At 69.1% G+C, this 55,419-nt stretch carries 60 protein-coding genes and 1 pseudogene (1 of these 61 only partly in view); 39 read left to right on the top strand and 22 right to left on the bottom strand.

Going from position 1 to position 55,419, the window contains the following annotated elements; all coding sequences use genetic code 11:
- The 4 genes from ACIBHY_RS52630 to ACIBHY_RS52615 form a co-directional block, all read right to left on the bottom strand.
- Positions 1-104 carry the beginning of a DUF6192 family protein gene (locus ACIBHY_RS52630; protein WP_397310813.1) on the bottom strand. The gene continues 391 nt to the left of window position 1, outside the view, so the window shows 104 of its 495 coding nt (coding positions 1-104); its start codon is at positions 102-104; its stop codon lies off the left edge, out of view.
- A 176-nt stretch (positions 105-280) separates the two neighbouring features.
- Entirely contained in the window at positions 281-721 is a 441-nt protein-coding gene (locus ACIBHY_RS52625) for a hypothetical protein (RefSeq protein ID WP_397243869.1), read from the bottom strand.
- Between the two features lie 72 nt (positions 722-793).
- Complete coding sequence (locus tag ACIBHY_RS52620) at positions 794-1,399, bottom strand: hypothetical protein (protein WP_397310797.1); 606 nt, start codon at positions 1,397-1,399, stop codon at positions 794-796.
- Positions 1,400-1,454: 55 nt separating this feature from the next.
- Positions 1,455-3,008, bottom strand: a complete 1,554-nt coding sequence (locus ACIBHY_RS52615) for a hypothetical protein (RefSeq protein WP_397310796.1) — start codon at positions 3,006-3,008, stop codon at positions 1,455-1,457.
- A gap of 227 nt (positions 3,009-3,235) precedes the next feature.
- On the opposite strand from ACIBHY_RS52615, the gene ACIBHY_RS52610 reads away from it, so the two are divergent.
- Positions 3,236-3,427: a peptidoglycan-binding protein gene (locus tag ACIBHY_RS52610; protein WP_397310795.1), complete on the top strand. Its 192-nt coding sequence runs from the start codon at positions 3,236-3,238 to the stop codon at positions 3,425-3,427.
- Here the strand turns inward: ACIBHY_RS52610 and ACIBHY_RS52605 are convergent.
- Positions 3,361-3,687, bottom strand: coding sequence for a DUF4190 domain-containing protein (locus ACIBHY_RS52605; protein ID WP_397243875.1), 327 nt, complete (start codon positions 3,685-3,687; stop codon positions 3,361-3,363). The genes ACIBHY_RS52610 and ACIBHY_RS52605 overlap by 67 nt on opposite strands.
- Before the next feature lie 287 nt (positions 3,688-3,974).
- Between ACIBHY_RS52605 and ACIBHY_RS52600 the strand changes: the two genes are divergently transcribed.
- The 3 genes from ACIBHY_RS52600 to ACIBHY_RS52590 are packed head-to-tail and all read left to right on the top strand — an operon-like array spanning position 3,975 to position 5,248.
- Positions 3,975-4,283, top strand: a complete 309-nt coding sequence (locus ACIBHY_RS52600) for a transposase (protein ID WP_397310794.1) — start codon at positions 3,975-3,977, stop codon at positions 4,281-4,283.
- A gap of 12 nt (positions 4,284-4,295) precedes the next feature.
- Positions 4,296-4,823, top strand: a complete 528-nt coding sequence (locus ACIBHY_RS52595) for a transposase (RefSeq protein ID WP_397310812.1) — start codon at positions 4,296-4,298, stop codon at positions 4,821-4,823.
- Positions 4,820-5,248 (top strand): hypothetical protein, encoded by a 429-nt coding sequence (locus ACIBHY_RS52590; protein ID WP_397310793.1) that lies wholly within the window; start codon positions 4,820-4,822, stop codon positions 5,246-5,248. Before ACIBHY_RS52595 ends, ACIBHY_RS52590 begins: the two co-directional genes overlap by 4 nt.
- Positions 5,249-5,784: 536 nt before the next feature.
- On the opposite strand, the gene ACIBHY_RS52585 is transcribed toward ACIBHY_RS52590, so the two are convergent.
- A complete protein-coding gene (locus ACIBHY_RS52585; protein ID WP_397310792.1) occupies positions 5,785-6,216 on the bottom strand; it encodes an MmcQ/YjbR family DNA-binding protein in 432 nt (143 codons plus the stop codon).
- 270 nt (positions 6,217-6,486) lie between these two features.
- Here ACIBHY_RS52585 and ACIBHY_RS52580 point away from each other — a divergent pair, with 270 nt between their 5' ends.
- Entirely contained in the window at positions 6,487-7,206 is a 720-nt protein-coding gene (locus tag ACIBHY_RS52580) for a DinB family protein (protein ID WP_397310791.1), read from the top strand.
- A gap of 386 nt (positions 7,207-7,592) precedes the next feature.
- Here the strand turns inward: ACIBHY_RS52580 and ACIBHY_RS52575 are convergent, their stop codons facing one another.
- Entirely contained in the window at positions 7,593-7,784 is a 192-nt protein-coding gene (locus ACIBHY_RS52575) for a hypothetical protein (RefSeq protein WP_397310790.1), read from the bottom strand.
- A 511-nt stretch (positions 7,785-8,295) separates the two neighbouring features.
- Between ACIBHY_RS52575 and ACIBHY_RS52570 the strand changes: the two are divergent.
- Positions 8,296-8,583 (top strand): annotated as a pseudogene (locus ACIBHY_RS52570) (integrase core domain-containing protein); the annotation flags it as partial.
- Here the strand turns inward: ACIBHY_RS52570 and ACIBHY_RS52565 are convergent.
- Positions 8,580-9,236, bottom strand: a complete 657-nt coding sequence (locus ACIBHY_RS52565; RefSeq protein ID WP_397310789.1) for a TetR/AcrR family transcriptional regulator — start codon at positions 9,234-9,236, stop codon at positions 8,580-8,582. The pseudogene ACIBHY_RS52570 and the gene ACIBHY_RS52565 overlap by 4 nt on opposite strands.
- Positions 9,237-9,341: 105 nt before the next feature.
- On the opposite strand from ACIBHY_RS52565, the gene ACIBHY_RS52560 reads away from it, so the two are divergent.
- A complete protein-coding gene (locus ACIBHY_RS52560; RefSeq protein WP_397310788.1) occupies positions 9,342-10,082 on the top strand; it encodes a lysostaphin resistance A-like protein in 741 nt (246 codons plus the stop codon).
- 198 nt (positions 10,083-10,280) lie between these two features.
- On the opposite strand, the gene ACIBHY_RS52555 is transcribed toward ACIBHY_RS52560, so the two are convergent.
- On the bottom strand, positions 10,281-10,469 hold the full coding sequence (locus ACIBHY_RS52555; RefSeq protein ID WP_397243891.1) for a hypothetical protein: 189 nt from the start codon (positions 10,467-10,469) through the stop codon (positions 10,281-10,283).
- A 450-nt stretch (positions 10,470-10,919) separates the two neighbouring features.
- Between ACIBHY_RS52555 and ACIBHY_RS52550 the strand changes: the two genes are divergently transcribed.
- The gene (locus tag ACIBHY_RS52550) at positions 10,920-11,105 is read left to right on the top strand and encodes a DUF4236 domain-containing protein (RefSeq protein WP_397102745.1); all 186 of its coding nucleotides are present in this window, start codon (positions 10,920-10,922) and stop codon (positions 11,103-11,105) included.
- 116 nt (positions 11,106-11,221) lie between these two features.
- On the opposite strand, the gene ACIBHY_RS52545 is transcribed toward ACIBHY_RS52550, so the two are convergent.
- The gene (locus tag ACIBHY_RS52545; protein WP_397310787.1) at positions 11,222-11,650 is read right to left on the bottom strand and encodes a MarR family winged helix-turn-helix transcriptional regulator; all 429 of its coding nucleotides are present in this window, start codon (positions 11,648-11,650) and stop codon (positions 11,222-11,224) included.
- 83 nt (positions 11,651-11,733) lie between these two features.
- Between ACIBHY_RS52545 and ACIBHY_RS52540 the strand changes: the two genes are divergently transcribed.
- Complete coding sequence (locus tag ACIBHY_RS52540; protein WP_397310786.1) at positions 11,734-12,471, top strand: SDR family oxidoreductase; 738 nt, start codon at positions 11,734-11,736, stop codon at positions 12,469-12,471.
- Between the two features lie 324 nt (positions 12,472-12,795).
- Here ACIBHY_RS52540 and ACIBHY_RS52535 read toward each other — a convergent pair.
- Positions 12,796-13,966, bottom strand: a protein-coding gene (locus ACIBHY_RS52535; protein WP_397310785.1) for an IS3 family transposase whose coding sequence is annotated in 2 segments (ribosomal slippage) — positions 12,796-13,708 and positions 13,707-13,966 — 1,173 coding nt in all. Because the reading frame shifts where the segments join, the coding sequence is not laid out codon by codon here.
- Positions 13,967-14,302: 336 nt separating this feature from the next.
- On the opposite strand from ACIBHY_RS52535, the gene ACIBHY_RS52530 reads away from it, so the two are divergent.
- On the top strand, positions 14,303-14,770 hold the full coding sequence (locus ACIBHY_RS52530) for an RICIN domain-containing protein (RefSeq protein WP_397310784.1): 468 nt from the start codon (positions 14,303-14,305) through the stop codon (positions 14,768-14,770).
- Between the two features lie 398 nt (positions 14,771-15,168).
- Here ACIBHY_RS52530 and ACIBHY_RS52525 read toward each other — a convergent pair whose 3' ends face one another.
- Complete coding sequence (locus tag ACIBHY_RS52525) at positions 15,169-15,660, bottom strand: hypothetical protein (RefSeq protein ID WP_397243899.1); 492 nt, start codon at positions 15,658-15,660, stop codon at positions 15,169-15,171.
- Positions 15,661-15,721: 61 nt separating this feature from the next.
- Here ACIBHY_RS52525 and ACIBHY_RS52520 point away from each other — a divergent pair, with 61 nt between their 5' ends.
- Positions 15,722-16,375: a hypothetical protein gene (locus ACIBHY_RS52520; protein ID WP_397310783.1), complete on the top strand. Its 654-nt coding sequence runs from the start codon at positions 15,722-15,724 to the stop codon at positions 16,373-16,375.
- Positions 16,376-16,441: 66 nt separating this feature from the next.
- Positions 16,442-16,714, top strand: a complete 273-nt coding sequence (locus tag ACIBHY_RS52515) for a hypothetical protein (RefSeq protein ID WP_397310782.1) — start codon at positions 16,442-16,444, stop codon at positions 16,712-16,714.
- A gap of 141 nt (positions 16,715-16,855) precedes the next feature.
- Here ACIBHY_RS52515 and ACIBHY_RS52510 read toward each other — a convergent pair whose 3' ends face one another.
- Complete coding sequence (locus ACIBHY_RS52510; RefSeq protein ID WP_397243905.1) at positions 16,856-17,941, bottom strand: SIS domain-containing protein; 1,086 nt, start codon at positions 17,939-17,941, stop codon at positions 16,856-16,858.
- Positions 17,942-18,005: 64 nt separating this feature from the next.
- Positions 18,006-18,830 carry a BtpA/SgcQ family protein gene (locus tag ACIBHY_RS52505; protein ID WP_397310781.1) on the bottom strand — a complete coding sequence of 275 codons (825 nt, stop codon included), beginning with the start codon at positions 18,828-18,830 and terminating at the stop codon, positions 18,006-18,008.
- A 611-nt stretch (positions 18,831-19,441) separates the two neighbouring features.
- Here ACIBHY_RS52505 and ACIBHY_RS52500 point away from each other — a divergent pair.
- The 3 genes from ACIBHY_RS52500 (at position 19,442) to ACIBHY_RS52490 (ending at position 21,354) form a co-directional block, all read left to right on the top strand.
- Complete coding sequence (locus ACIBHY_RS52500; protein WP_397310780.1) at positions 19,442-19,885, top strand: hypothetical protein; 444 nt, start codon at positions 19,442-19,444, stop codon at positions 19,883-19,885.
- 116 nt (positions 19,886-20,001) lie between these two features.
- Positions 20,002-20,940, top strand: coding sequence for an esterase/lipase family protein (locus ACIBHY_RS52495; RefSeq protein ID WP_397310779.1), 939 nt, complete (start codon positions 20,002-20,004; stop codon positions 20,938-20,940).
- Between the two features lie 27 nt (positions 20,941-20,967).
- The gene (locus ACIBHY_RS52490; protein WP_397243915.1) at positions 20,968-21,354 is read left to right on the top strand and encodes a hypothetical protein; all 387 of its coding nucleotides are present in this window, start codon (positions 20,968-20,970) and stop codon (positions 21,352-21,354) included.
- 89 nt (positions 21,355-21,443) lie between these two features.
- Here ACIBHY_RS52490 and ACIBHY_RS52485 read toward each other — a convergent pair whose 3' ends face one another.
- The gene (locus ACIBHY_RS52485; protein WP_397310811.1) at positions 21,444-21,590 is read right to left on the bottom strand and encodes a DUF4158 domain-containing protein; all 147 of its coding nucleotides are present in this window, start codon (positions 21,588-21,590) and stop codon (positions 21,444-21,446) included.
- Positions 21,591-22,180: 590 nt separating this feature from the next.
- Here ACIBHY_RS52485 and ACIBHY_RS52480 point away from each other — a divergent pair.
- Complete coding sequence (locus tag ACIBHY_RS52480; RefSeq protein WP_397243917.1) at positions 22,181-22,528, top strand: hypothetical protein; 348 nt, start codon at positions 22,181-22,183, stop codon at positions 22,526-22,528.
- Positions 22,529-22,663: 135 nt separating this feature from the next.
- On the opposite strand, the gene ACIBHY_RS52475 is transcribed toward ACIBHY_RS52480, so the two are convergent.
- On the bottom strand, positions 22,664-22,942 hold the full coding sequence (locus tag ACIBHY_RS52475) for a hypothetical protein (RefSeq protein ID WP_397310778.1): 279 nt from the start codon (positions 22,940-22,942) through the stop codon (positions 22,664-22,666).
- A gap of 21 nt (positions 22,943-22,963) precedes the next feature.
- On the opposite strand from ACIBHY_RS52475, the gene ACIBHY_RS52470 reads away from it, so the two are divergent.
- Positions 22,964-23,104, top strand: coding sequence for a hypothetical protein (locus ACIBHY_RS52470; RefSeq protein ID WP_397310777.1), 141 nt, complete (start codon positions 22,964-22,966; stop codon positions 23,102-23,104).
- Positions 23,105-23,286: 182 nt separating this feature from the next.
- A complete protein-coding gene (locus tag ACIBHY_RS52465; protein WP_397310776.1) occupies positions 23,287-26,322 on the top strand; it encodes a BTAD domain-containing putative transcriptional regulator in 3,036 nt (1,011 codons plus the stop codon).
- Positions 26,323-26,442: 120 nt separating this feature from the next.
- Here ACIBHY_RS52465 and ACIBHY_RS52460 read toward each other — a convergent pair whose 3' ends face one another.
- The 3 genes from ACIBHY_RS52460 to ACIBHY_RS52450 all read right to left on the bottom strand — a co-directional run bounded on the left by ACIBHY_RS52460 (position 26,443) and on the right by ACIBHY_RS52450 (position 29,604).
- On the bottom strand, positions 26,443-26,901 hold the full coding sequence (locus ACIBHY_RS52460; protein WP_397310775.1) for a transposase: 459 nt from the start codon (positions 26,899-26,901) through the stop codon (positions 26,443-26,445).
- A gap of 1,475 nt (positions 26,902-28,376) precedes the next feature.
- Positions 28,377-28,757, bottom strand: a complete 381-nt coding sequence (locus tag ACIBHY_RS52455; RefSeq protein WP_397310774.1) for a hypothetical protein — start codon at positions 28,755-28,757, stop codon at positions 28,377-28,379.
- Positions 28,758-29,145: 388 nt separating this feature from the next.
- On the bottom strand, positions 29,146-29,604 hold the full coding sequence (locus tag ACIBHY_RS52450) for a GbsR/MarR family transcriptional regulator (protein WP_397310773.1): 459 nt from the start codon (positions 29,602-29,604) through the stop codon (positions 29,146-29,148).
- A gap of 170 nt (positions 29,605-29,774) precedes the next feature.
- Here ACIBHY_RS52450 and ACIBHY_RS52445 point away from each other — a divergent pair, with 170 nt between their 5' ends.
- From ACIBHY_RS52445 to ACIBHY_RS52400, 10 genes are all read left to right on the top strand, one after another.
- Positions 29,775-31,385 carry a CocE/NonD family hydrolase gene (locus tag ACIBHY_RS52445; protein ID WP_397310772.1) on the top strand — a complete coding sequence of 537 codons (1,611 nt, stop codon included), beginning with the start codon at positions 29,775-29,777 and terminating at the stop codon, positions 31,383-31,385.
- Positions 31,382-32,389 carry an NAD-dependent epimerase/dehydratase family protein gene (locus tag ACIBHY_RS52440; RefSeq protein ID WP_397310771.1) on the top strand — a complete coding sequence of 336 codons (1,008 nt, stop codon included), beginning with the start codon at positions 31,382-31,384 and terminating at the stop codon, positions 32,387-32,389. The genes ACIBHY_RS52445 and ACIBHY_RS52440 overlap by 4 nt, the downstream gene beginning before the upstream one ends.
- Before the next feature lie 18 nt (positions 32,390-32,407).
- A complete protein-coding gene (locus ACIBHY_RS52435; RefSeq protein WP_397243933.1) occupies positions 32,408-33,553 on the top strand; it encodes an FAD-dependent monooxygenase in 1,146 nt (381 codons plus the stop codon).
- A 154-nt stretch (positions 33,554-33,707) separates the two neighbouring features.
- Positions 33,708-34,361 carry a DUF998 domain-containing protein gene (locus tag ACIBHY_RS52430; protein ID WP_397243935.1) on the top strand — a complete coding sequence of 218 codons (654 nt, stop codon included), beginning with the start codon at positions 33,708-33,710 and terminating at the stop codon, positions 34,359-34,361.
- A 3-nt stretch (positions 34,362-34,364) separates the two neighbouring features.
- The gene (locus tag ACIBHY_RS52425; protein ID WP_397310770.1) at positions 34,365-34,634 is read left to right on the top strand and encodes a hypothetical protein; all 270 of its coding nucleotides are present in this window, start codon (positions 34,365-34,367) and stop codon (positions 34,632-34,634) included.
- The gene (locus tag ACIBHY_RS52420) at positions 34,631-35,566 is read left to right on the top strand and encodes an ABC transporter ATP-binding protein (protein WP_397310769.1); all 936 of its coding nucleotides are present in this window, start codon (positions 34,631-34,633) and stop codon (positions 35,564-35,566) included. Before ACIBHY_RS52425 ends, ACIBHY_RS52420 begins: the two co-directional genes overlap by 4 nt.
- Entirely contained in the window at positions 35,559-36,338 is a 780-nt protein-coding gene (locus ACIBHY_RS52415; RefSeq protein WP_397310768.1) for an ABC transporter permease, read from the top strand. Before ACIBHY_RS52420 ends, ACIBHY_RS52415 begins: the two co-directional genes overlap by 8 nt.
- A 183-nt stretch (positions 36,339-36,521) precedes the next feature.
- Positions 36,522-36,776, top strand: coding sequence for a hypothetical protein (locus ACIBHY_RS52410; RefSeq protein WP_397243943.1), 255 nt, complete (start codon positions 36,522-36,524; stop codon positions 36,774-36,776).
- 580 nt (positions 36,777-37,356) lie between these two features.
- Positions 37,357-37,941, top strand: coding sequence for an RNA polymerase sigma factor (locus tag ACIBHY_RS52405; RefSeq protein WP_397310767.1), 585 nt, complete (start codon positions 37,357-37,359; stop codon positions 37,939-37,941).
- Complete coding sequence (locus ACIBHY_RS52400; RefSeq protein WP_397310766.1) at positions 37,934-38,857, top strand: CU044_5270 family protein; 924 nt, start codon at positions 37,934-37,936, stop codon at positions 38,855-38,857. The genes ACIBHY_RS52405 and ACIBHY_RS52400 overlap by 8 nt, the downstream gene beginning before the upstream one ends.
- Before the next feature lie 788 nt (positions 38,858-39,645).
- Here the strand turns inward: ACIBHY_RS52400 and ACIBHY_RS52395 are convergent.
- Positions 39,646-40,935: an erythromycin esterase family protein gene (locus ACIBHY_RS52395; protein WP_397310765.1), complete on the bottom strand. Its 1,290-nt coding sequence runs from the start codon at positions 40,933-40,935 to the stop codon at positions 39,646-39,648.
- Between the two features lie 481 nt (positions 40,936-41,416).
- Positions 41,417-42,037, bottom strand: a complete 621-nt coding sequence (locus tag ACIBHY_RS52390; RefSeq protein ID WP_397310764.1) for a class I SAM-dependent methyltransferase — start codon at positions 42,035-42,037, stop codon at positions 41,417-41,419.
- A 71-nt stretch (positions 42,038-42,108) separates the two neighbouring features.
- On the opposite strand from ACIBHY_RS52390, the gene ACIBHY_RS52385 reads away from it, so the two are divergent.
- From ACIBHY_RS52385 to ACIBHY_RS52340, 10 genes are all read left to right on the top strand, one after another.
- The gene (locus ACIBHY_RS52385; RefSeq protein WP_397310763.1) at positions 42,109-42,546 is read left to right on the top strand and encodes a MerR family transcriptional regulator; all 438 of its coding nucleotides are present in this window, start codon (positions 42,109-42,111) and stop codon (positions 42,544-42,546) included.
- 410 nt (positions 42,547-42,956) lie between these two features.
- A complete protein-coding gene (locus ACIBHY_RS52380; protein ID WP_397310762.1) occupies positions 42,957-43,925 on the top strand; it encodes an Lrp/AsnC family transcriptional regulator in 969 nt (322 codons plus the stop codon).
- A 123-nt stretch (positions 43,926-44,048) separates the two neighbouring features.
- A complete protein-coding gene (locus ACIBHY_RS52375; protein WP_397310761.1) occupies positions 44,049-45,251 on the top strand; it encodes an amidohydrolase family protein in 1,203 nt (400 codons plus the stop codon).
- Positions 45,248-46,447, top strand: a complete 1,200-nt coding sequence (locus ACIBHY_RS52370; protein ID WP_397310760.1) for an amidohydrolase family protein — start codon at positions 45,248-45,250, stop codon at positions 46,445-46,447. The genes ACIBHY_RS52375 and ACIBHY_RS52370 overlap by 4 nt, the downstream gene beginning before the upstream one ends.
- Positions 46,444-48,018, top strand: a complete 1,575-nt coding sequence (locus ACIBHY_RS52365; RefSeq protein ID WP_397310759.1) for an ABC transporter family substrate-binding protein — start codon at positions 46,444-46,446, stop codon at positions 48,016-48,018. Before ACIBHY_RS52370 ends, ACIBHY_RS52365 begins: the two co-directional genes overlap by 4 nt.
- Positions 48,015-48,812, top strand: coding sequence for an ABC transporter permease (locus ACIBHY_RS52360; RefSeq protein WP_397243963.1), 798 nt, complete (start codon positions 48,015-48,017; stop codon positions 48,810-48,812). Before ACIBHY_RS52365 ends, ACIBHY_RS52360 begins: the two co-directional genes overlap by 4 nt.
- Positions 48,809-49,756 carry an ABC transporter permease gene (locus ACIBHY_RS52355; RefSeq protein WP_397310758.1) on the top strand — a complete coding sequence of 316 codons (948 nt, stop codon included), beginning with the start codon at positions 48,809-48,811 and terminating at the stop codon, positions 49,754-49,756. The genes ACIBHY_RS52360 and ACIBHY_RS52355 overlap by 4 nt, the downstream gene beginning before the upstream one ends.
- Positions 49,749-51,275: a dipeptide ABC transporter ATP-binding protein gene (locus ACIBHY_RS52350; protein WP_397310757.1), complete on the top strand. Its 1,527-nt coding sequence runs from the start codon at positions 49,749-49,751 to the stop codon at positions 51,273-51,275. Before ACIBHY_RS52355 ends, ACIBHY_RS52350 begins: the two co-directional genes overlap by 8 nt.
- An 11-nt stretch (positions 51,276-51,286) precedes the next feature.
- Complete coding sequence (locus ACIBHY_RS52345; RefSeq protein WP_397310756.1) at positions 51,287-52,879, top strand: hypothetical protein; 1,593 nt, start codon at positions 51,287-51,289, stop codon at positions 52,877-52,879.
- Positions 52,876-53,292 (top strand): RidA family protein, encoded by a 417-nt coding sequence (locus ACIBHY_RS52340; protein ID WP_397310755.1) that lies wholly within the window; start codon positions 52,876-52,878, stop codon positions 53,290-53,292. Before ACIBHY_RS52345 ends, ACIBHY_RS52340 begins: the two co-directional genes overlap by 4 nt.
- Positions 53,293-53,730: 438 nt before the next feature.
- On the opposite strand, the gene ACIBHY_RS52335 is transcribed toward ACIBHY_RS52340, so the two are convergent.
- Entirely contained in the window at positions 53,731-54,333 is a 603-nt protein-coding gene (locus ACIBHY_RS52335; protein ID WP_397243973.1) for a TetR/AcrR family transcriptional regulator, read from the bottom strand.
- A 65-nt stretch (positions 54,334-54,398) separates the two neighbouring features.
- On the opposite strand from ACIBHY_RS52335, the gene ACIBHY_RS52330 reads away from it, so the two are divergent.
- The gene (locus tag ACIBHY_RS52330) at positions 54,399-55,331 is read left to right on the top strand and encodes an NAD-dependent epimerase/dehydratase family protein (protein ID WP_397310754.1); all 933 of its coding nucleotides are present in this window, start codon (positions 54,399-54,401) and stop codon (positions 55,329-55,331) included.
- Positions 55,332-55,419: the final 88 nt, after the last annotated feature.

The following is a 55,419-nucleotide window of genomic DNA, read 5'->3' as shown; positions in this document are numbered from 1 at the left end:
CCGGCTACTTGCTTGACTGCGGCCTCGGTCCAGCGCCGCAGGCCGGTGCACTCGTCCTTCGGTGGCGTTTCGATCGCCGCGAAACGCTGCTCCGGATCGCTGATCCCGGCCAGCGTGCGGTGGACGTAGTAAGGGACCTCGGCCTTGCGCTGCTCCTTCGGCCAGCGGGAACAGACTCACCGGCATGCCTCCACCGTCTCCACCGAGATGCTCAGATCGTCGGCGTAGATCTGCAACGAAGCCCGGACACGGGGCCGATCAGGGTTGTTGAACGGCACGTCTACTCGTCCTTCCCACGGGTGAGTGAGTCGACAAATGCCTCGGCTTCGGTGGGGCTGAACTGTTTCTGATCGCGGATCAGGAAGACGGCTGCCTTTCGCTGTCCCTCGGCCAGGAGTTCGGTGACCGGCCCTGTTAGATCCTCCGGCCACCGGCCCGGGAAGTCCGGCAGGAGTTCGCCTCGGCGCAGGGCGCGGGCTGCGGCCAGAGCGTCCGGTCCGGAGACCTGCGCTTCCTTCTTGAGCACTTTGACCGCATCGTCGAACTGCCCGGCTTCGATGAGGTCGTGGGCCTTGGCCTGAATCTCCACTGGGGTGAACAACGGCATCGGGATGTAGATCCGCACCCTGTTGCGCCGGTGGCGCCAGGCCCGCAACCCCAGGACAATGAGCCCGATCAGGGCCAGGACTAAGATCGACTTCACAGGGTCGAGATCGAACATGCCTGGATTGTAGTGATCAGGCATCGTCCTTATCTTGCCCGAAGATCGCTGATACGGGATCAGAGGCACCCCTCAGGATTCAGATGCGTCGAGAGTGATCTGGTCGGCGAGTTGGGCTTCCAGTCCGGCGATCCGGTTGTCCAGGAACCGGCTGTTGTCACGGGCTGCGGTCAGGCGCTCCTGCAGGCGGTGGGTCTGTTGGGTAAGTTGGCGGACCTGCTGTTTGAGCGAGGTGCTGTCGGTGACGAGTCGCTGCACGCCGTCCTCTGGCAGGTCGTTCTCCAGATCGCGGATCTTGCCGAGAAGCCCGCCGATGGCGGTGCGCTGCAGAGCGATCTCGCAGTGGGCGTACTTGAGCGCGGCCTCGGCGTTGAGCGCCCGTTCCCGCCAGGATGCCTCGATGTGAGCCGCCTGTTCGGCCTGGTCGAGCTTGCGGTGCCCGCCGGCGTCGGCGGCTGCTTGGGCAATCAGCGCGCGAGCTTCGGTGTTCTGGTAGAGGGAGGTCCGGGAGACGTCGGCGCGGCGTGCGACGGCGACGGCGGCGACGGCGACGCGGGCGCGTTCGCGTCGTATCTGCTTCAGCGCCCCGCGTACTCGCTCCAGCATGGCCTCGCTGGTGTTGCGGCGGGATTGGATCGCTGCCGCCGTCCGGCGCGCCGGCTCCGCGGTGGTCGTCATGCCAGACGCTCTGCACTCGTCAGCTCGGGCAGGACGTCGTCGTCGGCACGGTCGGCTAGGTCTGTGGCGCGGAAGTTCGTGCTCCAGATGGGTGGAACTGGTCGTGCTGTTCGGCGTTCATCCGGTGCCAGATGACTGCTTGGGTGAGCCGGTGGATGCTCACGTTCTCTTGGTCGTCGGCGGCGTGGTCGCCGCTCGTGGCGGTCGGGTCGGTGGGGTGGGTGGTCAGGGTGATGAGACTGTAGGAGGCAAGTAGGGCCAGGGCTTCGTTGACTGCCTGCTCGTCGTCGGCGGCACCGGCCAAGACGGTGGCGGGCAGGTGGTCGGGTGCGTAGCAGGCCAGCAATTGCAGCAGGTGTTCGGCCAGTGGGTTCTGTTCGACGACGCGGGCGCGGCTGACCTCCCATGCCTTGGCGACCACGCGTTCGGCGTCTCCGCCGGCCGCGGCGGTGGCGAGCATGCGCTCGGGCACCTGACGCAGCAGGCGCAGGTAGCCGGCCGGCGTGCAGCGCGGGGTTCGGGCGACGTAGGCGCCGGTCTGGGTCAGCGCCAAAGGAAGGTCGCCGAGTTCGTCCAGGACGGCGGCGTTGGCGGCGTGCGGTGGGCCGATCAGATCGCCCAGCAACCGGATCGAGGCCGGGCGGGGCAGGGTGTGCAGGCGCAATGGGGTGACGCTCAGGTGCTGCCAGCCGACGTCGCGCCGGGTCGTGATCAGCACTTGCCCGATGGTCAACCGGGCCAGGTACGGCTCCAGGTGGGTGGGCTCTTCGACGTTGTCGAAGACCAGCAGCCAGCCGGTACGGCCGGCCAGCCAGGTGATCGCCCAGGCGACGGCCTCCTCCGGCGAGGCCTGCCCCGCGGCGACCGAATCGGTCCCGGCCACCAGCGCACGCGCCAGCCCGGCCAGGCCGACCTTGATCTGGGCGGGGCTGTCGGCGTCGATCCACCACACCAGGTCGTAGTCCAGGCGGCGGGCGAAGGCGTACTGCAGCGCCAGTTCGCTCTTGCCGATCCCGCCCAGCCCGACCACGGCCTGGCTGATCACCCCCGCACCGGTGCCTGATTCCAGCGTGATCGCCAGTTCCTGCCACGCCTCCTGGCGTCCGACGAACCACGCTGCCCGACGGCGCGGCAGCCCCAGCAACCCCGACGGATCGGCCACCGAGGACGGCGGTGGCAGCGGCGGGCGGCGCGCCTCTTGTAGGTCTCCGGTGATCAACGTCTGGACGTCGCCGCTGATGGCCGGAGCGCGTTCACCCGTGCTGACCGGCCCGCGCAGCGCGCCGGCCACCAGCCCGCCGGACATCGTGCCGACGGCGGGCGCGTTCTCACCGCTGGTGGAGACCGACGGCACCCCAGGCTCGCCCGCGGCCGCCGATCGCCGCTGCAGCCACCAGCCGATCGAGCCGAAGACCAGGGCTGCCTGCATGCTGATCACGCTGGCTCGCTGGGCGAGCGCCTCCAGCGTCCTTTCGGGCAGATCCAGCGGATCGGCCAGGAAGAACCACAGCACACCGACGACCACGAGCACCAGGGTCAGCACCAGCAGTACTCGTCCGGCCAGCCGCCCACGACGGGCGGGGTCGGCGGGAGGAGGAGACGTCGCCACGCTTTTACGATGACGCTTGCGTCCCGTCTTGCCCCGGGCTGTGGCGAACCCGTTACCAGCCGCACGCCACCCTGTCCCCGGCTGTGATCATTCAGCCGGGGGTTCCTGACCGGAGTCGGCGGTATCAACCCGCGCCTCGCTCTGCTGGGCCGCCTACCCGACGGGCTGCTGTCAGCGGCCGCCGTGGGGGGTGAAGAAGCGCCTGCGCGAGCTGGGCTACTCCCTACGTGTCGGTGTCGTCGGCGAAGTGGGGCTCGAAGGTCAAGCTTGCCCTCATGGACTTCCAGGCCCGCAACGGCCTAGACATCGACGGCGAGTACGGCTCGCAGTCGAACAAGAAGTTTGAGCTCGCTCACCGGCCGAAGAGCCCGTCGATCAGGCCGTTGACCGCGGCGGACGTAGTACCGGGTTTGAGGTAGGCGAGCACGACGAACGCCGACACCAGCACTGCGGGAACGACCACCACGTACCCGAGGATGAGCCCGGCCACCGCCATCCCGTGCCCGCCCCGCAGACCACGTTTGGTCTGACGCGCGGCCACGTGCCCCATGACGATGGCCACGATCGACGGGATCCCGAACAGACACCAGCTCACCACCAGCCCGACGATCCCGCAGACGAGGCTCCCGACCGCCGTTCCCGACGTCGTGGGCGGTGACTGACCTGGTGTGTGCGTCATCTCGTCTCCCTTCGGGCGGGCCCCTGACGTCACCATGCACGACCGGCCCTTGGCGATCAAGAGGCTCTTCAGGCTCCCGCGTGGCTGAACAAAGCCTGCGGCAAAGTGCGCGAGGTTGCCGGCTACGACCCCACCCTGCGGTTGGAAGACGTCACGACCGATCGTGGTGGTCAGCCTCAGGCCTGAGAGGGCGGTTCGTGAGCCGATAGTCCTGATATCACAGTGTGATCGAGTGAATCTGTAGCGTTATGCCTGGCTGGTGGGCGTGGATGTGCTGGGGTAGCCAGGTGAATGAGCGCAAGCCGTACGCGAGCGACTTATCGGATGAACGCTGGTCCCTGATCGAGCCGGTGATCACAGCGTGGAAGGCCGCGCACCCCTCGGTCAGCGGTCACCAGGGCAAGTACGAAATGCGCGAGATCGTCAACGCGATCCTGTACCAGAGCCGGACCGGCTGCCAATGGAACCTGCTGCCCCATGACCTGCCTCCACGCAGCGCGGTCATGTACTGCTACACCGCTTGGCGCAGGGACGGCACCGACAAGGCCATTCACGACCTGCTGCGCTTTCAGGTGCGGGAGAACAAGGGCCGATGAGCCGACCCGAGCCTGATCGTGCTCGACACCCAGAGCGTGCGCGCCGCGAGCGGGGTCCCGGCCCCCACGACCGGCAGGAACGCGGCCAAGAAGGTGTCGGGACGCAAGCGTGGCCTGGCCACCAACGTGCTGGGGCTGGTCATCGCGGTGGTCGTCGCGGCCGCCTCGATCCACGACAACGCCATCGGCAACGCGCTGCTGGACCGCGTCGCCACCGCCACGGCGCCCGGCGGCGTCCAGACCGCCCTGGTCGATCAGGGCTTCAAGAACAGCGTGGTCGCCCACGGCGCCACCCACGGCATCGACGTGAAGATCGTCGAGCGTAACCCCGCCGAGGCCGGGTTCATCCCCCAGCCCAAAAGGTGGGTGGTGGAGCAGACCTACGGCACGATGTCCCTGCACCGCCGCCTGGTGCGTGACTACGAACACGAACCGGCCAGCTCCGAATCGCGGGTGTACTGGGCGATGACCGACGTGATGACTCGCCGGCTGACCGGCACCTCCATCCCCACCTGGCGCTTCCCGCGGGAGGCCATGTGAGCGCCCCGGATCCCGGCACCTGGCTGCTGGACCGCATCGACACCCACGAGAAGGCGCTGACCAGCCAGATTGAGCAGACCCAGGCCCGGATCGAGGAGCTGACCGGCCGCCTGCGGGAACTCGGCCAGGACCTTGATCATCTGCGGATCACCCGCAAGACCCTGCTCGTCCTGGCCGCCGAGCCCGCTCTGGCGCCCCCACCGCCACCCGCTCCCACGGTCCCTGACCACCCCGCCTACCGGCAGATTCTCGCCATCCTGGCGGACACCGGCCAGCCGACACGAGCGCGGGACCTGTGTGCCGCTCTGGACCTTCCCCTGGCGCGCAAGAACATCGAGAACACTCGCGCCAAGCTGAAACGCCTGGTCGGCCTGGGCATCCTCGAAGAGACCGAGCCGGGTTCGTTCGCCCAACCGCGTCCATAGCCCGGCCACGGATCCCCACGACCAGCTCTCCTCACGCAACACAAGCGATCAAAGGAACATCAACTCTCGAACCGCCCTCTAAGATGATCAAACGCCAGATGTTCGGCCGAGCGGGCTTCGCCCTCCTCCGCAAACGCGTGCTCCTCACTCCATAGTGATCGTTACGCGCCGTCACCACTTCACGGAGTTTGATCCAGATCCTGACTAGCAACAGCGTTTGCGGGTCAATTTGGACAGCGCTGAGGGCCGATGCTGTCGAGAAATGTCGGTGAGAAGTAGCAGCGCTGAGGGCCAGGTCTGCCTGTGTCGGCTCCATGACGGGGCTCGGTGCTGGGTGCAGAAGTCCAGCAACTGATGTCGACCCGTCGGTGTGGATCGCATAGTCGCCGCTGCCTACGCAGGCGCGCCCGTGTTGACACCCTGATCCACCGACTTCGCGGTAGCGCGGAAAGAGTTGTGCGTCTTGCCGTACCCAGCACGCATTCGAGGAAGTACGTCGACACGTCCCTCACAACGAGCCCGCTGACGCCTGTGGTTCAGCCCGATCCGCCGGCTGCGGGACCTGGCCGGGGAACCTGTGCCGCCAGCTTCTTCGGCGCCCGCAGGCAGTAGCTCTCGATGAGCAGCTCGGCGATCTCGTCCCAGTCCGCGTCCGGTTCGATCACCATGCCCACGACCTGCGGGTGCCACCTCGGTTTGTAGAACGGGTGGCCGGTGCCGACGAGCGCGGCGAGCTCGGCACCGGCGGAGCGGAAGGTCAGGACGGTGGCATCCCCGACGAACGGCGCGTCGCGGGTGTAGGCGGGCGGGTACTCGTCGCTGATGCCGAGGACGTGGGCGAAGGTCTTCTTGCGGACCAGCCAGCGGGTGCCGACCCAGGCCTGTTCCTCGTAGACGCCGGGGAGTGCGAGGCACAGCGCGCGGAGGCGGTCGAGGACGTCGTCCGGCACGTCGGGGCTGTCCGGCATCGGCGTCTCCCAAAATTGTCGGTGCTCTCGTGCATGATGCCCGCCAAGAGCCTGAACCACGTCGACATCGGCACCGGAACCCCTGTCCTAACCATTGGTCGGGCGCGGGTGGTTTCGTTCGTGAGAAGTGATCGCATTTGTTCGTGAGTTCTGACCGCACTTGAGGGCTGGAACCATGATCAATGTACGGGAGAGCCGACCGCACCATGGGATGGAGGTCGCGGGGTCAGGGAGGCCAGTTTGTCAGTACTCGGCCCTAGCATGCGGAGCATGAAACGATATGTCGACGAGGACCTGCACGGTGCAGAGTTCCGCGAGTGCGATCTGACCGGGGCACGCCTGATCGGCGTCGTCATGCAGGACGCCGTGATCGACGGGCTTATCACCAACCTCGTGGTGAACGGGGTCGAGGTCACCGAGTACGTCGAGGCAGAGCTTGACCAGCGTAATCCGGTGCGGCTGCTGATCCGCTCCGAGGACCCTGCCGAGCTGCGCGAGGCAGCGCGTCAGCTCCATGCCGGCTGGGCCGCCACGATCGAGCGAATCCGTCGTACGCCCGGCATCGAGCGCCGCAGCGTGAACGACGAGTGGTCGGCCGTGCAGACGATGCGCCACCTGGTCTTCGTCCACGACTCGTGGTTCCGCCGCTGCTGCCTGGGCTCGACGGAGCTGTTCACGCCCATGGGCATCGGGACGACCGTCGAGCCCTACCGTGGAGCGCACGGGCTTGACCTCTCGCTCGATCCGTCCCTAGACGAGATCGTGAGCGTGCGTGACGCACAGGCCGCCGAGCTCGAGGCCTGGCTCAACAAGGTCACCGCTGAGCAGCTCGCCGGGCGAGCGCCGGTGCCCGACGACGATGTCTGGCCGCCGTACGCCCGGGGCCGCTCGGTGCGGCAGTGCCTCGGCACGGTGCTCAACGAGACCTTCGAGCACCACCGCTTCTGCGTCCGCGACCTCGACCTGATCGAGGCACAGGACGCTGAGTAGGACCGGCTACGGACTCACGCGGCACTTCTCGAGCATCCGGCGAGCTTGAGCGATCCCGTGCCCGGGCGGCTTTGTCGAATAGCAGGCCGCCGAGTGGGACCATGCGTTCCAGGACGCGGATGGCGTTGACGACCGGCGTGCCACCCATGGGACGTCCCGGTCTGCTCCGGCGGAGTCATGGTTTCCTTGCTCGTCGGTGGCGGTCTTGAACGTCTTGCCGCGGTGCGACGCCTACTACCGGGCAGCGTGAACGCCCTCGAGCGGGAGTCGCCGACCACCGCGGTGGCCGCCGCGGACGGCGTGCTCACCGAGGCCCGCTGACCGACGCCCTCGCCGCGCTGGCTGAGTGTTTCGCCCGCAGCACCGACCAGGTCGAGCGGGTCGCGCTACGCCGCCCCGTCACCCTGACCACGCAGGCCGCCGAGCGCGAGGCCCGCCAAGCCCAGCGCACTGCCGAGAAACGCGAGGACCACGCCCGCACGGACGCCGAACTCATCCAGCGCGAGGCTGAGGCCCGCATCTTGGCCGCCGAACGCCGCCAGGCCGCCGAGCAGATCCGCAACCAGCAAGCCGGGCAACTGCGCACCCTGCGCCCGGCTCGACCAGCGGTGGGTGATGGGCTGGGCTCGCCCGTTGACGTAGGCGTCGCGACCGTCGCGATCGCGACGCTCGGCCCGACCGGGACGCCCTCAGCGGCGCCGTCGACATCACCCACCGCGGCGTCGACGCCTCCCCGACCGCTCTGCCGACCCCGCAGGAACTCACCCCGCAACCCACCGCCGCGCCGACCGGAACGTCAGGCCCGCCCCCGCAGCCGACGAACACGACAGCACCCGAACCCACCGGAACCCCGTCAGGCGGCGCCTGGAGCGCTCCACCCGAGAGCGCCGGATCCCACCAGCCTCTGGCCGCGGCAGGAGCGCCGCTACAACCGGCGGCGGGCTGGTGGTACGAGCCGGCGGCCGCCCTGTAGACAGCCTGCTCCCGTCCCGCACGGGGAAGCGCGGCCCCATAGCCCGAGGTGGGAGCAGGCGCAGACTCGACAGGGCCGCCGAGGCCTTGCGGCTCTACGGCTTGTGGGACGGGGCCAACGGCTCCTGCTACCGCTCCCACCAGTGGCGCCAGACCCTGGCCGACAGCGGCATCACACACAAACGCACCCGCCCCTACCGGCCCCAGACCAACGGCAAAGTCGAACGCTACAACCGCACCCTGCTGGAGGAATGGGCCTACGCCCGCCCCTACCGGTCAGAGACCGAACGCCGTCAGGCACTCGATCCCTGGCTCCACACCTACAATCACCACCGCGGACACACCGCACTCAACGGCCAACCACCCGCCAGCCGCGTGCCTAACCTCTCAGGACAGAACAACTAGCGCAGTTGGGCCGCTGGTGACCCGGCCCCGGGCGGGCGGGGCTCGGACGGTTCGGCCAGGGCGCGGTGCCACAGGTCGATCACGGCGTGCAGGTGGTCGGTGGTGTCGCCGTCGGCCGGCCGGTCGAGCAGGGCGCCGTGAAGGTGCGCCTCGATGCCCTGCACGGCCAGGAGCGCGCTCACCTGCGGATCGGGGCCACCGGCTCCGAGCCGGCGCAGCTGCCCGGCCAGAGCGTGGGCGATCTGTTGCTCGGCTTGGCGGAAGCGGATGACCAGGTCGGAGGTTCGGGGCGTCTGATCGAACAGCAGCCGGTGCAGGCCGGGCCGGTCGGTGTGCAGCGCGGCCACGCACCGCACCAGGTCGGCCAGCAAAGCGTGCAAGGTCGGGCGTTGCTTCGCGCCGCGAGCGAAGACCAGCGCCACCTGCTCTGCGGCGTCGGTCAGATGATGATCGGCCAGCGCCACCAGCAGCGCATCCTTGTTCGGGAAGTACTGGTAGAGCGACCCGATGGACACTCCGGCGCGTTCAGCGATCTTGTTGGTGGTCGTGTCGGCGTAGCCGTACCGCTGGAAAAGCTGAGCGGCAGCCTCCAGGATCGCCGCCACCGTCTCGCGAGAGCGCTGCTGGCGCGGCTGTTTACGAGGTGTGAGCACAGGCCTCCAATGCGAGTAGCCAAAACTGAGAATAGCTCACATTATTGAACGGAAGGTGCCCCCTACGGCGGCCCGCATTCCCCCTCGTGAACGGAGATTTCTCCTGTGCTGCCCGACCTCCTGCCCTATAGCGTCCGGATCCTGCCCGGCCTGCTGCTCATCGGCGGCTGCTTCACCTTGGCGCGCGGCGAGCGCGACCCGCTGCTGCGCATCGTGCTGCTCATCTTCGGATTCGTCTTGATCAGGGATGCCATGACCCCGATCGGGTTCTGGCGGCTGGGTACCACCGGCGTGGCGCCGTGGCTGCGCCTCACCGACCACGCGGGCGTCCTGCTGGTGTTCGGCGTGAGCACGCTGGGACTGACCGCGCTCATTCTGCGCCTGGATCGCGGCCTTCGAGCGATGGTGAGTTGGGGCCGATTCAACACGGCAACGGTGGGGATGGGCCTGGGCGGTGGCGCGCTGGCCGCCGCCCCGGTCCTCCTGCTGTCCCAGCTGGCCCCGCTGTCCGGGCGCGGCGGCGCGGTCGCGCTCAGCCTGCTGCCGGCGCTGCTGTTCTTCTGCTTGGCCGGCAACCTGGCAGAAGAGGTGCTGTTTCGCGGCTTCCTGCAGGGCCGCCTGGAGACACACAGCAGTCCCCGACGGGCGGCGGTGCTGTCGGCGCTGCTGTTCGCCGCCTGCCACGCCTTCCTGGCCTCCACCGTTACCGACGTCGGCTGGCCACTGCTGGCCTTCACCCTGTACGAAGGGCTGATCTGCGCCTACCTGCGGATGCGTAGCGGCGTCATCGCCGCCGCGCTCGCCCATGGGATCGCCATCTTCCTGTTGGCCGGCGCGCTCGTTTGAGCTTGTCGTTCAATCCCTTTCTGCGGCGCCCCAGTAAATGGACAGCTTCCAGGCATCATCAGCCCTGCTGGTGATCTTCCGGAGTTCGCGGGTGGTCCCAGGTGAGAGGGCCTGCATCGCGATGTCGAGATGGGTGCGTCCTTCCACCGGGTTGCCGCAGCAGATCCAGTGAGGGTTGCCGAATTCGTGAAGCCACCATCAGCGTCGGTGCTCACGCAGCTGCTGCAGTTCGCTGTCCCCAGCGGAGGCAGCAGCGTCGAACACGTGCGTGCGCAGCCGGTGCGCCTGGGCGCCGACCTCTGCCGCGAACACCGGCTCGCCAGCCATCCGGGCGTAGACGCGGGCGCCGTAGCGGTCGTAGAGGGTCTGGACAGCGAACCACTGCACGGCCGGATGCTGGATCAGCATCTCGTTCAGCAGCGCCTTCGCGCTGATCGGCCTCGGCCACCCGATGCTCGGTCCGCTGCTGGACGCGGGCAGCCCGCATGCTCATCCTCCCATCGAGCGGCCTCCATCGAACCTTCTCCAGGAGCTCGGAGTAGGTGACAGCCTGGGCTGTCAGCTGGTCAGAGTGGTGCGCCGCGCCGTCAAAGCAGGCCGTCCGGGAGGGCACCCCGTAGGGGCAGCGGAACGCATGTGGAGCTAGAGGTGCCGGTGCTCACGCGGCCCGCGGTTGACCCTGACCCCCTTCCCGCAGCTTGGCGCTTGTTGAACTTGGCGTCTGAGGGAGAGGGATTCGGGGTTGGGCGCTGTGCGTCGCGTGGACGCGGCGGACGCGCGGATATCGCCCTGCTTTGCGGGTAGTTGTCGTCCCTTGACGATTCTGGGAGGAATCCGATGGGTCTGAGTTACCGAAAGTCGATCAAGCTTGGGCCGTTCCGCATCAACCTGTCCCGCCGCGGAGTCGGTCACAGTTACGGCAATCGCCTGTTCCGCGTCACGCGCGGCCCAGACGGGCGCCGGACGGTCTCGGTGAACCTGCCGGGCGGCTTCACCTGGCGCAAAAGCACCAAAAGCCGCTAGTGGCACCTGTGCCCCCTCGGCCGCGATGTGACCGAGGGGGCCCGGACGTTCGGCGTCGCCGCGACCGGCGGCATCGACTGGATCGAGCTGCAGGACAATCTCCATGGTCCGAACACCTAGCCGCGGAGGGCTTCCGCTGTGGTGCGCAGGAGGTCGAGGAGTTGGCTGTGACGGTCGGCCGGCCAGGAGGCGAAGTGCTGCGTGGCCGCCGTGCTCATGGCGTCTCGGAAACGTGTGACAAGTTCGGCGCCCTGGTCGGTGAGGAACACTTTCGTCAGCCGGCGGTCGTCGGGATCGGGTTGCCGTCGCACTAGGTCGCGGCGTTCCAGGCGGTTGACCAGGCCGGTGATGTTGGTCTTGTCGCAGTGCAGCCGACTCGCCAGCTCGCCGTGGGCCAGTTCCTTCGGGTGTACGGCGGTGAGTAGTTGGGCCTGTTGCGGAGTGAGCCCCAGCTCGCGGCTCACGGTGGCCCTGATCCCCTCGACTATGCAACTCAGTTCGAGCAGTGCTTCGGCGAGCTCTGAGTCGGGCGCGGGGAGCGGCATGAGCCAAGACTACTTGACAGTTCATGACGTCGACTATTTAGTATGCACTCTCAACAGTTGATGTAGCATACTAAAGAGGTGTCATGGTACTGAGCACGACCGGTCGAGTAGCGGTGGTCACCGGAAGCTCACGCGGGATCGGGCGGGCGATCGCAATGCGGCTTGCCGCCGACGGGGCGGCTGTCGTCGTCAACTACCACGGCACAGCGGAGTCGGCTAGACATGTGGTCACCGAAATCGAGGCCGGCGGCGGCCGCGCCATCATGATGCAGGCGAACGCCGCCGATTCGGACGAACTGCGTACGCTGCTCGACGCCGCAGAGCATCAGTACGGTGGATTGGACGTGCTGGTACACAACGCCGCCGGATTCGTTCGCGGCCCGCTGACGGCGTCGAACGACGACGACTACGCACGCGTCTTCGCACTGAACACCCACACCACCTTCCTCGCGCTCCGTGAGGCCGGGCGCAGGATGCGAGACGGCGGCCGGATCGTGTACATCTCCTCGGCGGCCACGCGCCTCAGCCCACCCGGTGAGGCCCTCTACGTCGCCAGCAAGGCAGCCGGTGAAAGCCTCGTGCGAACCTTCGCCCGTGAGGTCGGCCCGCGCGGCATCACCGTCAACAGCGTGCTGCCCGGCCCGACGGACACCGACGGCTTCGCCGCAGCCTCCGCGCCCATCGACGCGCTGATCGCCCGGACGCCGCTGGGCCGCCTCGGCCGGCCAGAGGATATCGCCGAGGTCGTCGGGTTCCTGGCCTCCGACGCGGCCCGGTGGATCACGGGCCAGAGCATCACCGTCGACGGAGGGCTCTCCTGACGCCGCATCACCCTGTCGAACTGCCGCCGCAGAGCCGAGATCGGCCCGGCTCGCCCCTCTGGCAGAAGCGACTCGACCAAGGCTCGCTAATGGCCGGCGAGGCAACCATGTGCCCTACCAGGGCATGGACACTATCCCGCAGGAGAATCCGTAGACCCATGATCCGAACTCCGAACACGCTCTATGCCCCTCCCCCACCCCGTCGAAAGGACGCCAGGCCCGCCATGATGGTGAGGGAGCGCGTCCCAGGACACGGCGTATGCCCGCCCCTGGGGGACTTTGAGGGGCCCAGCTCTTTCCGGACAGCCAGGTTGTGGGCGTAGCCTACGCGGCTACCTGGGATGAATCGTGTTCGTTGAGGACCTCCTGGGGCGGACGATAGTCCAGCGCCGAGTGCGGGCGTCGCCGGTTGTAGAACCCTTCGATGTAGCGGATGACCTGCCGTCTCGCCTTGGCCCGGGAGGTGAACACGTAGCGGTTGAGCCACTCGGTCTTCAGGGCGGAGAAGAACGACTCGGCCATCGCGTTGTCGTAGCAGACCCCGGTGCGGCCGACCGAGCGGCGGATCTGCAGGGTGGTGCTGAGCCGGCCGAAGGCGTGGCTGGTGTAGTTGGAGCCGCGGTCGGCGTGAAAGATGGCGCCGGCGGCGATCCGGCCGGTGCCGATGGCCATGCGCAGCGCGTCGGCGACCAGTTCGGTGCGGTAGTGATCGGCCATCGCCCAGCCCAGTACCGTCTTGCTGTGGCAGTCGATGACGGTGGCCAGATACAGCAAGCCCTCCCAGGTGCGGATGTAGGTGACGTCGCCCACCAGCTTGGTGCCGGGCTGCTCAGCGGTGAAGTCACGCCGGACCAGGTCGGGGATGCCGCGAAAGTCGCCCTGCTCGGTCGTGGTCGGGCGGAAGGTGCGCACCTGCACCGGGGTGAGATGGTGGCGGCGCATGAGCGCGCGGACCAGTTCGGGTGAGCAGACCTCGCCTTGGCGGGCCAGGGCGGCGTGGATACGCCGGTGGCCGTAGGTTTCGTGGCTGTCGGTGAAGATCTGCTCGATCAGCGCGGTCAGGTGCTCGCGCCGCTGGGTGGTGGCCGAGGCCGGCCGATCGCGCCACTCGTAGTAGCCCGAGCTTGAGATCTGCAGCCACCGGCACATCGCGGCGATGCGGTGGTTGGCCTTCTCCGCCTCGATCAGCTCGAACTTGGCGAGCGTCATCGAGTCTCGGCCGCGAAGAAGGCGGCCGCTTTTTCAAGAACACCAGCTTCTCGCGCAGTTCGGCGTTCTCCCGCTCCAGCTCGCGCATCCGCGCCCGCTCCGGGCCCGATAGTGTCTGCTTGGGTTTGGGATGGATGGCCTTGTGCATGTCTACCCAACTGCCGAGCGTGGTCGGGTTCATGTCGAACTCCCGGGCCACCGAAGCCACCGTGCGCGGGCCGTCCAGCACCATGCGGACGGCTTCCTCCTTGAACTCCGGCGAGAACTGCCTACGACGCCTCGTCACGTACCTATCTCTTCCAGACTCACTGTCAGGTTATGTTCCTGAATGTCCGGAAACTTCAAGGCGCCTCAGAGCGAGCTCATCTTCCTAGCCTGACCGTTCACTCCCTGGCAGCCCGGCCTCGTCACACACCGGTTACCCGCACGCCCGGGAGCGGAGCGTGTTGTGCGCCTGGATGTGCACAAGGACATAGACCATGACACGCATCCCAGGGTGTACTGGCGGCGCTCCCGGAAAGTCCGGGCAGCGCTCTAGCACGGGGGATCTGCCAATATGTCAAACTCGCATGCATCGCGGCGTCTTGGCGCATTCGCGCTGGCCGGAGCCGCGCTCGCTGGCGTGACCGCGCTCGCTTCACCCGCGGTTGCGGATACCACGGTGAGAATCAGTGTCGAGAACAGCGGATTAGCTCTGAGCGTTCAAGATGACTCACTGGCTCCGGGGGCGCGTATCGAGGTGCGTCCGTACAGCGGCCTGTTCCGCCAGCAGTGGATCATGAAGCAGGTGGCGTCATCTGGCACGAAGGTCACGTTCGTCTACTCGCGGAAGGTAGCACCGAATCTCTGCCTGGCGGTAGAGGGCAATGCGTCCTTCTCCGGCGCCCGGTTGGTGCAGCAGTCGTGCAGCGCCAGCAATCCGTTCCAGCAGTGGGAACGCGACTTCTCCGTCAACGCCACCTTCCTGGAGATGAAGAACAAGGGCAGCGGGCTGCTGACGACGGCAGACGGGACCTTCAACGGCGCCCCGGTCACGCAGCGCTTCGACGTCAGTGCCCGCAATCAGCGCTGGAGTGTCCTCGGGGCGTGATCCACCCTTCTTCTCCACCCCCAGCACCATGACCCTGAGTGAAGAGACACACAGCTCGGCCTACGGTTTTCCGAACTCACGTTCCCGCTATTCTAAATATAGAGCATCATGCATCTGGTGGTGCGTGTGGTCCTAGCGGTGACGCTCTGCGATTTTGTTGCGGTTCGGAGCTGAACCCGGCAGACAAACCACCAGCACGGAACCCGTCTACGTGGAACCGGTGATCAGCCGCCGCACGCTGGAATTGCTCTACCAGAGCAGCAACGCCTTCAACCCGGCCCCCTACCGCTCCGGAGTCGGATACTGACTCCGGACCCGCCACGAGCGCGACCGCCGGGCCCAGCGCGCCTCCTCGCGGCCGTCAGGCACCGCGCCGCAGGGTCGGACGGCCTGCGTTCTCATTGCTGAACGGTTTGCGCCGGGGCGGGAGAAACCGGCTCGCCTGCCCGTGCGTAGGTGAGGGTGCGGACCTGCTGGGCTTGATCGAAGAGTCGCTTCAGATCGGTGTGAAGAGCTGAAACGTCACCGGCGTAGCCGCTGACGCGGACCAGCTTCACCTCATAGATCAGGCCCCGCCAGGCGTCGCGGCGACGGGCTGCGTGCGCTCCCCGCCCGGAGCAGTCGAGGAAGCGAGTCGCGGCAGCCAACGCGGCCGATGCGATGGCCAGGAATGCAGCAGGAATCCGACCATCAGCGGAGGCCAGGCCGACTGCGCCCGAGACCGCTGCCAGGACCACGGCAGGCAACCCGAGCAGGAGGTCGGCGTAGTACCAGACCTTGGCATAGCGAGCCTGCTGTCTGCGTTGGCGTTCCGCGTGCTCCTGGAGTTCATCAAGTTCGCTCCGCATGATGCGTAGCTGGTCGCCCGTCTCTCCCAGGGTCTCTGACATGTGGTCATCGTGGCGGATCTCGACTGAGCCGTACAGGCTCTTCACCGCAGCCGGCGACGCCATGAACGCCCTAATCCTCGACTGGGCGGCCGCGCGCCAGCCGTACCGCACCGGAGCGGAGGCGGTGCAGGACGAGCTGGCCGCCGTGCTGATCCTGGCCGGCACCAACGAGGTCAGCGAGCGGGTCAACCTACCGCCGCGAACTCGGCGAGATCACCGGGCCGAACGCACCTACGCACTGCGCGGCGGCCGCTCCATCACCTTGGCGGTCGGCGACCACGTCAGGGTACGCAAGAACGACTACGGCTCCCGGCGCGCGGACGCTCTGTTCGCCGCCCACGGGTCGGGCGCCACCAAGGCCGAGATCCGCAGGCGCACCGGCCGCAGCCGCGACGAGATCGCCGCCGCGCTGAAAACCGGCCGGCTCTCAGCCGAGACTCGGGCTTTCGCCCAGGGAATGGAATGCGCCTGGACGCTGGACGAGCTGGCACTGCTGGCCGAGTTCGAGGGCGATGAGGCTGCGCTGGCCAGGATCAAGAGCGTCGCCGGCCGGTGGGGGCGCAACGTCCGCTACGCCGTCGAATATTGGCGCCCGAGCGTGCCGGTCGAGGTGGAGCTCGTCACCGCCTGCCGCTCACCTGCCGTGGGCAGGAGGCTCGTCGGCGACGCGAGCGCGTCAGGCGCGGGGCCCTCGTCGGGCGTGCCGGGATCTTGAGGCCGGTCGGCCCAGGTTCGGCGGCGGCGCAACAGCGCGGCAGCGGCGTACAGGTCGACCCCGGCGGTGGCCAGAACTGCCGAAAACATCGACCTCAACGCCACCCCATGCGTCAACCGGCGCGCCCAGCACCTGATCGACCTGGCCTACGCTCACGTATGCCATAACGACGTCAACGCCGCAGTCGCCGCCCTACTGGCTTCTGAACGGCACAGCAGCGAACCCGTCACCTTCAACACCGCTGCTCGCTCCCCCATCGTGGAACTCGCCGAGGGATACCGGCGGCCACCCCAAGGCCTGCTCGAACTAGCCGCAAGGGTCCTGAAGGCGAGGGTCTGACCGGGCGCCGCCGGCCGTCATGCAGAACACATCCACGACGGGCGGTCCGATCGGACGTGACGCGAAAGCAGGGCGGGAAGCCGATCCCCGCTCCTGAAACAGTGTGAAGCCGAGGTTGCCGAAGAGTTCGACGACGCTGTCTCACGGGCCGTTGGTGGAGAACGGCGCCCGCCCCAGCCGTTCGGCAACCTCCGCAGCCAGGTAGCCGGCGGCCACCTGCGCCAGCAGCGGGGAGAACTCTTCGCGCACCCCATCGGCCACCGGCAGCACCGTTGCGGCCGTCGCCGCGACCTCGGCGTCGCAGGCCTCGCCGACGACGATCACGGCACGGCCGAGTTCGCGGGCCCGGCGTGCCACGGCCAGTGCCCGCTGCCTGCTGTGGCCCGGCGGGGCGAACACCACGGTTGGCATGTCCCGCGGGTGGGCCAGCACCTCTACGTGCTCCCACTCCTCGAGCTGCTGCGCGGAGGCGAACACTCCGGCCGCCTCGACGAGTTTCGCGGCGGTGAAGTGGGCGCTGCCGTGCCCGGGGCCACTGCCCAGCGCCAGCACCACCGGGGCGCCGGCCACCTGCTCGGCCACCTGGGCGCAGCTGTGCCGTACGAGGTCGGTGGTGGCCGCCACGGCGTCGGCCACCGCTGCGAGCTCGGCGCCGATGTCGTCGGCTTCGCAGTCCCCGAGGTGGCCCCGGGCCCGACCGATCTCGATCGCGACCAGGTAAAGCGTCAGGAGGCTGGCTTGAAAGGTACGGATCCCCGGGCACGGCAGCAACCCGGTCAAGGGCAGGACCAGCGCGCGTTCGGCGACCCGCGCCACGGCGCTCCCTTCGGTCGAGGTGACGGCCAGTGTCCAGGCGCCGTGCCTGCTGGCGCGGGCGAGCGCGTCGACGACCTGGGTGTTGCCACCCGAGGCGGAGACGCCCACCACCAGCGTGCGCACTCCCGCGCGGCGCTCGCACGGGGTGCCGTACTCCAGCAGGCGCGACGGGCCGCCCAGTTCGCACGCCACCCCACCGAAGGTGTGGAAGGCCATCTCGGTGGCCAGCGCCGCGTGCAGGGAGTCACCGTTCCCGGTCACCACAACCCGCGTCAGGCCATCCCACCCGATTCTGTTCTCCCGCCGCCGTGCGGCGTCCGCGACCACGGGGTAGCAGGCGCGCAGGTCCTCGCTCAGTGCGGCGATCTGGCGGGGTATCTCCGCCGGCGTGTAGGGAGAGGTCACCGTCATGCCCGCCTTCCTGTACTGATGCCCGTCGCAACGCTCGGCGTCCCTTTCGTTCTGGCTGTCGTGGTCACCGGTGGGCGGAACGCACGATGTCCACGTACGCCGCCACCTTGCCCTTGTCGATTACGCCGCCCCAGCCTCCGCTCTCCAGGCAGGTGCCGACAAACGCCCCGTCTGCCCCTTCTTCCGAGCCCAGCAGGCGGGCGGCGTTGCCGTGATGGGTGTTCCCGGCCAGGATGACCGGCAGCCCGGGGCAGGCGGCGCGGACGGCGGCGATCATGCCCAAGGCGACGTCGTCGTCGCGATGACACAGCGACACCGCGTCCGCGCCCGCCTGCCGTGCCATCGCGGCGACCTCGGCCACCGTCTTGCCACCACCGAACCAGGAATAGTGCATCGACTCCACCTCGGCGATCACCTTCACGTGCCGGGCGTCGATCTTGTTGCGGTACTCCGCCACCGCCAGCGGATCCCCCTGCACCAGACCTCCCGCCGTCATCGTGGCCCCGACCAGCGCCCCGACCCGGGTGAAGTGGCCACCGGCGACCTTCGTCACCGCCAGCGACGCCTGGGCAGCGTCACGCATCAACTGGGCCCCAACCATGAACCCGGGCCCGACGGCCTCCACGACGGCGCGGGCGATGAGGGCCATCGCCGCGACCCGCGCCGGATCGCAGTCCGTTCCAGCGGCGTACACTCGGTCCACGGTCTGAATCAGGCACCCGTCCGCGCCGCCCTCCCCCAAGGCCAGGGCGGAGGTCACCGCGCGCTCCACGATCGGCTCGACGCCGCCCCCGTCGTGATACGGCGTGCCGGGCAGCGGCGGCAGATGAATCATGCCCAGCACCAGCTTGCCCCGCCCCAGCAACGACCCGTCGTCCCTGCCTGACACCGCGATCCCTTTCGCCATCGACCACGCGCGAGAGCGGGTGGGTCACGTCAAGATCTCCAGCCCCCACCATGACACCCGCCATGCTGATCGCCCACCCCCTTATCCCGAGCAACCCCTCCTGACGCCAGGTCACGTCCGTGCCGCGCGCCCGGCACACTTGAACGCCAAGCCGGGCGCATCCTCCGCTGCTTCACCTGACCAGAGCGCACAGGCCAAACCACCCGACCAGCGGCGCGGGCGCAGAGGCTCGAGGTCAGGTGCGCAGCACGGTGACCACGGCGTAGGCCAGGTGATCGGCGGCTCCGCGAGCGGCCGCAGGCTGCCGGCTGAGACCCTGCGGGGTGGCGGAGCTGGTGGAGCCCTCCTCGGCCGGGTGAGGGTCCGCTCGCTGTTTCGTCTGTGTGTGCAATTGTCCGCAGAACAACGCCGGGGGCTGCCCTAGCGTGGGCGGGGACAGGTGGTTGCCCACCGGCGGAGAACGGGCCGGGCAACGCGTCCGAGAAGAGCAGGCCCGCCGCCTGATCATGATTGTTCTCACATTCTCCTCCCGCACCCCGAACGGCGCAGGCCGGGCCTCTGGGGGGCCCGGGCAGCGCTCCGGCCTGATCGCCGTGACAGCGCTGCTGACGGCGGCGGCGCTGAGCCCGCCCGCCTCGGCTACCGCTCAGCCACCCGCATCCGGCGCTCATCAGGGGAAGGCCCCCGCCGCACAGGCCGCACCCTCCAGCGCGCACCGGGCCGCCGGGAAGCGCGGGCAGAACGTCACCGCCGCGATGGTCACCAAGGGCGTGCGCAGCCTGTACGGCGCCTTCCACCACAAAGGCGACTGGCTGCAGATGATCGATACCTGCCGCGACGGCAAGACCGGCACGCTGGAGGTGCGCTACCGCAGCTCGAAACCGATCGCTTACTACGACCTGTGGAACTACCCCCACCACTTCGGGCAGCGGTGGGTCAACACCAACTTCCAGGAGAACGAGTACGTCGGTATCCGGCTGTGCCGCCCTTCCGGCGGCAGCCGCCGGTGTACGCCCTGGCGCTGGGGCATCGCCTGAGCGCGGCGCCGTAGAGCAGCAGCGCTCTACCTCCCCACCGTCCAGGTCGTGAAGGCCCTTCAGGAGAGCCGCACCCTGCGACGAAGGGAATCGACATGCGTACATCGGAGGTAGCAATGACCAAGACAAGAGCCATCACCCCGACCCTCCTTGTGGCCTCGCTGCTCGCAACCACCCCAGCGAGTGCCGCTCCGGCCGACGCCACTTCGGCGAGCATCACCCCAGCTAGCGCCACGCCGGCGAGCGCCGTCGCCGAGGCGCCGCCCCGCAGGGCTGACGGCAAGAGCCGTCCGGTCATCTTCGTGCACGGCTTCAACCGGAGCGCAGACACCGACTGCGCCGCCGCGTGGCACAACGCCCGGCTCGTACTGAAGAAGCACGCCTGGCGAGCCAGGTCCTACACCTTCGGCTTCTACCGAAGCGACCACAACTGCGACATGCACGCCAACGGCACCACCGACACCCGCCTCCAGACCGTCGGCGCGGCCCTGGCCCGGCGCATCTACAAGCACTTCACCAGCAAGGGCATCGCCGTCGACATCGTGGCGCACTCCATGGGCGGCCTGGTCGCCAAGGCCGCCATCCAGGGCACCAACCTGTACGGCAAGCAGAGCCGCAAGTGGCCGTCCCGCCTCTACGTCGAGGACGTCGTCACCCTCGGCACCCCGCACCGGGGCGCCAACTTCACCAACACCTGCACCTTCACCCACGAACAATGCAGCGACATGCGGGTGGGCAACACCGGCTTCTTGAAATGGGTCGGCCACCGCCCACAGTCCCACATGGGCACCGACTACACCTTCGTGACCTCGACCGGCGACAACACAGTGCCGGAGCGCTCCGCCACCGACGGCCACAGCGGCCCCCACTGGGTCAGCTACGAAGAGACCCTCGACAAAGAGATCACTCACTCCGGACTAAGCCAGACCGGCCCGAAGCCGGTGAGAGCGTGGAACGCCACCTGGCAGAACCGGGACGGCAAGCAGCACTCGGGCAAGATCGAAAGCCCTCTGGTCCACGCGCTCGCGGCCCTCTACCGCCACAGCACCTTCTGACCACATCTGCGGATTCTAGGAGCGGACATGCACATCCGGCATACAGTCGCCGTTCTCGCGCTAACGCTGACCGGCATCGCAGCGACGACCCCATCGGCATCCGCCGACCAGGCAGCGATGAGGGCGGACGGATGCAACCACTACACCTGTATCGAAGCGGGACCCAACAGCGCCAAGACCGGCATGGTCAAGGCCTCATGGCGCTGGAACCGCTGCTGGCCTCAGTCCCACTTCCACTTCTGGGGCCCCGGCTTCGACTTCAACACCCGTGAGCTGCGAAACTGCTCTGGCAGGCCACCCATAGAAACTCGCTGGTTCGGCCCCTTCAAGCGCGGCAAGTACTGCGTAGAGGGATGGTTCAGAGACGGCTTCGGCGCCTGGCACTCCATCGGCCTGCCTTGCGTCACCATCTGAGGTCGCGCCAGGCAGAGCACAGCGCGGTGCCCGTCCGGGTCTGGCGGGTCAGAGCGGAACGCCAAGGTCCCTGACCTGCGGCGGCCGATCTACCTTGGGGCTGGGGACACGCTCGGAGGCAGAACGCCGTATCGGACGGTCGTCAGCTGGAGCGCGTACCCCTGCCGGTTGTGCGGGCCACGGCATGCCTTGACCAGCTTCTTGTCCGCGTCGTCGAGGAAGAACACCTTCTCCAGCTCGACTTGCGATGGCGGCCCGCGCCGCCTCGCCGTCGCTCAGGAAATCAATGGGCATCCACGGAAAGTATGACCAATCAACACAGACCGTTATCAAAGCGATCGAACAGCTATGTCGTGATCACCCATCGTGCTGACAAGCTCAGCGCCGGGGAACGAACAAGGGACGTGATGGAACGAGAACGTCCGCCAGACCGTTCCGCGGCTCGGTTTCAACCGTTACGGTTGACCTGCGTGTACGGGCTTAACGGACGTTTCGTTCCGCCGCACTTCGCCCCCCGAAACGGCGCTCAGGCTATCAAGCCAGCTTGAGTCCGGATTTACCGACGTCCTTCGCCGGCATCCTGGGCGGACTCGCCGAGCGCTTGCCCTTACGCGTGACCCAGGTGCGCTTGAGGTTCACCGATCCCGACTCCTGCGACCCGCCGACACCCACCAGGATCTTCTTCAGCCCCTCTCCGGCCTGCCACCTAGAGAAGGCAACTTCACCGCGTGGCTATATGCGCGGAGCGTGTTCACGTGAAAGCGTGGAGTGACGAGCGGCAGGTCATCTGCCGTTCCGGTCCCCCGCTCTCGAAAGGTCGTGTCTCGTGCGTCTGCGTCAAGCCGCTCTGGCTCTCGCCGGAACGTTCGCTCTCGTCTCCGCCTTCGCCTCTCCCGCCAGCGCCGCCCACGGCGAGTTCCAGTACATCTACGTGGGCATCATCGGGCAGCCCCAGATCGGGGTGCTCCACGACCCGCCGAGCGGCCAGTGCATCACGCTGCCCGAGGTCGCCAATCCCAGCGCGAGCGCGCCCGCCCACTCGCCGCGCAACAGGACCTCGTCCACGGCCACGGTCTTCACCGAGCCCGACTGCGAGGGGGACTGGTTCACGCTGAGGCCGCACACGGGACAGGGTTCCGACCGGCTGAAGCTCCGCTCCGTGGTCTTCTCCTGACCCATCGGGCCGGCTCTCCAGCCGGCCCGTTTTCCGCATCCCGCACCGTCGAATTACCGGCCTCGAAGGTGGTGGCGCGGTGCATGTCCGTCATCGCGGTGCGGGCGGCGGACATGGCGTCGCGGGGCGCCGGACTCATCGCCCAGGCCGCGTCGCATGTAGCGGGTGACGAAGACCCGGCGCCGGGCGGGGTTGTGATGGCAGGAATCTTTCCAGGCGGTCGCCCCGGTTGGCCGCGACCACGCGGGCGACCTTGGCGGCCCGCCGCAGGCGGGCGCCGTCCTTGATGCCGACGCCGGCGGCGATGTCTGCGTAGCTGACCTCGCGGCCGTGGTTGCTGCGCAGCCAGATCATGACCTCGGCGACGTCGGTCTCGGCGCGGGTCCAGCCCATCGCGTCGCGGCGCCTGGTCACAGGTATTTGCCGTTCTCGTCGATGAAGGCCGCTCCTGTCCGCACCGTGCTGGTCATGATCGGCTCCCTGTGCTGGGTCGTGGCCGATCGTCACCGCTCCTCCCACCTGGCTAAGCTCATCCGCGCCCTGCGCAGGCGCCGCGATCAGCAACGTGAGAACTAATGAGAGACCAGGATGTCCTCTGCCATACTCCGGCCGACCCCCTGGGGCTGGGTGCCGGCGACGGGACCGACGGTGGGGTGAAGCAGTTCGCGTCCCCGTTACGGCCAGTTCTCCTCAGAAGGGCATCGTTGTTGAAGCCCTGGGGCGTCGGCCCGCTCTGTCCACTGGGTGAGAGCGGCTCGATGGTTCTACGTCTGTGGGTGATCGGGGCCGAAGACGCGTACACGGGCGGAGAACGCCTCGGCGCACATGCCCTGGGCGGCCGCTCACACCACTACGCGAGTCGTAACGCTGATGCCTCGGTTGATCGCGATCTGGTCATGAGTGACCTCTCGATCCCGCGAAACTGTGATAATCGCGTCGGTATGGAGGTCTTGGCGAGTATCCGATTCCTGGGGCCGCTCGCGGCCAGCGTGCAGGGTCGGGCGGTCGACTTGGGCGGGACCCGGCCGCGGACGGTGCTGGCCGTGCTCCTGCTGGCCGAAGGCGGGTACGTGTCAGTCGAGCGTCTACTGGACGTGCTGTGGGAGGAGGACCCGCCGAACACGGCCAGAGCGCAGGTCCTGATCCACATCTCGGCGTTGCGCCGGGCGTTCGGCCTCGATGTCATCGAGACGATGAAGGGCGGATACCGGATTCGCCGGGAATCCGTCTGGGTCGACGGATACGCCGCCTTGGCTCTTCAGGAGCGTGGCGACGCCGAGGCGCTGTCGGAAGCGATGAGCTTGTGGCGCGGGCCGGTCCTGGCCTGCTTGTCGTGCCAGGCTCTGGCGCCGGAGGTGCGGCGTTGGGAGGATCTGCGGCTCGGCATCGCGCAGGAATGGGCCGAGGATCGCCTGGCGGCCGCGGCCACCCTCGACGTTATCGACGTGTTGACCCTGTTGGTCGTGGAGAATCCGCTCATCGAGACGTTGCGCGCGTTGTTGATGACCGCGCTGTGGCGGGCCGGACGCAGGGCCGCGGCGCTGGAGGCCTACCAGGAGGGCCGCCGGGTCCTGGTCGAGGAGCTCGGCCTGGAACCTGGCCAGGGTCTGCGCGAGGTGCACGAACAGATCCTCGCCGAGGAGCCGGCCGATGTACGCGCGCAGCCGTCGCCTGCCCAGTTGCCGCCCAGCACTCCGGCGTTCACCGGCCGGGACGAGCAGGTGGGCGTCCTCGATCTCCTGCTGGAGCGGCAGCGCCGTGATCTCCCCGTGGTGGTGATCAGCGGTGTCGCGGGCGTGGGCAAGAGCGCGCTGGCCCTGCACTGGGCACATCGCGTGGCGCAGCAGTACAACGACGGGCAACTCTTCGCGAACCTGTACGGCTACGACGCCGCCAACCGGCCGGCTACCGCCCATCAGATCCTGCGACGGTTCCTGCGCGCGCTCGATGTTCCCGGTGAGGAGATTCCGGCGGACGTGGACGAGTGCTCCGCCCTGTATCGCTCATTGCTGCAGGGCCGGCGCATGCTCATCGTGCTCGACAATGCGGCATCCGCCGATCAGGTGCGTCCGTTGCTGCCCGGTTCGGCCAGTTGCTTCGTTGTGGTGACCGCGCGGCGCAGGCTGGAGGAGCTGGTGGCCGACGGGGCCACCGCGATCGCGGTGAAGGTCATGACCGACCGCGAGTCGGTGCAACTGCTGTCGGCCGTGATCGACCGGCCTCTCGACGCCGTCACGGCGGCCCGTGTCGGCCGGCTGTGCGATGGGCTGCCGCTCGCGCTGCGCATCGTGGCCGCCCGGCTCGCGAGCAGGCCCGGCTGGTCGCTGGAGGAGATGGCCGGACGGTTGTCCGACGAGCGCAGCCGGCTCGACCAGCTGAGCAGAAGCACCCGCCACGTGCGCGGCACCCTGACACTGTCGTATGAGGAGTTGTCGGCCAAGCAGCGGACGGCCTTCGTGCGGCTGGCCACCTTCTCCACCCCTGCCGGGGCGGCCGCCTGGCTGATGGCCGCCCTCATGGACTGCTCGTTACGCGAGGCCGACGACCTGCTCGAAGAACTTGTCGACGCCCAGCTGCTGCAGCCGTATGGACGCGACCGGGCAGGACAGCTCCGCTACCAGTGTCACGACCTCATCCGGCTCTTCGCCCTGGAGCAAGCGCGAGCCGAATTGACGCCCGAGGAGCGCAAGCAGGCCTACGACCGCGTCATCGGCGCCCTGCTCGCCGTGGCCGAGCGGACCGACAGACAGGTACAGGGCGCGTTCACCCAAGGGCTTCGCCGCGGGAACGCACCCCGCTGGCTGCCCGCGGACATCGACCACATGGTCACCGATTCCGCGAACTGGATCGAGGCCGAAGGCCTCACCTTCAGCGCCGCCGTGTGTCTGGCCGTGGAGATGGGCTGGGACGAGCCCGCCTGGGAACTCATCTCCAGCGTGGAGCTTTTGAACATGCACGCCGGCTTCAGCCCCGCCCGCGTCGCCGAGATCGAGACCGTCGTCGAGGTCTGCCGCCAGAACGGCAACCGGCACGGCGAAGCGATGATGCTGCGCACGCTGGCGACGGCCTTCACCGCCACCGATCAACTCGGCGCCGCCCGAACCCGCTTCGAACAGGCGGCGGCGATCGTCGACGAACTCGACGACGACTTCGGCCGCGCGATGTGCCACGGCGGTCTGGGACTCGTGGACATGCTGCAGGGCAACCTCGATGACGCGCTGGAAAGACTCGAGCTCTGCCGGGCACTGTGCGAGCAGATCGGCAACCCGACCAAGGCCGCCGACACGATGGCCCGGATGGCGGGCCTGCATCTGCAGCGCGACCTGCCGGACGAGGCCCTGCGCCTGGCCAAGGACGGGCTCTCCGCCCTGCCCACCGGCGACCCCACCACCTCGACGGTCGAAGGCAACCTGCTACGCGTACTCGCCGAGGCCGCCGGCAAGCTCGGCCTGCACCAAGAGGCGCTGGAGGCCTCTACACGGAGCGTGACCCTGGCCAGGCAGATCGGCCACCTCCTCCTGGAGGCCCTGGCCCTGCGCAGCCGTGGCGAGGCAAGGATCGCTTTGGGATCACCCGCGGACGGGCTCGCCGATCTCCAACTGGCGCTGCAACTGGCCCTCCGGATCCGCGACCGATGGGTCGAGGGCCGCGTCCTGCTCACCCTCGCAGAAGCCGAACCCGAACGCGCCATCAGCCACCTCGAAACCGCAGCCACGATCTTCGCCGAAATCGGGACGCCAGTCTGGCACGAGCGAACCCTGACCGCGCTCAACGCCGCCCGTACACGGCGCTGACCCCGCTGGACACTCGCCCAATGTGTTCGGCTGCCAATCAGGACCAGCACCGCCATCGATACGGGATCACTGGAGTGCCTGCACAGTCGGTCGTTGAGGAAGTCGAACATGTGGGATAAGTCAGACGCAACCTCTCGACAGCGCAGTGTGTGCGCAGGTCAGTACCGCTTGATGACCGCATTTGTCATGTCGGTCCCGGAACCTTCGGCAACTGCGCATGCCCTTGCCTCTGGCGGGAGACCGGTCAGCGCTGGTGTCGAAGTCCGGACGGAGCCACGGACTGACGTCGGCGGCCAGCACGATCCGGCCGTCGGTGGCGCGAGGCAACGGCAGCGAGGAGAGGGCGGACCGCAGCCGGGCCACCTCAATCCGTCCCCCGTTCAGGCCGTCGTACAACGAGCCGTGCCCGCGCCGGTGCTCGGGCGCTAAAGCGAGTTCGACCAGCGTCCGAACCGGGCCGTCGGTGCACAACAGCGCCTCGACCAGCTCGAACAGCTCATCCGCACGCGCCGTCAGGCAGCCGTAGAGTTCCCGGCGGAAACTCGACAAGGCGACGACCACAGCGGCCTTCCCGGACACGCCTCCCAAGATTTCAGACCGGTGAACGGACCTTTCCTTGGCCCTGGTGCTGACACGACACACAGTAGGACCGTACGACACAGCCAAGCACCCCGGAGAAGTCCGAACGGCGCATTCGCGCCGAACTCGTGGCGCGATTCGGGGTCGAGTTCGACCTTCAGGAGGCCTAATGCGTCAGCGCATCATGACCGCCTAACGTCCGGTTGTTTGCCTGGCTCAAGAATCCTTCGGTAGATGAGACTAGTGCGAGACGTAATCAAACCGCTACCTCAAGATCCCACCCCACGATGCAACGCGGCGAAGACGAACTCAGTGTGTACAGACTAAAGATCTGTGTGCGCTACTGCAACGACAGACCTCGCCACCGCGTGCATCCTCTAGAGAAGACCTCGGCAAAGTTGTGCCCGACAAGGCACTCTTCTCAGTTTGCGAAAGGAATCAATCTTCGATGCGAAACAAGCTCCTCATGGCACTGGCCGGTTCGGCACTTGCCGTATGTCTGACTGCAGCACCTTCGAATGCGACCGTAGGAACAACCTCCAAGGGGGGCGCTGTAGGAACGGCTTCCAAGGGAGCCAGCGTCTCCATGATGTCAGGGTACGTAAACTTCAGATCCCCCGGCACTCTCCCATGCGGCCGATCCGCCTCCGGCTGGAGTCGTTTCTACCGTCACTGTGCAAGTGGTGGGGCCATTGAAGTCCTCGCCCGTTTCGCTCTCGTAGGAAACACGATCGCGTGCGTGGGCGCTGGACAGGCCGTGTGGGTAAGTATCGCCACGACCTACAGCCTCGACTGGAACGGCAGAAGGTGCAGCAAGCCCGGAACTCAAAGGCCTGCCTAAGGCAGCGTCCGCACATAGTCACATCAGATACATTGAATGGCAGGTTATAGCCTGGCACTAAGTGTCGGGCCGGAGCAGGCGTTCCGCGTTGACTCGAAGGCCTTATCCGACTGAAGAGTGCGAGTTGAGCCAATGAGCATGGTGGGCTCGGCGTACGGCAGATCGCCTGAGACCGGTGGCGGTGCACGGGGAGGACTACGCACGAACAACCGCCCGGGGGTTGACTCACTTCGCACAAGAGGGATATGGCGAGCATCCGTTCATTCAAAGGATCCTGCGGCCGAACTTCTAGTGATCTCCCCGTCGTGAAAATGGAGATGCCCCAGCCTGGCGGCCGGGGCATCTCGTTTGTGTTAGCCCCGATTCTTCAGTGAGCTGTGCTGTGTGAGCGGCTCCGCCGTTTGTGCAACCTGCCGATAATCCCGTCCCGCTCGAAAACATTGTCTCGGGCTCTGAGCTGGGTGTACCGCGTCAAAAGGCACCAACGGCGCATGAGCTACAACAACGCGACGCCTCACACGTAGAGACTGAGCATTCGCTCAAAATCTGGTCGAGTGAATACTCAGACGAGAATGATCATTTCTTAAGCACTTCTAAGCCAGAGTAGGTGGACGAATATTCGGCACCCACAGGCTCAGTAGGCGACCCAGAGGGCGTACGATCCGGGGCTCGTCGCCCCTTTCTCCGTAAAGGTCTCGCAGGAGAAGAAAAGCCACGTGCCGTTCGCCACGCCGGCGTTGCCGAGGTCAAGGCATTGCTGGCCGGGGCCGGTGGTGAAGTACTGAAAACCCGTCGGGCCGCTGGGGGTTCGGTGGGATTCGTACGACGACTGTCGCGGCACCTGGGCAGTCGCGGCATCGGCGGTCGCGGCTTGCGCAGCGTGCGCCGGCGTGGCACCGAACAGCAGCCCAGCCAGGGCGAACAGCCCCAGCAACGTTGCCGGTGCGATCCGAGACCACCGCCGCACCCTGCCTACCGCGACCCCCGGGACGCGACTGGTGAGCGCACTCTTCATTTGGCTGTCCTTCCATGGATTCTCCTCGGGTCTACCGCCCATACGGCCGGCCTGACACTGATTCGTACGGTCGGCACGGTTGGATGGGACCTGTTGGCCACCGACAGACCGGACTTCGCGGGGGCGTGGGAGACGAAGCCGGCGCCGTCCGGTTGACCCCCACGGGCGTGGAGACCTCGGACCCTGCAGCCCCGGCGACATTCTGCTCGCCGGTTCACCCCCACGCGGGGGTGATCCGGTCTGGCAGGCGCCGTTGACGGTCGAGGAGCTCTCGTCCCCACGCCCGTGGGGGGCAACTTAGCGTCAAGAATGATCGGCTCATCGGCACACAACAGGAGCACGCCGTGCTGTTCGAGCTGGTTCTCGACCTGGGAGGTATGCCCCAGAGTCAGTCGCGTTGCTGGTCCCAGCGGTGCAGCAAGGCGGGCAGTTCGTCGAGCAGGAACTCGTAGAAGGCGTGCATCTGGGCCAGCCGCCGGTGGGCGGGATCACCCTGCTCGGTGGCGGCGATCCCGGCGGCAGCGGCCTGGAGCATGGCCTGGATCACGGTGTTCTGGCTGGTGAACAGGGTGGCCCAGGCATCGTCGCGGAGCCGGTAGTGCTCGCGGCGGCTGCCCGGGGCGGGCAGGCGTTCGATCAGCCCGACCGTGGCCAGGGATTTGATCGCGCCCGAGACCGACCCCGCGCTGGCCTCCAGCCGCATCGCGATCTCGCCGGCGGTGACGCTTTCCTGGTCGGTGAACAAGAACACCGCCAGGGTGCGCGCGGCCATGCGCTGCAGCCCGCCCTCGGTCAGGGTCAGGGCCAGCCGTTCCGCCGCCTGCCACTCTTCGAACCTGTCGTTCACGTGCGCCTCCCTCTCATGAGACAGGCTATCGAACACCCCAACTGTTCAGTAATTTCCGAAAATTCGGTATGATGCTCGTATCGGCCTCTCGCGAGAGGTTCGATGGTGTGCCGGGAAGCCTGGTCGGCGATGTGACCTCTCATCAGAGCCGACAGGAAGCAGATCCGGCCATGACCCTGCTCAGCCGTTTGTACGGCGTGCGACCCGCCCTTGCTCACCGGGTGCGCGTCCGGCGCAACGTGGAGATCCCGGCCGCCGACGGGGTGCGACTGCTGGCTACGCACTACTACCCGGCCGGTCAGCGGCGGCCTCCGCTGGTGCTGCTGCGCAGCCCGTACGGCCGCGGCAACCCCCTGGACCAGCTACCCAAGCTGCTGGCCGAGCGCGGCTACCAGGTGCTGTACCAAAGCCTGCGCGGCACGGCCGGCTCCGGTGGCCGTTTCGACGGTTTCGTCATCGATTCGGCCGACGGCGACGGCACGCTGAGCTGGTTGCGCGCCCAACCGTGGTTCGGCGACGAGCTGGCCACGTGGGGCGCCAGCTACCTCGGCTTCGTGCAGTGGGAGCTGGCAGCCCGCGACATCCCGGAGTGGAAGGTCGCCCTGATCCAGGACGCGCCGTCGTCGTTCGCAGAGCACTTCATGTATCCGGGCGGGGTGTTCGCGACGGGCAACGCGCTGGGCTGGGTGCAACTGGTGGAGCGGATGTTCACCGGCGGCTACGGCGTCGCCCGCCAAATGGGCGGCATGATCGGCGCCGCCCGGCGGCTGTCGCGTGCCACGCTCACCCTCCCGCTGCAGGAGGCCGATCGGGCGCTGACCGGGCACGCGGTGACCTGGTTTCGGGACTGGGCCGGTCACGGTCCCGGCGAGCCGTACTGGGCTAGCACGGATCACCGCGCCAACGTCGCGCGCATGCCGCCGGTGGTGCACCTGCAGGGCGGCTGGCACGACTTCTTCCTGCCGGAGATGCTGGCTGACTACGCCGCCCTGCTCGCCGCCGGGCGGCAGGTGCGGCTGCTGGTCGGGCCGTGGGGCCACGGGCGCGGTCTCTACACCCGCCAAGGCCTCACCGACGCGCTCGCCGTGCTGGATGCCGCGCTGCTCGGCCGGCAGGCGCCCACGGGTGTGCGATTGTTCGTCACCGGCGCGGGCCGCTGGATCGACCTGCCCGCCTGGCCGCCCGCGCACGAGGCGACCCCCTGGTTCCTGCACCCGGGCGGCGGGCTCAGCCGTACCCAGCACGATGGCCAGAGCCCTCCCAGCCGCTACCGCTACGACCCCGCCGACCCCACCCCCACCGTCGGCGGCACGCAGGTGGGCCTGTCAGCGGGCCCGAAAGACAACCGCCGCGTCGAGGCCAGAGCCGACGTGCTCACCTTCACCACCGCACCCCTGACCGACGTCGAGGCCATCGGCCCTGTCCGCGTGCGCCTGCACACGCGCTCGGACAACCCGCACGTCGACTACTTCGCCCGCCTCTGCGACGTCGACCCGCGAGGCCGATCGGTCAACGTGTGCGACGGCATCATCCGCCTGAGCGAGCCGGGCGACATCCGTGCTGTCGAGGTCACCCTGTGGCCGATGGCCCACCGCTTCCTGCGCGGCCACCGCATCCGGCTGCAGGTCTCCAGCGGCGCCCATCCGCGCTTCGGCCGCAACCCCGGCACCGGCGAACCGCTCGCCACCGGACGCGGCCTGCGCTCCTCGGAGCATGAGATCTTCCACGACCACCATAACCCGTCAGCCCTCTGGCTGCCGCTCACCCCTGGAGCATCGTGAAACTCCTTGTCCTCGGAGGTACCCACCACGTCGGCCGCGCCGTCGTGGAGGCCGCGCTGGAGCGCGGCGATGAGGTGAGCACCCTCAACCGCGGCCTCAGCCGGGCCCCCGCGCCCGGCGTGCGCGCGCTCGTCGCCGACCGCACCGACCCCGAGTCCGTGCGGCAAGCACTCGGCGAGGGCGAGTGGGACGCCGTCATCGACACCTGGGCCTGGGCCCCGCGGGTGGTCCGCGAGTCCGCCCGCCTGCTGACCGGCCGAGCCGGGCACTACGGATACGTCTCCAGCCGCGGCGTGCACCGCTGGCCCTGGCCGCCCGGCGCCGACGAGCACGCGCCGCTGGTCGACGGCGACCCCGCCAGCACGGACGACGCCGACTACGCCGCGGCCAAGCGCGGCGGCGAGCTCGCCGTCGCTGAAGCCTTCGCAGGGCGGGCGCTGCTGGCCAGGGCCGGGATGATCCTCGGCCCGTATGAGGATGTCGGCCGGATCCCGTGGTGGCTGCGCCGGCTGGAGAAGGGCGGCCGCGTCCTGGCCCCCGCGCCCGCGGACACGCCCCTGCAGTACCTCGACGTCCGCGACCTGGCGGCCTGGATGCTCTCGGCCGCCGAGCGCGGCCTCGGCGGCGCCTTCACCGTGACCGGCCCGCCCGGCGCGATCACCCTCGGCGACCTGCTCACGACGATGCTGCAAGTCACCGGCTTCGACACCGAACTCGTCTGGGCCGACCCGGACCTGCTCATCCGGCACGGCTTGCCGCTCGGCATGGAATTCGGCCTGCGCCTGCCGGACGGCGGCGTCCCGAGCGGCATGCACGACGCCGACGTCGGCGCCGCCCTGGCCGAAGGACTCGCCGTCCGCCCGCTGCGTGAGACCCTCGCCGACACCTGGGCCTGGCTGCAGGCCGAAGGCGATCCGGTGCCGCGAGCCGATGCCCCTTCCCCTGACACCTGGCTGGACGCCGCCGCCGAACAGCGGCTGCTCGACCAGCTCTCCCACTCTTAGAAGGAACTCGACGACATCATGCGCGCCGTCATCATCGGAGCCGGCATCGCCGGCCTCGCCGCAGCCCTGCGCCTGCGCCAGATCGGCTGGGACACCCTCATCGTCGAACGCGCGCCCCAGCGGCGTGGCGGTGGCTACGCCGTGACCTTCGGCGGCATCGGCTACGACGCCGCCGAACACCTCGGCATCGTCGACGACCTGCGAGCCAACGGGTTCGACACCACCGAGCTCGTCTACCACAAAGCCGACGGCTCACGCCGCTTCGCCCTGGATCGCGCCACCATCGCCGCCACCACCGGCCCGCGCTCGATCACCATCCTGCGCGGCGACCTCGAAGCCGTCCTGTACGAGAAGGTGGAGGGCCACACCGAGATCCGCTTCGGCACCACCCTCACCCACGTCGACCAGGACGACCGCGCCGTCCGCATCACCCTGAGTGACGGCGCGGTGGAGGAGGCCGACCTGCTGATCGGCGCCGACGGGCTGCACTCGGCCACCCGCGCCCTGCTCTTCGGCCCGGAGGAGGACTTCCTGCTCGACCTGGAGCACAAGGTCGCCGTGTTCATGCTCGACCAGCGGCCGGAGTCGATCGCGCCGGGCGCGACCGGCACCCTTTCGTCCAACGGCCGCACCGCGGCGGTCATCAGCGTCGGCGACGGCCGCAATGTCGCCTTCTTCGGCTACCGCGCCGACCACGCCCGCCCCGGCGAGGACGTCGCCACCCAGCTGGAGCGCGTCTACGGCGACCTCGGCTGGGTCATCCCCGAGGCCCTGGCGGGGCTGGAGCGGGCCGACTCGGTCTACTTCGACACCATCAGCCAAGTGGTCGCCCCGTCCTGGAGCAAAGGCCGCGTGGTCCTGCTGGGCGACGCTGCTTGGTGCGTCACCCTTTTCGCCGGGTACGGCTCCGCGCTGGCCGTCGGCGGCGCCGACCGCCTCGGCACCGAACTCGAGGCCCACCCCGGTGACGTTCCCACCGCCCTGGCCGCGTGGGAGGCCGCCATCCGGCCCGAGGCCGAACGCAAGCAGAAGCTCGGCCGCCGCGTCAAAGGCGTCTACGCCCCCGCCAACCCGGTGGTGCTGTGGCTGAGCCAGCTGCCGTTGCGGCTGGCCGCCCTGCCGCCGGTGCGCCGGTACATGATCCGCCGCTTCATCAAAGGCTGAGCAATGCGGGACACCTGGCCGCCCGCGCGGCCAGGTGTTACATTCCAGGCGAATCTAGGAAACGCGCCCCGGACGAGGGGCGCGAACGTCGGTGAGCCGGGAAGCCTGGTCGGCCCGCGATCAACAGATCGCGGAGCTAGGAGGCCCCCTTCCGATGCGCCCGACCACCACCCTGCTCACCTGCGGTATCGCCGCCGGCGTCCTCGTCCCCGCCCTGCTCTTGCTCGACGGCGCCACCCGGCCCGGCTACAGCCTCTGGCACCACGGCGCCAGCCAGCTCGGCACCGGCGAGCGCGGCTGGCTGCAAACCGTCAACTTCGTGCTCGGCGCCCTGCTGCTCCTCGCTTTCGCCGCCGGGCTGCGCCGTGCGCTTCCGCCCGGCAGTGCCGCCTTCTGGGGGCCTGCTCTGCTGGCGGCCTGCGGGCTGGCGCTGGCCGTGGCAGGACTGGTGCCCACCGATCCCGCTCTCGGCTACCCACCCGGGCAGCCCGAGGCGGTCACCGCCGCGGGCCGAGCTCACGGGCTGGCCGGCTTGGTGCTGTTCGCCGGACTGGCGGCCGCGCCGTTCGTGCTGGCGCGGCGTCTGCGTGGCGGCAGCCGCGGGTGGGCCGCCTACTCACGCTGCACGGGTGCGCTGGTCATCGCCTTCGCCATCGCCGCCGGGATCGCCTTTCGCCTGGACGCCTCCGGCGTGCTCCGGCCCGCACCCGCCGGGCTACTCGAACACGCCGCCCTGCTGGTCGGCTTCGCCTGGATCATCGCCGTCGGCCTGCGCTTGCGCCGCGCGAACACCACGACGGAGGCGTGAGCGATGCCGATCGCGCTGAAGATGCTGGCCGTCGTCGGCCCGGAACACCTCAGCTTCACCACCGGCCTGCTCGTAGGCCTCACGCTGATCCAGGTGCTGTTCCACCGCTTCACCCACCCGCTCCCGCCGGACCGCGAACCGCCGCCGCCCGTCACACCGATCAAGACTCTGTCGTATGCCATCCAGGCCGATCCCCGGCCGGCCCGGCGCGACATCCTCCTGCAGGGCGCGCTGCCGACCCGGGCGCTGCTCATGCTCATCACGCAGCCATGAAGGAGCATCTGCCAGGCAGCGCAGGTGGCCCGGTCATCGAGGTGTCTGGCCTGACCAAGCGCTACGGCGACGTCCTGGCGGTCGACGACGTCGGCCTGAGCGTGCGGGCGGGCCAGACATACGCCCTGCTCGGACTCAACGGCGCCGGCAAGACCACACTGATCCGCATGCTACTCGGCATGATCACCCCCACCGCCGGATCAGCCCGAGTCCTCGGCGCGGCCGTCACAGCCGGACAGCGCTCGGCCTGGGCCCGCACCGGCTACCTGGTCGAAGCCCCGGCCGCCTACCCCGAGCTGACCGTGCGCGAAAACCTCCACCTGTACGCCCGCCTACGCCGGCTCAACCATCCCGGCCGGCATGTGGAAGACATCATCGAACGACTGGCCCTGGCCCCCTACGCCGACCGGCGCGCCCGCACCCTGTCCATGGGCAACCTGCAGCGCCTGGCCCTGGCCAAAGCCCTCATCCACACTCCGGACCTGCTCATCCTCGACGAGCCGGTCAACGGACTGGATCCCGCCGGCGTGGTGGAGATCCGCACCCTGCTGACCGGCCTGGCCCACCAGCACGGCACCACCGTGCTGATCTCCAGCCACCTGCTGGCCGAAGTCGCCCGCCTCGGCGGCCGCATCGCCATCCTGCACCAGGGCCGGCTGCTGGCCGAGCACGGCGCCGACAGCCTGGACGCGCACCGGCGCCGCCATCTGAAGGTCGCCACCCGCGACGACGCGACAGCGCACCGGGTGCTGCGCGAGCACGGCTACCACCCCGAACCCGGCCTGCTGCTGACCGACCAGCGCGCCCTGGCCAGGCCCGAACAGGTAGCCACCGTCCTGGTCAAAGCGGGCGTGCCGCCCACCGAACTCCACCTGGTGGAAGAAGATCTGGAAGCCTACTTCCTGCGCATTGTCGGAGTCGGCCATGCGTGAGGCGTTGTGGAGCGAACTGCTCAAGGCCCGGCGCGGCCTCCTGCCCGCGCTGACCGCGCTCGCCTTCACCCTCATCACCCTGGTCTGCGGCCTGTTCATGTTCATCCTGGCCGAACCCGCCCGCGCCCGCGCACTGGGCCTGCTCGGCGACAAGGCCCAGCTGTCCGGCGCCGCCGCCGACTGGCCCGGCTACCTGGGCCTGCTGGCGCAAGCGGTCGCCGTCGGCGGCCTGCTGGTCTACAGCATGATCGCCATCTGGGTGTTCGGCCGCGAGTTCAGCGACCACACCGCCAAAGACCTGCTCGCCCTGCCCACCTCCCGCACCACCGTCGTGACCGCCAAGTTCATCCTCACCGCTGCCTGGGCCATGGCGCTCGCCACCGCCGCAGCCGCCGCCGGCCTGCTGCTCGGCGCGCTGCTGGCCCTGCCCGCATGGTCGGCGCAGACGGCCACAGCCGGAGTGGTGCGGATCCTGGCCGCCGCCGCGCTGTCGGCCGCACTCACCACCCCGCTGGCACTGGCCGCCAGCATCGGCCGCGGCTACCTGGCCGCCGTCGGCGTGCTGTTCGTGCTGGCCTTCGCCGCCCAGATCATCGCCGCACTCGGCCTCGGCGCCTGGTTCCCCTACTCGGTGCCCGGCCTGTACGCCGGCATCGCCGGGCCCGGCCACGACCCACCCGGACCGATCAGCGTCCTGCTCGTCCTGACCACCGGCGCCGCCGGCGGGGCGGCGACCCTCGCGTGGTGGCGCAACGCCGACCACGACCGCTGACCCGAGCTGACACTGACGTCATCAGGGAGCCGGACCTCTTGGATGATCTTGGTGCGAACGGCCGCCGCACTCTGCTGGCTCTCAGAAACCGTCGTTAGATGAACGTCCCTCAAGGCGCCAGGCGGGGTCCGGTGGCGGCTTCCGTCGCCTCGCATTTCGTTCAGCGGTGTCTAGCCTGGGGCCATGACATTGCGGTTCGATGGGGAGTGGATCATCAGCGACAGCTGCAAGCAAGTCGCCAAAGCTGAACCTGGTGGCCGATGGGTGTTGTCCTGGCTGTCGGGCACCTTCGACAGGGAACAGGCGATCGCTCTGATGACCCGCGCAGAGAACGGCGACCTGGACGCCGACCCCGAACAGCCACCACCTCACGCCGATGACCCGTCTTCCCCAACCCCCATGGCAGAGCGGCAGGAGCCAGAAGGCAACCCACGTTAGGCAAGGCCCACGGGGCGTGCGACGTCCGTGAGAGACGCGTTCCGGGGAACGTGACCTGCGCCTCGCGCGGCCAGTGGTGCGCCTTTGAGGACGCACTGGAGGGCCCCGGTGGGCTGGGATCTGGTCCAACCTGGTCGATGAGAGCGACGGCGAGCCTGATGCCGGCGCGCCCGGCTCGGACGAATCCGATGTCGTCGTACACGGCCGGCGGCGTCGTCCCGGCCACAAGATCGCGACGGTTGCCGGCGCCGAGCACGACCTCGATGAGGACGGTGGTGGACATGGTGCCTCCTTCGGCCTCGCGGCTGTGATCGGCCACCTTCAGGCGAAGGTCTTCCCCGCACCCCCCGCCGGACGCAGAGGTCCACCTCGCCGGGCGCCGCGGGTGGCTGGGCCGTGATGACGATCGAGGCATCGGACGGCGGGTACTCCCCTTCCGTGGCCGGGCACGTTCATCGCCTTACTGACCACGGACGCCGCACGCGAGCCGTACGAGAGAACCGGCCCGGAGACCGTCTGAGAACAAGAAGGGCGGGATCGGGCAAGTAGCGCTGATCGGTTTCTGGGAGAAAGGCGCCGGATGCATGAGCCCGACCCGCGACTCGACGACGACGCGGTGGTCATCGCGAAGTCCCGCGAGGAGCCTGAGTGGTTCTCGGTGATCTTCGACAGGTACTACGGCGCGATCCACCGCTACGCCGCCGCCCGCCTCGGCCCCGACGTCGCATCGGACGTGGCGGCCGAGACGTTCCTGATCGCCTTCGACCGGCGTACGCGCTATGACCTGACCTGCGATCAGGCACGCCCGTGGCTCTACGGGATCGCCACCAACCTGATCGGCAGGCACCGCCGCAGCGAGGTCCGTTTCTACCGGGCCATGGCCCGCGCGGGCACCGCGGAGCCGGACGGCGGGCACGCCGACCGCGTCACCGAGCGGGTGGCGGCCGAGCGGCTGAGCCCGGAACTGGCCCGCGGCCTGGCCGGGATGTCACGTGGTGACCGCGACGCGTTGCTGCTGGTCGCGTGTGCCGGATTCAGCTACGCCGAGGCGGCGCGGGCACTCGGCGTGGCGGTCGGCACGGTCAGTTCCCGCGTCAACCGGGCGCGGCGCAAGCTGCGCGCGCTTCTGGGTCCCACGGCACGGGAGGTCTTCAACCATGGATGAGATGGCGATGCTGAAGAGGTACCACGACGCCCAGCCGGAGCCCGGTGGCGAGGAGGTCGGGGTAGCCAGGGCCCGGTTGCGGGACCACGGCCGGGTTCGGGATCACGGCCGGGTTCGGGATCACGGCCGGGTTCGGGATCACGGCCGGGTTCGGGATCACGGCCGGGTGCGGCCCGTGAGACGTCGGCGGCCGTTCCTGGGGCTGGCCACCCTGGTCGCGCTGGCGGCCCTCGTGGCGGGCATCTCGTTCTGGCCCGCGCAGGAGCGGGAATCCGTGCGCCTGGTTCCCCGGGTGGTGGAGACCACGTTGCGGCCGGTCGCCGGCGCGGCGGACCTGGCCGCGAACGCGGCGGTCCTGGCGGCGGCGGAGAGCGACGACGTCTTCGCCCCGACCGACTGGGCCTACATGAAGACCGACACCGGGGAACTGTGGCGGCGGGTGGACGACACGAAGTTCGCCACCCGCTCCAGAGACGGCGAACTAGAGGTGCACGAGGGCTCGGAGTTCGAGGTCGGCTATCCCTTCCTGCTGTCGCTGCCGACCGACCCGGAGGCGTTGCTGGCCCGGATGGACCAGCAGATCGTGGAGGAGAACGCCACGGCGAACCGGCCCGAGATGAGCGAGGACGAGCGTCACTTGTGGGCGTTCCGCCTGATCTCCATGGGGATGGGAGAAACCGTGCTGCCCGCGAAGCTGCGCGCGGCCATGTACGGGGCGATGGCGCGGATCCCGGGGGTGAAGTACGAGGGCGGTGTGAAGGATCCGGCCGGACGCCCGGCCATGTCCCTCTTCCACGGCGACGAGCGGGTCTACATCCACCCCAAGACCTACGAGTACATGGGCTTCCGCTGGCCGGGTCAGAAGATCATCGTGTACAAGGCCGTGATCGTGGACCGTGCGGGCGAGCGGTCATAGCCGGCCACATCGAGGTGTTCGTGGCCCTGTTCACCATGTACGGGCACAAGATCGGGCGATGAAGTACACCACGGGCACCGAACAGACGCAGGACAAGCACCCCGACGAGCCGCCGTCCGCGCCGAGCGCGTCCAGGCGGGCGCTGAAGGTCGCCCAAGCGACCGGAGCGTTTTCGTAAGTGCCTGGCGCGATGCGCGGTTCTGCGGTGCGTCATGTCGGGCTCGGCATTGGCGGTGGGTGCGCAAGACCAGGGCCCGGGTGCCGGCGGTGCTGGGCACCTCGCGGGAGGCCAGGGCGTGCGGGACGGAGTGAGTAGTCGGCGCGGAGCGTCAGGCGACGGCGATCTCTTGCAGTCCGGGCGATCACGAGCACACTCACGGTCGGTCATTCCCGGGGCATCCGGGAACACGGTGAGAGGAGCGAGGGATGACCATCCCCGTGAGCATCGACAACAAGATCGGGTAGGTGACCACCTAACGTTACGACCAGTTGGTCATCCAGTCGCGTGAACTGGTCCCCACGATCGCCAAGGCACAGTTCGCGATCGGCGATCTGATTCTCGAGCGCCGCAACTCGCGCCACTGCTGTGCGCGGCGCACCGGCGAGCAATACCGCCGCGACGACTGTGACTCCTCCGGCAGAGAAAGACCACAGTTCGCGCGCGTCCTGGCGGTCGCACGCCGGTTCACGCCACCGATTGTCACAAGCTCAGGAGCTGATCGCCGCCCTGAAGAAGCTCGCCGGCCCCACTGTCTCGGCCCTGGCGCGCGGAATCTGCGCGCACGATCTCACCTCTCGGGCCGTTTCACCACGTAATCGGTGCCAGTGGTCCGCGCCACGTGCGCGATGGCGTCGAACGCCTCGAACACCGGCATGTCCAGGAAATAGTCGGCCATGCGCGAGTGCCGGAAGGACTCCGCGTCGTTGATGTGCGGACGGGCCGCGCGTAGATCGGCGAGCGTCCAGAGCCGGTCGGTGGAAAATGCTGCCTCGATGCTGCCCTGGGCGGGTGAGGGAAGCGGCGCGTCGTACCAGGCGCCCTGGGGCCGCTCCGGGGTCGGTTCTCCTAGCGTGGTGGTACGGCCCAAGCTGGAGGTGACGCCGATGGCCCGGTAGTCGTCTCCCAGAGCGGCGGCGAGGTGGACGCCGGTCGGCAGAAGCGGGTTGCCGTGGCTGTCGGCCGCCGGTGCGCGCTGGATGTGCCAGTTGTGCGCCGCCAGCACCACGCGCGTGCCGTCCTCCACCAGGCGCAGCACGGACTCGGCCATGTAGACGTCACGAAACGTCGAGGCGGACTCGAAGCCCTCCTGGGCGTTGGCGCGTTGGAGCTGGTCGAGGTACCAGGCGCCGCGCAGGTGCCACATGGCCGTATCGTGCTCGGCCCCGTGACCGTGGGCGCGCTGGACGAGAGCCAGGCGCTGCAGGTGCCCCATCAGCCGGCTCAGCGCGCTGGTGAGCAGGTCCTGCTCGCCAGGGTCGAGGCTCTGGTAGCGGCCGAGCGCCGTGAAGATCACGGGGGCATGGAAACGCTGCGCCACGCTGACCGCCTGTTCCAGCAGCGGAAGCGCCTCCGGGGCAGCCCAGCGCACGTAGCCGGCCACCTCCTCCAGCGCCGGCAGCGGCGATGCCGCGGCCCCGGGCAGGTCGGTGCCCAGGCACCGCAGCGGCGGCTCTGCGGCGGTGCGGTTCCGCTCTCTCATCCAGGTCAGCATCTCGTGCATTTCCTGGCACTGGCCCAGTGACAGGGCGATACCGTCTGCGGCGATCTGCTCCACGGTGCCGGGGCCGCCACGGACCCAGCCGTCCAGGACCTGCCCCTGAGTGAAGGGGGCCTCCAAGGCATACACCTCGAAACCGCACCGTTCGACCAGGAACCGCAGGATGCGGTGGCGTATCTGGTAGAACTCCCGGACGTGGTGGGAGCTCTCCCCAAGCGCCACGACGCGCGCCCCACCGACGATGTCCCGCAGCGGTTCAAGATCGTCGACGGTGAACCGGAAGTCCAGGGTTTCCAGGGCCAGGGCATGATCGCTGACCCAGCTGGCGAAACTCGTTCGGTGGCTCGCTTTTACGTTCATGCCCGACAGCGTTTCGTGGTGGGCCTGCCATGGTCGTCATGCCTGAGGAGGGAGTTGAGGGTACGGCTGGCGGAGCAGACGCGTTCCTGAGTACGACATGGGAAGTATCCAGGTGGTCTGTATCCCTCAACCGGCCGGCGACGTTCACGCCCGCGTCGGCGTGATGGCGGGAGAAGCTCATCACCGCGCGGACGCGTACGGCGATCGTCGACTCCGCCGGGGTGGTGGCGTCGTCCGACTGGATCACTGAGATGCCGACGTGGCCGCGGCGAAGCTGCCCAAGGAAGGTGCCGATGTCGGCGACGCCTACCGAGTCCCATAACTGTCCGCGCAGGTCGAGGAATGTCCACCACAGCTCAAGCCCCTTCGCGTAGCTAGACGCTGAGCGGGCAGGTCGTCAGCGGTCCGCTCCCGCAGGACGGGTCCGGGGCCGGTGAGCCGGGGGGGTCGGCAGGGACGCTGGTCGGTGTGTTGTCCGCGGTCATGACGGCATGCCGGTCGGATTGCCGGCAAGCACACAGGCGGCGGGCGGGTCGAGTTCGAGGGTCTCGACCCGGAGATGGGCGAAGCCGGCCTGGCTGAGCATGTCCTGGAGCTCTTGGGCGGCTCGGGCCGTGGTGTCCCGGGTGGCACCGGGGCTGCGGGGCTGGCTGACGAGCGCGATGCGTCCTGCGGGGCGCAGCAGGCGGCGCAGCTCACGAAGCCGCTCCACCGGGTCGGGCCAGAACCCCACGGAGTTGACGGCGAGGATGGCATCGAGCGGATCACCGAAGGCCGGCAGTTGCTCCACGGAGGCGTGCGTGAGGTGCACGCGGTGGGCGCGGACCGCGGCGGCGTTGCGACGGGCGGCGTGCCGGACCATGGCCTGCGAGTGGTCGATGCCGAAGACGTGGCCCCGGGTGGCGCGGCCGGCGAACTCGGCGATGGCGATGCCGGGACCGAAGCCGATCTCGAGCACCCGGTCGGTGGGCTGCACGTCCAGCAACGACACCGCCCAGATGTTGCGCTTCCGGTTGGAGGGGCGATGAGCGAACATCCGGCCGATCGTCCAGCCGACCATGCCCCGGGGGCGATGGGCCTGGCCCACCAAGTATCTGATCACGCGTTGCTTGAGAGATTTGCCTGCTGTCTGCACGATCGCCAGTCAACGGCTTCAAGTATACTTGAAGTCAAATGAGTGAGCAGTTGACGATCGGTGAGCTGGCGAGCCGCACGGGTGTCGCCACCTCCGCTCTGCGCTACTGGGAGGAGCTCGGCGTGCTCCCGGCGCCGGCTCGGGTCTCAGGCCAACGGCGTTATCCGCCATCGACGGTCGGGCTGGTCGGTGTGGTGTTGTTGCTGCGAGATGTCGGTTCCACCTTGCGGGAGATCAAAGCGTTCATCGCATCTCGTTCGCCGACTGGCGACGGCTGGCGGGAGCTCTACCAGCGCAAGCTCACCGAGCTGGATCAACGGATCGCCCGGGCTCAGGTGGCACGCACCGCCATCGCCCATGGTCTGGCCTGCCCGCATGCAGACCTCTTCGAGTGCTCCAACTTCGCCGCCGGCGTCGCGGCGCTCCTGTCGGGATGTTCTCTCGAAGAGGCCCATTCGCAGGTTCATTCGCACTAACCTGCCACCGACACCGCGGCCCGGCGCAGGTCACGCAGGTCCCGGCGACGAAGAAGACGGCCGACAGCCCGTCGGCGGCCCAGGTGGTCAGGTCGAGGTTCGGGTGCAGCGCGGCGGACCCTGTGGGGCGCCACCCGACGATCCTTTACCCCTCGGCCTCATCGCCTTCACCCGGTCGGCAAAAAAGCTCGGGCACATCGTCACAGCTTCACAATGTGTGAAGCTACCTCAACCCATCGTGATCGAGCTGGAGAAGGCAGAAAATCCCAGCTCCCAGGCCACACCGGCAGCGACGGTTGGCAACTCAGGGGTTGATCCTTATCCCGACGGGCTGGTGGGCACGGTTCACCAAGCGTGGCTGATAGGGCCAGACCTCTGGCGCCGAAAGGAGCAGGCCGTAAATTGGGGTGATGGACCGGCTTCGCCTGGATGACCTTGATCGCGCCCTCGTGTCCGCGCTACAGGTGGATGCCAGGGTGACCTGGGGCAAACTGGCCGACGTCCTCGGGACCTCCGAGCGCACCATAGCCCGCCGGGTCCACCGCCTGACCGCGCCGGGAATCCTGCGGATCGTCGGGGTGGCGAGCCCGTACTTCGCCGGCTACGCCACGCCGCTCATCGTCCGCGCCCGCTGCGCCGCGGGTGCGGTGCCGTCGGTGCTGGGGAACCTGGCGCGGCGCACCGACACGTTGTGGGTGGATCTGCTGGTCGGCGGGCTGGACATCTGCTTCGTCACGTTCGCCGGGTCGCGGGAGAGCCGCAACGCGTTCCTGTTCAAGGAGCTGCCCGGGATCGACCACCTGACGGACGTGTCGGTGTACACGATGCTGCACAACTTCAGCGACGCCGAGATCTGGCACGGCGGCCATCTCACGGCCGAGCAGTACGCGGCGCTGCGGGCGGGCGTGCCGCAGGGCGAACCACCGCACGGCCGCGACCTTTCCGCCGACGAGCGCACCCTGCTGTCGGTGCTCGCCCGCGACGGCCGCGCGGGCTACGGGGAGCTGGGCTCGGCGATCCACACCTCGGAGTCCACCGCTCGCCGCCGCTTCCTGGGGCTGGTCGAGGAGCGCGCGGTCGGCTTCCACGCCGAGATCGAGCTGTCGCTGCTGGGCTTCCACGCCGAGGTCATGCTGTGGATTTCAGTACGGCCCGCCGCCCTCGACCGGGTCGGCCGGGCCCTGGCGACGCAGCCGAACGTGCGATTCGCGGCGGCCACGACCGGCCCGGTCAACCTGGTCGCCTCGGTGTGCGCCCGCGACCTGCCGGAGCTCTACGACTTCCTGGTGGGCGTGGTCGGCGCCCTGGCGGAGGTGGACCGGATCGAGACCACGCCCATCGTCAGGACGGTCAAGCGTTCCGGGGTCCTGCGCCGCTGAGGGACCGGTGCCGCTTTCCGTCACGGTCCCCGGTGTTTCGCCTCTTTCGTTCAGCTTTGGTGTGCATCGTGGATTCGATCTCCCCTGTGTCCGCATCATGTGACCACCCCACAGGGAGGGACTATGCATCGGGTTGTTTTCCGAGGTGGAAGCGTCTTCGACGGCACCGGCAGCGCCGTACGGCGGGCGGACGTCGCGATCGAGGACGGCAGGTTCGCGGCGGTAGGGTCGGAACTTACGGGCGACGAAATCGTTCACGTGCCGGGCCTGACCTTGCTGCCGGGACTGTTCAACTGCCATGTGCACGTCGTCGGCTGCCTGCCCGATCCGACGGCCCGGCTCAAGACCCCCTTCTCACTGCAGTTCTACCAAGCGCTGCCCATCCTCGATCATCTGCTGGCCAGCGGGATCACCAGCGCCCGCGACTGCGCCGGTGCCGACCTCGGGGTGAAGAAGGCGCTGGAGGACGGCCTGATCAGCGGCCCCCGGCTGCAGATCTCGATCAACGCGATCTCGCAGACCGGCGGCCACATCGACGGCTGGACGCCGTCGGGCGAGTGCGTCTCGGAGTACTACGTGCCGCATCCCGGCCGCCCGCATCCTGTCGCCGACGGCCCGGACGAGCTGCGGACGCTGGTCAGAACGCTGGTACGGGCCGGCGCCGAAGTGATCAAGATCTGCACGACCAACGGTGGCGTCTGGCCCCGCGAGGAGTACCTGACGCCGCACTTCCGCGACGACGAGCTGGCCGTCATCATGGCCGAGGCCCGTGCCGCCCGCGTGCCCGTGATGTCGCACGCCTGCGGCGCGGAGGGTGTCAAGAGCGCGGTGCGCGCCGGGGTCCGCTCGATCGAGCACGGCACCTACCTCGACCGGGAGGCCGTCGATCTGATGGCAGAGCGCGGCACCTGGCTGGTCCCGACGCTGGTGCGCTTCCACGGCATGCTGGACCGCCCGGAGGTGGCGGCCAGGATCCCGCAGGCCATGATCGACGACGCCCGCCGGGTGGCCGACGCCAGCGCCGAGTCCTTCGCCCTGGCGCTGGAGGCGGGCGTGCGGATCGCGATGGGCACCGACATGCACGGCGGCGAGTTCCTCGACGAGCTCGGATACATGCACAAGTTCGGCATGCGGCCGGAAGCAGTCCTTGAGGCGAGCACCCGCTCGGCGGCACAGCTCCTGGGCTGGGACGAGGACCTGGGCACGATCGAGCCCGGCAAACGCGCCGACCTGGTCGTCGTGGACGGCGACCCGTTCGACTTCTGGGCGCTCAAGGGCGCCGTCAAGGCCGTCTACCAAGACGGCGTCCAGGTGAGTGCATCATGACCAGGCAGATCTTCAAGGGCGGACTGGTCTTCGACGGCACCGGCGCCGACCCCTACGCCGCGGACGTGGCCGTCGAGGATGGCCGGTTCGCCGCCATGGGCCGCGACCTGCGCGGCGAGCAGATCGTGGACGTCCGGGGGCGCACCCTGCTGCCGGGCCTGTTCGACACGCACGTGCACGTCCTCGGCGTCGAGCCCGAGCTCCCGGTACGGCTGGCCGAGCCGTTCTCCTACCAGTTCTACGTCGCCATCAGGAACCTGCGCTCGCTGCTGGAATGCGGCATCACCACGATCCGCGACTGCGCCGGCGCCGACCTCGGCGTCAAGCGGGCCGTGGAGACCGGGCTCATCCCGGGACCGCGAATGCGGATCTCCATCACGGCGATCTCCCAGACCGCCGGACACATGGACGGCTGGACGCCCAGCGGCGAGTACGTGAACCCCTACTACCTTCCGCACCCCGGCCGGCCCGGGTCGATCGCCGACGGGCCCGAGGCAGTGCGCAGGCTGGTCCGCCAGACCGTCAGGGCGGGGGCGGACTTCGTGAAGGTGTTGTGCACCGACGGCCTGACCACCGATCCGCGCCGTACCCACTTCGGCGAGGCGGAGCTGGCGGTGCTGATGGCCGAGGCCAGGGCGGCCGGGCTCCCGGTCGCCGCGCACGCGATCGGCACCGAGGGCGTCAAGAACGCGGTCCGCGCGGGCGCCCGCTCGATCGAGCACGGCGCCTACCTCGACGAGGAGGCGGTCCAGTTGATGGCCGCGCGCGGCACCTGGCTGGTGCCGACCCTTTTCGTCGAGCCCGCGAACATGCCGGCCGTACTGGAGGCGGAGCGGGATCTCGGCGCGGTCCTGTACAAGGCGGCGGAGTTCGACCAGGCGCACGTGGCTTCGTTCCGGGCGGCGCTCGCGGCCGGGGTGCCGATCGCGATGGGCACCGACTACGGCAACGACTGCGGCGCCAACCTCGTCCAGCTCCTCGTCATGCACGAAGCGGGCATGCCGGCCGAGCGGGTGCTGGTCAGCGCCACGTCCGCGGCCGCCGAGCTGATGGGGCTGGCCGGCGAGCTGGGCACGATCGAGCCCGGCAAACGCGCCGACCTGGTCGTCCTGGACGGCGACCCGTACGACTTCCGCGCCTTCAAGGACAACATCCGGGCCGTCTACCAGGACGGCGTCCTCCAGGTGGAGTCATGAAAGCCCTCCTGGTCGCGGGCATGCTGCTGCTCACCGCCTGCAGCGCGCCCGCCGAGCAGAGCCTCGTCCGGGCGGCGACGTTGCAGGCCTGGACCGGATTCAACCCGCACACCCCCAACCAGGGCAACTCCATCGGCCTGGCCATCGGGAACCTCATCTACCCGTCGCCGTTCGTGGTCGGGACCGACCTGCGGCCCGTCCTCAACCGCGACCTGCTCGACAGCGCGCACCTCACCGAGGCCTCCCCGCAGACCGTCGTCTACAAGATCAAGAGCGGTGCGCGCTGGTCGGATGGCACGCCGATCACCGCCGACGACTTCGCCTACCTGTGGCGGCACATGAGCGGCCGGGTCAAGGACGCCCAGCTCGCCGCCGCTGTCGGCTACGACGCGGTCGCCGACGTGCGCTCCTCGGATTCGGGCGCGACCGTCACGGTCGTCTTCTCCCGCCCGTTCGGCGAGTGGCGCTCGCTGTTCGCCCAGTTGCTGCCCGCCCACTTCATGCGCGGCCGGGACTGGAACACCGGCCTGGCCACCACTGTGCCGCCCGGCGCCGGGCCGTTCACCGTAGCCTCCAACCAGGCAGGGCAGTACCTGCGGCTGCGCCGCAACCCGAACTGGAACGGCCCGCGGCCACAGCTCGACGGGCTGGACCTGATCTACGTCAAGGACACGCAGGCCGCGGTCCAGGCACTGGCCAACGGCGAGCTCGACCTGGCCGCGCTCGACCCGGGCCAGGGCACGATGAGCCAGCTCAAGGCGGTCCCGTACGTCCGCGCCGACCTGGTCGCCTCAACCGACCTGCAGCTCATGGCGTTCCAGTTCGGGCACCGGCGCACCGGGACGCCGGCCGTACGCCAGGCGATCGCGACCGCCCTGGACGTCTCCCAGCTCGCGGCGAAGACCTTCGGCCCCGAAGCCGCCGCGTTCCTGTCGGCCAACCACGTCATAGCCAGAGGCGCGCCCGGCTACACCGACAACCTTCCCACCGGCTACGGCCGGGGCGACGCCGCGGGGGCGGCGCGCGTCCTGGAGGCGGCCGGCTACGTCAGGGGCGCCGACGGCTACTTCGCCGACAACGGCCAGGCGCTGGAACTGCGGCACACCGTGGCCTCGGGCTCCGCCATCGACACCCAGCTCGCCGTGCTGGCCCAGGCGATGCTGAAGCCTGCCGGGATCAAGCTGACCGTCGCCACTGTCCCGGACAGCGTCTACTTCGACCGGGTCCTGATCCCGGGCGACTACGACACGCTCTCCTTCCAGTACCCCGGCTCGGCCTACCCGGTGTCGTGGTCTCAGGCGCTGTACGGCTGCGAGGGCGGCTACAACTTCCAGCGCTTCTGCGACAAGCGGGTGGACGCGCTGTTCGCCAGGGCGATCGCGACCACCGACGAGACCCGGCGACTGCGCCTGGCCGACGGCATCGACGCCCGCCTATGGGACACCCTGGCCCTGATGCCGCTGTTCACCGTGCCGGCGCTCGTCGCGCGCAGCACACGGCTGACCGGCTTCCAGGCGCATCCGCTGAGCGAGTGGCAGCTCGCCGGGGCCGCCTCCTGGGGCCTGACGTGAGCGCGCGCCTGCTCGCCTGGCCCGTCCTGGCATTGGTCGTCCTGGCGGCCGTGGCCGGCCCTTGGTGGTGGCGCTACGGCCACGCCGACATCACCGCGGCCGTGCTGGCCCCGCCGTCCGCCGCGCACCCGCTGGGCACCGGCCCGCTGGGCCACGACCTGCTCTCCCAGGTCGTGGCCGGCACGGGGCGCTCGTTGTCGATCGCGGCCGTGGTGGCGGTCCTGTCCACGGCGGCCGGGACCGTGGCCGGCCTTATCGCCGGGTACGCCGGAGGGTGGGCCGACGCGTTCGTCATGCGGACCATCGACCTGCTCACGACGATCCCGCTGGTCGCCGTGCTCGGGCTGCTGGCCGTGCGCCTCGGCGGCGGCACCTCGGGCTGGCTGGTCGTCGCGCTGGCGGTGTCGGCGTTCTTCTGGGCGCCGATCGCCCGGGTCATCCGCGGGGTGACGCTCTCGCTGCGCGCCAGCGACTTCGTCGCCTCCGCTCGGCTGGTCGGCGCCTCGACACCGCGCGTCCTGACGCGGCACCTGCTGCCGCACCTGGTCCCGCACATCGGCGTCGCGGCCACCGGCTACGTCGCCGCCGCCGTCGCGCTGGAGTCGGCACTGTCCTTCCTGGGTCTGGGCGTCCAGCCGCCCGACACCTCTCTCGGGCAACTCGTCGGCCAGGGCGCGCCGTACGTGTCCACCGCGCCCTGGCTGTTCTACGCGCCGAGCCTGACAATCGTGATCATCGTGGGCGCGGTGCACGTCGCGGGCGACGGGCTCACCGTCACGGACCAGCGACGATGACCGGCCACCTGCTGCGCCGGATAGCCGTGGCGCTGCCCATGCTCCTGCTGTCGACCCTGCTGGTCTTCCTCGCCGTCAGCTTCGCCGGTGATCCCCTCTCCAGCCTGCGCCAGCCGAACATCGCGCCGGAGACGCTGCGGTTGCGCGCGCACGAACTCGGCCTGGACCGCCCGGTCTGGGAGCGTTACGCGAACTGGCTCGGCGGCGCCGTCCGCGGCGACCTGGGCCACGACCTCAACGGGCAGAGCGTGGCGGCGGAACTGAGCCGGCGTGGCCTGGTCACCCTGCGCCTGGCCGTGCCCGCCCTGGCGCTGGCGATCCTGCTCGCCCTCACGACCGGATTCTGGGCGGCGGTACGGCGAGGCCGCTGGCCCGACCGGCTGATCGGCTTTGCCGTCGTCGTCCTGCTCACGCTGCCGGAGTTCTGGATCGCCACCGTCCTCAAGCAGGGCGGCATCACGCTCAACCGCTGGACCGGCGCCGAGGTCGTGGCGACCCTGGGCGACGCGCCACCCGGCGCCACGGGCTCGGCCGCCCATCTCGTCCTGCCCGTCCTGACGCTGGCCCTGACGGCCTTCCCGCTGTGGTCCCTCTACCAGCGGGCCGCCACGCTCGAGGTCCTCGACAGCGACTACCTGCTGCTGGCCAGGGCCAAGGGCCTGTCCCGCCCGCGGGTGCTGCTCCGGCACGCCCTGCGCACCTCCCTGACGCCCCTCGTCACGGTGGTCGCCCTGCAGGTCCCGTGGCTCGTCGGCGGCCTGGTGGTGATCGAGAACGTCTTCGGCTGGCACGGTCTCGGCGAGATGCTCGTCGAGGGCGTCAAGCAGCAGGACACCAACACCGTGCTGGCCTTCCTCCTCGTCTCGGCCGTCCTGGTCACCCTGCTCAACCTCCTCGCCGACCTGCTCTACGGCGTGCTCGACCCGAAGGTGACCCATGGCTGACCCGCTGCTGGCCGTCGAGAACCTGACCGTGCGGTGGCCCGCCCGCGACGGCGTGGTCACCGCGTGCGGGGACGTGGCCTTCACCGTGGAGCCGGACGAGACCTTCGCCGTCGTCGGCGAGTCGGGCTCCGGCAAGTCCACCCTTGCCCGCGCCCTGCTCGGCCTGCTGCCCGGGCACGCCAGGGTCAGCGGCTCGATCCGCTTCCGCGGCCGGGAGCTCGTCGGCCTCGGTGAACGGAGCCTGCGAGAGGTGCGCGGCGCGGGCATCGCGCTGGTCCCGCAGAACCCGCTCGGCTCGCTGAACCCCGTCTACCCGATCGGCCGGCAGGTCGTCGAGGCGCTGTGCGCGCACCGGCCGATGACGGCCCGCCGGGCGCGGGCCGACGCCGCCGACCTGCTCGCCGGCGTCGGTCTCGGCCAGGTGCTGAACGCCTTTCCACATCAGCTGTCCGGCGGCATGCGGCAGCGCGTGGTGATCGCGATGGCGATGGCGGGGCGGCCCGGCCTCATCGTCGCCGACGAGCCGACCAGCGCGCTCGACGCGACCGTGCGGGCGCAGGTGCTGCAGGCGCTGGACGCGGCCCGCCAGGCCACCGGCTGCGCGCTGCTGCTGATCACCCATGACCTGGGAGTCGTGGCCCGGCACGCCGATCGCGTCATGGTGATGAACGGCGGCGTCCAGGTGGAGACCGGGACCGCCGAAGAGGTGTTCGGGCGGCCGCGCATGCCGTACACCCGGAGGCTGCTCGACGCGGTGCCGCGCGGCGACGGGCGGCCCGCGGTGCCCGGAGCGCAGCCGCTGCTGCGGGCGAGCGAGCTGGTGCGGGACTATCGCGGCAGAGGCGGGCCGCGGCACGCGGTCCGCGGCGTCTCGCTGGAGCTGCGGGCGGGTGAGACGCTCGCGCTAGTGGGCGAGTCCGGATCGGGCAAGTCCACGCTCGGCCGCATGATCGTCGGACTTGACCGGCCCACCTCCGGCCACCTGGAGGTCGCCGACGGGGTGCGTGTGCAACTCGTCATGCAGGATCCCACCGCGGCGCTCAACCCCAAGATGACGGTGGGCGCGCTGGTGGGTGAGCCGCTGCGCATCCACGGCGGCCACAGCACCGCGCGGGTCGCCGAACTGCTGGGTCAGGTCAGCCTGCCGGCCACCGTCGCCACCCGCTATCCGGGCCAGTTGTCCGGCGGGCAGCGGCAGCGGGTCGCGATCGCGCGGGCCCTGGCCGTCGGCCCGCGGGTGCTCGTGCTGGACGAGCCGGTCTCCGCGCTCGACGCCGTCGTCCAGGCCGAGGTCATGGCGCTCCTGGACCGGCTGCAGCGGGAGTTGGGGCTGGCCTACCTGTTCATCAGCCACGACCTCGCCCTGGTCGGCGAGATCGCGCACCGGACGGCCATCATGCGCGACGGCCGCGTGGTCGAGCACGGGCCGACCCGGGACGTCCTGGGCAGTCCGGCCCACCCCTATACCCGGACGCTGGTCGCGGCCGTGCCGCTGTCCGGCGATCACCCCAACCCTTGAGAGGAGACCGCGTGTCCCAGGGAAGATCCGTCGAGGTCAAGGACGTCGGCGTCGGACCGTTCACCTACACCGCGCAGAGCACGGTCAGCGGGGCGCCGCGCCGTCCAGTCGAGGATCCGCCGCCGGGCAGCTACGGCCTCGACCCCGAGACCGGCCGCTGGCGGCACCCGGCGACGGCGAAACCGGCCTGGGGCCCGCACCCGAGCCGATGGAGCCTCGATCACTACGACGAGAACGCCTACCTGCACAACACCAAGATCGAGGCGTTCTACCCGATCGTGGTCTGGCCCCGGCACAGCTGGGCCACGCCGGCCGACTTCGGCGGGCGGCGCGTCATGTACCACTACTACCGCCGCAAACTCGTCATCATGGACATCACGCTGCCGGACCAGGCCGAGATCCTGCTGGAGCGGGAGTACGACGACGTCGACGGCTTCGGGCCGATCGTCATCAAGGACAACCCCCGGCTCGGCAAGAAGATCATGATCCAGGCGCTGGAGATCCCGCGGTTCGGCGTGGTGGAGGACAAGTACATGCAGCCCGAGGGGGTGGCGAAAGTCCGGGGCGACTGCATGCTGCGCGGCTTCAAGGTCTACGAGATGCACGGCCCGCTGCCCGACGAGTGGGAGCTGCTGAGCGAGGTCACCACCGACCCTCGCCGCACCGCCGGCCAGCGTCCCCAGGAGGGATCGGGCGCCATCGACGTGCCCGTCTACTTCGGCGGCGACTACCTCTACATCGCCGCCGCGCCTGATGACGACTTCCGCAACAACGAGTACAAGACGGTGCTGTGGGCCGGCGCCCAGCTGGTCTACGACCTGCGCGACCCAAGCCGCCCCAAGCTTCTGGACACGTGGTGGGCGCCGGGATCCCGCGCGGGGGAAGAGGACGTCTACAACCTCAACCCGCGCGCGGGCAACCAGACGTCATGGATGGGCGCCCGGATGCCGGTCTTCGTCCCGCACGAGGGCAGCAGGTACGGCTACGCGGCGATGGGCGGCTTCGGCATGTACATCCTCGACGTGTCGGACCCGGAGCGCATCCAGGCCGTCGGACACCTGGAACTCCCGCCCAGCGTGCCGGGCACCGAGTGCGACACCGTGGTCGTGGCCCGTGCCGAAAAGACCGGCATCGTGTACGTCAACGGCTATCCGCTCAACCAGGACGGCTTCGAGCCGTACAAGGAGATCTACGCCGTGGACGTCAGCGATCCCACGCGCCCGTTCGTGGCCGGGACACTGCCACGACCGGTGCCGCCGCCGGAGGCGCCGTTCACCGACTGGGTGCAGCGGCGGGGCATGTTCGGTCCCAAGCGTCCGGGCTACTACCTGTGTGACACCGGCACGCCGGATCCGCATGTCATGCCGTACGTCTTCTACAACGCCGGGATCCAGTTCTTCGACGTGAGCGATCCGGTGAACGCTTCCATCGCGGGCTGGTTCGTCCCTAAAATGTGCGATTTGTCGATATCTGATGACATCGCCAATCCGGTGGGGAGCATGGTCATCGAATGGGACCGGCGCCTCATCTGGGCCTTCAGCAACCACGGCATCTACCTGATCTCCAGCCCACTGCTGGGCGAACCCGTCCTCGGCGCCCCGTGAACGCGCCCAAGCGCGTCGTCCCCGTCCCCGGACTGGAGGATCCGTCGGCCTTCGGCTACTCCCAGTGCGTCACCGCCGGCCCGCTCGTCTACCTCGCCGGCCAGTGCGGCCTCGGCCCCGACCACGAGGTCGTCTCGCTCGACTTCGCCACCCAGGCCCGCCGGGCGCTCGACCGCGTACGGCTCGGCGTCGAGGCGGCCGGCGGCACCCTGGACGACATCGTCACCATGACGGTCTTCATCACCGACACCCGCATGGGACGCGTCTTCACCAGCATCAGGAAGGAGTACTTCAAGGACAGCTTCCCGGCCAGCGCGCTCATCGGCGTCAGCACGCTGATGCCACTCCACGCGCTGATCGAGATCCAGGCCACCGCCGTCGTGGGATCCGGGACCAACGTGCCGCGCCAGTAAGGCTCGGCCAGGAGTTGGCCGGCAGCCACGTGCCACCTCCCGGAGGCTTCGTGGATGGGCCAGACCTCATCTCGCCGTCCGCCGGGTGAGGGCAGATCGCCTTCTCCACCGCCGTGCCCAGGTTGTTGTGTCGGACCGGGCCGCCCTGCCGGGATCGCTCTCGTCGGGCTTCCCCGGTCCGCCCGCCGAACCTGTGCCGCTCGAATACTGAGTTTCGTGGGCTGAGCTGCGGTTAGGCGGCGTGGTGGTACTCGCTGATCGTGCCTGCGACGATGGGTTTTCGCCGGATGGATCGCAGGTCGTTGAGGTGGGTCGCGTCGCGGGCGGGCTGCGGTGCGGGCCCGTCTGGTGTGAGAGCGTGGCTGGCCGCGCCGGGACGTCGCGGGCGCCGGGACGACGTGGAATGGGCTGACCAGGGGCTGCGCCCCTGGTACCGCATCACGGGTGAGTGGCGGACAGGCCGCGGACCATTGTCGCGAAGGCATCGTCCCAGTGGCGGCTGCTTTGCGTGGGGTCTCCGAGCGCGCCGCGCAGTTGGAGGCTGCACAGCCCGTGGGCGAGGGCGTTGAGCCGGACGGCCAGGTCGTACGGCTCGGCGGGCGCGAACAAGCCTGCCTCCACGCAGCGTGTGACGGCGGTGACCAAGCTGTCGAAGGTGGGTTGGATCTGTGCGGCGGTCTCGGCATCGGGCCGGAATTCGGGGACCGGCCGGCCGAACATGAGCTCGTAGAGATGCGGGTTGGCCAGAGCACTGGCGCGGTAAGCGTGGCCGAGGGCCAGCAGGTCGGCGACGGGATCGTTGGTCCGTGGCACGGCGGCGAAGGCCTCAGCGAGACGTTCGAACCCCGACAGGAACATCTCGCGAACCAAGCCGGCCTTGTCGCCGAAGAGGTTGTAGACCGCCGTGGTGGACACGCCCGCGTGCTGGGCGACCCGGCGGGTGCTCAACGCGGACGGGCCTTCCCCGGCCAACAGGAGGCCACCGGCGTCGACCAGCTCGCGGCGGAGCTCTGCGTAGTCGCGGTTTCTGGGTCTTGCCATAGCCCCAAGAGTATCATAACGTCGTTACGTAACAGCGTTACAAAATCTTGAAACCGGAGAACCTCATGTCCGAACTGCACGTTGTACTCGGCGCCACCGGAGCAATCGGCAAAGCTGTCGTGGCCGAACTCACCGCTCGCGGCCGCCAGGTCAGAGCCGTCACCCGTGGCGCGGCCACTGGGCCGCGGGACCTTCGCGCCGACATCACCACGCTGGAGGGCGCGAGCGCCGCCTGTGACGGCGCCGCCGTCGTCTACCAATGCGCACAGCCCGGCTACACGCGCTGGGCCAAGGAGTTCGCCGGCCTTACCCGAACCGTGCTCGCCGGAGTCGAGGCCGCCGGGGCCAAACTGGTGATGGCCGACAACCTCTACGTCTACGGGCCCGTCGAGGGCCCGATGACCGAGGACCTGCCCCACGCCGCGGACGGCTCCAAAGGCCGCGCCCGCGCCGAGGTGGACAGGCTCATCCTCGACGCGCACCGATCCGGCCGGATCCGCGCCACCCTGGGCCGGGCGTCGGACTACTACGGGCCCGGCGGTGTCAACACGGTCCTCGGCCCGCCTGTCTTCGCCGCCGCGCTGAACGGCAAGACCGCCCGCTGGATGGGCGACCTCGACCAGCCCCACACCCTCAACTATCTCCCCGACATCGCCGCCGCACTGGTCACCCTCGGGGAGCACGAACAGGCCGACGGGCGCGCCTGGCACCTGCCGGCCGCCGAGGCGATCACCGGCCGCCGGTTCCTCGACACCGTGTGGTCCACGATCGGTGCCACCCCTAAGATCGCCGGGCTCGGCCGGACCACACAGCGCCTCATCGGGCTGTTCAACCCCATCGTCCGCGAACTCGGCGAGACGTGGTACCAGCGCGACCAGCCCTTCGTCTCCGACGACACCGCCTTCCGCGATGCCTTCGGACCCGTCAAGGTCACCTCCCACGACCAGGCCGTATCCGCGACACTCGACTGGTATCGGCACCACCACCGGGAGGGTTAGTCACTGATCTCCCTAGCGGGAGGCCCGTTCCGGGCTGAAAATCGGGGTGGTTGCCCGCCGACGTCGTGCCACTATGGTCCGCTTTGAG

This window comes from Nonomuraea sp. NPDC050547 (assembly GCF_044457345.1).
Classification (GTDB): domain Bacteria; phylum Actinomycetota; class Actinomycetes; order Streptosporangiales; family Streptosporangiaceae; genus Nonomuraea.
The sequence above is the reverse complement of the archived record's forward strand: the minus strand, read 5'-3'. Positions and strand labels throughout refer to the sequence as shown.

Bases quoted from the DNA above. Each gene is read 5' to 3' on its own strand.
- ACIBHY_RS52625 (WP_397243869.1), bottom strand. From the start codon at position 721: ATGTTCGATCTCGACCCTGTGAAGTCGATCTTAGTCCTGGCCCTGATC.
- ACIBHY_RS52620 (WP_397310797.1), bottom strand. From the start codon at position 1,399: ATGACGACCACCGCGGAGCCGGCGCGCCGGACGGCGGCAGCGATCCAA.
- ACIBHY_RS52605 (WP_397243875.1), bottom strand. From the start codon at position 3,687: ATGACGCACACACCAGGTCAGTCACCGCCCACGACGTCGGGAACGGCG.
- ACIBHY_RS52585 (WP_397310792.1), bottom strand. From the start codon at position 6,216: ATGCCGGACAGCCCCGACGTGCCGGACGACGTCCTCGACCGCCTCCGC.
- ACIBHY_RS52580 (WP_397310791.1), top strand. From the start codon at position 6,487: ATGAAACGATATGTCGACGAGGACCTGCACGGTGCAGAGTTCCGCGAG.
- ACIBHY_RS52550 (WP_397102745.1), top strand. From the start codon at position 10,920: ATGGGTCTGAGTTACCGAAAGTCGATCAAGCTTGGGCCGTTCCGCATC.
- ACIBHY_RS52545 (WP_397310787.1), bottom strand. From the start codon at position 11,650: ATGCCGCTCCCCGCGCCCGACTCAGAGCTCGCCGAAGCACTGCTCGAA.
- ACIBHY_RS52540 (WP_397310786.1), top strand. From the start codon at position 11,734: ATGGTACTGAGCACGACCGGTCGAGTAGCGGTGGTCACCGGAAGCTCA.
- ACIBHY_RS52525 (WP_397243899.1), bottom strand. From the start codon at position 15,660: ATGTCAGAGACCCTGGGAGAGACGGGCGACCAGCTACGCATCATGCGG.
- ACIBHY_RS52520 (WP_397310783.1), top strand. From the start codon at position 15,722: ATGAACGCCCTAATCCTCGACTGGGCGGCCGCGCGCCAGCCGTACCGC.
- ACIBHY_RS52510 (WP_397243905.1), bottom strand. From the start codon at position 17,941: ATGACGGTGACCTCTCCCTACACGCCGGCGGAGATACCCCGCCAGATC.
- ACIBHY_RS52495 (WP_397310779.1), top strand. From the start codon at position 20,002: ATGACCAAGACAAGAGCCATCACCCCGACCCTCCTTGTGGCCTCGCTG.
- ACIBHY_RS52490 (WP_397243915.1), top strand. From the start codon at position 20,968: ATGCACATCCGGCATACAGTCGCCGTTCTCGCGCTAACGCTGACCGGC.
- ACIBHY_RS52470 (WP_397310777.1), top strand. From the start codon at position 22,964: ATGAAGGCCGCTCCTGTCCGCACCGTGCTGGTCATGATCGGCTCCCTG.
- ACIBHY_RS52465 (WP_397310776.1), top strand. From the start codon at position 23,287: ATGGTTCTACGTCTGTGGGTGATCGGGGCCGAAGACGCGTACACGGGC.
- ACIBHY_RS52455 (WP_397310774.1), bottom strand. From the start codon at position 28,757: ATGAAGAGTGCGCTCACCAGTCGCGTCCCGGGGGTCGCGGTAGGCAGG.
- ACIBHY_RS52445 (WP_397310772.1), top strand. From the start codon at position 29,775: ATGACCCTGCTCAGCCGTTTGTACGGCGTGCGACCCGCCCTTGCTCAC.
- ACIBHY_RS52435 (WP_397243933.1), top strand. From the start codon at position 32,408: ATGCGCGCCGTCATCATCGGAGCCGGCATCGCCGGCCTCGCCGCAGCC.
- ACIBHY_RS52430 (WP_397243935.1), top strand. From the start codon at position 33,708: ATGCGCCCGACCACCACCCTGCTCACCTGCGGTATCGCCGCCGGCGTC.
- ACIBHY_RS52425 (WP_397310770.1), top strand. From the start codon at position 34,365: ATGCCGATCGCGCTGAAGATGCTGGCCGTCGTCGGCCCGGAACACCTC.
- ACIBHY_RS52420 (WP_397310769.1), top strand. From the start codon at position 34,631: ATGAAGGAGCATCTGCCAGGCAGCGCAGGTGGCCCGGTCATCGAGGTG.
- ACIBHY_RS52415 (WP_397310768.1), top strand. From the start codon at position 35,559: ATGCGTGAGGCGTTGTGGAGCGAACTGCTCAAGGCCCGGCGCGGCCTC.
- ACIBHY_RS52410 (WP_397243943.1), top strand. From the start codon at position 36,522: ATGACATTGCGGTTCGATGGGGAGTGGATCATCAGCGACAGCTGCAAG.
- ACIBHY_RS52405 (WP_397310767.1), top strand. From the start codon at position 37,357: ATGCATGAGCCCGACCCGCGACTCGACGACGACGCGGTGGTCATCGCG.
- ACIBHY_RS52400 (WP_397310766.1), top strand. From the start codon at position 37,934: ATGGATGAGATGGCGATGCTGAAGAGGTACCACGACGCCCAGCCGGAG.
- ACIBHY_RS52395 (WP_397310765.1), bottom strand. From the start codon at position 40,935: ATGAACGTAAAAGCGAGCCACCGAACGAGTTTCGCCAGCTGGGTCAGC.
- ACIBHY_RS52385 (WP_397310763.1), top strand. From the start codon at position 42,109: ATGAGTGAGCAGTTGACGATCGGTGAGCTGGCGAGCCGCACGGGTGTC.
- ACIBHY_RS52380 (WP_397310762.1), top strand. From the start codon at position 42,957: ATGGACCGGCTTCGCCTGGATGACCTTGATCGCGCCCTCGTGTCCGCG.
- ACIBHY_RS52375 (WP_397310761.1), top strand. From the start codon at position 44,049: ATGCATCGGGTTGTTTTCCGAGGTGGAAGCGTCTTCGACGGCACCGGC.
- ACIBHY_RS52370 (WP_397310760.1), top strand. From the start codon at position 45,248: ATGACCAGGCAGATCTTCAAGGGCGGACTGGTCTTCGACGGCACCGGC.
- ACIBHY_RS52365 (WP_397310759.1), top strand. From the start codon at position 46,444: ATGAAAGCCCTCCTGGTCGCGGGCATGCTGCTGCTCACCGCCTGCAGC.
- ACIBHY_RS52355 (WP_397310758.1), top strand. From the start codon at position 48,809: ATGACCGGCCACCTGCTGCGCCGGATAGCCGTGGCGCTGCCCATGCTC.
- ACIBHY_RS52350 (WP_397310757.1), top strand. From the start codon at position 49,749: ATGGCTGACCCGCTGCTGGCCGTCGAGAACCTGACCGTGCGGTGGCCC.
- ACIBHY_RS52335 (WP_397243973.1), bottom strand. From the start codon at position 54,333: ATGGCAAGACCCAGAAACCGCGACTACGCAGAGCTCCGCCGCGAGCTG.
- ACIBHY_RS52330 (WP_397310754.1), top strand. From the start codon at position 54,399: ATGTCCGAACTGCACGTTGTACTCGGCGCCACCGGAGCAATCGGCAAA.